We start from the raw sequence: 57,671 nt of genomic DNA on the forward strand, positions 1-57,671 counted from the left end.
ATCAGTTCGACCGGCGTGACGCACACCGGGCAGCCGGGGCCGTGGACGAGCGTGATTTCGCGCGGCAGCAATTCGTCAAGACCGTATTTGACGATGGCGTGCGTTTGGCCGCCGCAGATTTCCATCAGCGTCCACGGGCGCGTCGTGAGGCGCGCGATGGCTTGCGCGTATTCCTGCGCCAATTCCGGGTCGCGGTATTCGTCAATGAATTTCATCGGCGGCCTCCATCTCCAACTCTTCCAATTCGCCGATGGATTTCAGATAGCGGAAGACCTGTTGCGCCTCCGCTTCGTCTACTTTGCTGATGGCGAAGCCGACGTGCACGATGACGTAATCGCCGACGGCGGCTTCGGGCACGTAACTCAGATTGACCTGTTTGACGATGCCGCCGAAATTGACTTTGCCGCTGCGCAGCACGTCTTCACCGACAATGCTGACAATTTGACCGGGCACGGATAGACACATTGCGTTTACTCCTTGGGCCACAGCGCCAGCGCCGCCAATTGCCCCAGCGCGATGCCGCCGTCGTTGGGCGGAATGCGTTGATGCCAGTACGGACGGAAGCCCGCGCTTTGCAGTTGTTGCACGGCGCGTTCGAGCAGGTATTTGTTTTGAAAGCAACCGCCACTCAACGCCACGCGCGCTTCGCCGATGCGTTCGGCCAACGCGACGATGGCGTCGGCGAGCGTGTTGTGAAACTTCGCCGCGAGGTGGTTGGTCATTTGCCCCGCGCACACATCATCCAGCAAAGCGCGCATCAACGGCTCCCAATCAAAGAGGAGTGCGGAGTGCGGAGTGCGGAGTGCGGATTCGGTTAAGCGGAATGGATAGGTTTCGTCTGTTGCGGTTTCTGTCGCGGCAAACTCCAACTCCAGCGCGGCTTGGCCTTCAAAGCACACTTCCTGCCGCAGGCCGAGTAACGCCGCAACGGCGTCGAATAAGCGACCCGCGCTGGAAGTGCGCGGGCAATTTAGTTGGCGTTGCAACATCGCGCGCAGCACATCCAGTTCCTGTTTTGTACAAGCGCGCACGGGCGAGAGTTCGCGTTTGGCGAACAGTTCGTCGCCAAAGATTTCGTAGAGCAAACCCAGCGCGATGCGACGTGGTCGGCGGATGGCGCTGTCGCCGCCAGGCAACGCAAAGGTGCGGAAATGCGCGGCGCGCTCAAAGCCCGCCTTTGTCACGCGCAAAAACTCGCCGCCCCAGATCGTGCCGTCCAAGCCGTAACCTGTGCCGTCCCACGCGACGCCCAGCACCGGCAGTTCGATTTCGTTCTCGGCGACGCAGGCCAGCACGTGCGCCAAATGATGTTGCACCGGCTGCGTTGGCAACTGTAGCGCACGCGCGTATTGCGTCGAGAGGTAATCGGGATGCGCATCACAGGCGACGGCTTGCGGCGGCGTTTCGTAAAGCCGTTCAAAGCTGCTGATGACGTGCTGAAAGGCCGCGTAGGCTTGCGCCGTTTCCAGATCGCCGATGTGCTGGCTGACAAAAGCTGCGTTGCCGACGGCGAGCGCCACGGTATTTTTCAGATGCGCGCCGGTTGCCAACGCAGCGTGCGTTGGCTGTGGCAAATGAGTCTGCGGCAAATGAATCGGCAGCGGCGCATAACCGCGCGCGCGCCGCAACACGGCTTCGCGTCCGGCCAGCACGCGCGCGATGGAATCGTCTACGTGACGCGCAATCGGGCGGTTGTGCACGAGGAACAAATCGGCGATGCCGTGCAGGCGTTCCAACGCTTCGTGCTCATCAGTGCAGATCGGCTCATCCGACAAATTGCCGCTGGTGGCGACGACCGGGAATTGCAATTCGGCCAGCAACAAATGATGCAGCGGCGTGTACGGGAGCAGCACGCCCAGATACGGATTGCCGGGCGCAAGCAATGACGAGATTGCGGATTGCGGATTGCGGATTGCGGATTGGCGTTGGAGCAACACGATGGGCGCTTCGGGTGAACGCAGCAGGCGCGCTTCGATTGGCGTGACTGCGCATTCGGCTTCGACGGCGGCGAGCGCGGGGAACATCACGGCGAATGGTTTTTCTTCGCGATGCTTGCGTTGGCGCAAGGCGCGCACGGCTGCGTCATCGCGCGCATCCACCATCAGATGAAATCCGCCCAGCCCTTTGACCGCGACGATTTGCCCGGCGCGTATAGCCTCGGCAGCGGCGAACAGTGCGGCGTGACGTTCAGCCAATACGTTGCCGGTTTCATCCCACAGCACCAACTGCGGGCCGCAATCTGGGCAGGCGTTGGGCTGCGCGTGAAAGCGGCGGTCACGCGGATCGTGGTATTCCGCCGCGCATGCGTCGCACATCGCAAAGCCGCGCATCGTCGTGTTGGCGCGGTCATACGGCAAGGCTTCGATGATCGAAAAGCGCGGGCCGCAGTTGGTGCAGTTGGTGAACGGATAACGATAACGCCGGTTGGCGGGATCACGGATGTCGCGCAGGCAATCTTCACACGTGCCGGCATCGGGCAAGACGAGCGCGGTCTTTTGCCCGCCGGTTTCGCTCGGGCGAATTTCAAATCCGACATAACCGCGCGGATCGAGCAATGACGGCTCCAGGCTTTGGATAAAGGCGCGCGGCGGCAGTTCTGTTTCGAGCCGCAACAAGAAAGCATCCAGCGTAGGGCGCGCGCCTTCGACTTCGATCTGCACACCTTGGGGTGAATTGTTGACCCAGCCGCACAAGCCCAATTCTGTCGCCAGGCGGAAAACGAAAGGCCGAAAGCCTACGCCTTGCACCGCGCCGCGAATCTGCACGCGCAAGCGAGCCGCTGAACCGGTTTGTTTCCGTTGCGCTTGCATCATCATTCTGTTGCCAGCGAGATCACACGAAAGACAGGGATTTGCGCCGCGACTTTCTCGAACTCCGCCAGCGGCGCATCTTTGTCAACAGGCAGATGGCCGCGCGCACCGGGCGCGCGTTGCAAGTAAGCCTGCAAAATCGGGGCGCGTTGCGCGACGGGAATTTCTTCGAGCTGAACATTCTCAGTGCGACCGTGACACAACGTCGCCTTGCCGCCCGCCGCTTTTACGTTTTGCACCCAAGCTACCCGCGCTCCAAGCATGGACACGAGGTAGCGCTCGCCTTCGCTGCAAACCATGACGAGCGGCAGGCTGTGCTTGCGACCGGATTTCCTGCCCAACACTTCCAGCGTGACCAGATAATTCGGCGCAATCCCCAGCGCGTGAATTGCGGCCCAGCCACGGTTGATTACAGACGCCATCCAATTGGGGCGACCGCCGCGATAGAGCCACTGCTTGAGCTTCATATAGTTTTTAAGAAAAAGAATTTCTTCCTGTAAAAAATTCGTGGCTGCGGTGCGTGTGGCAGCAGGTGTTTAGAGTTCCGCCTTTAGGCGGTCCGCACGCCGCTGGCGCGAAATACGGCGCGACGCGCCCCTGACCGCTTAAAGGCGGAACTCTAAACACCTGCTGCCGTGGTCGCTGACGTCCGTGATCGCCGGGCACCGAAATATTTACAGAAAGAAGAATTTCCAAAAAGCCCCAAAGGGACGGCCAGCCAACAGCCCAGGGTGAAGCCCTGCGGGGGCGTGCAAATGGTTCGGCCAGCCCTGAAGGGGCGCCACAAGCTGCCGCCCCTTCAGGGCTTCGCACGACGACTCAATCTGCGTCCTAGGGCTGCACACCAGGCTGTTGGCTGACGCTCCGTTGGAGCTTGCTATGGAAATTCTTTTTCTTGCAGTCTATAGCTTGAATCAATGCACTGCCGCAGCATTTGCGGCAGGAGTTTGCCGGAATTCCGCGTTGCGCTGCTTCAGCCAATCCACCCACGCCTCGATTCCTTCACCCGTGCGGCAGGAAAGCGGAAAGATGTTTGTCTCGGGGCTGACTTCCAGCACGTTGCGTTCGAGTTCCGCGAGACTCACGCCCGCGTAAGGCAGCAGGTCAATTTTGTTGAGCAGCACGGCGTCGGCTTGATGAAACATCAGCGGGTACTTCTTCGGTTTTTCGGCGCCTTCGACCGTGCTGTAAACCATCACACGCAGGTCTTCGCCGAGGTTGAATTCGGCGGGGCACACCATGTTGCCGACGTTTTCGATGAGCAGCAGGTCGAGGCCGTCGAGTGGAAAGTTGTGCAGCGCGCGCTGCACCATCTGCGCGTCGAGGTGGCAGACAGTGCCGGTCGTGATTTGATAGGCAGGCACACCCAACGCCGCAATGCGGTCGGCATCCAGCGTCGTCATCAAATCGCCTTCGATCACGCCGAGTTTGAATTCAGCTTTGATCAACTGGATGGTCTGTTCCAGCACGGAGGTTTTGCCAGCGCCGGGCGCGGACATGAAGTTGATGACGAAAACGCCGTGCGCGCGGAAGTGCGCTTGGTTGTGTTCCGCGAACGTTTCGTTCTGCTCCAGGATGTTGGTTTCGAGCATGACCTGATGCATCTGGTGTCCCTCGCAAAGTCCGGCAAGCTGCCAGCTTGCCGCGTGTTCGAGCGACGAACCGAATTGGTTCAACGCCAAGCCTCCGGCAAGCTGGCAGCTTGCCGGACTTCAATCCAGTTCGACGTATTCTACCTGCATCTCACGTCCGGCGAGGATGTTGAGCACCTCGCCGCAATGCGGGCAGAGAAAGTTGTAATCGCGCGGCGCGCATTCGATCTCGCCGCAATTGGCGCAAGCCGCGCGCAGCTTGATCGTTTCGACTTCCAACGCCGCTTGTTCCGCCAGCGTGCCGCGTTTCATCGCTTCAAAACAAAACTCCAACGCTTCGCGCACGACGCCGCGAAATTCGCCGAGCCGCAGCTTGATGCAGCGAATGGGCGCGGCGCCGTTTTGTTGAGCGGTGCGAATGGCGATGTCGAGAATGCCCTGGACAATGGCGGCTTCGTGCATGTCGGGTTGGCCTCAATCGGCGGCCATGCCCAATACGGGCAACGCGCGTTTGGCGTTTTGTGGCGGCGTTGCGAGCGCGGCAGCGAGATGTTGCAGGCCATCGTCAATGTCTTCGGTTTGTGCTCTAACGAGCGGCGGCACCTCGGCGATTTCGATGGAACGCAACGTGATTTTGCGGCTGGCGTTGCGATATTCGCCCCACCAGACACCGGCGACATTCGATTCCTGCCAAAACGTATGCTCCGCGCCATCAAAGGTGATCGTGAGGTTGCCGCGCCCCAGCACTTCGTCGAGATAGCGCGCATCGTCGTCGGTGAGCGGAAAGTTCAGAATGTTGAGCGTGCGCGTTTCACCACGTTCGCGCAACGCTGCCAGCGCGTGCTTGATTTCCGTGAGTAACGGGATGGCATTCATCAATTCCATTTGGTCATGTCTCCCAATTGGGCAAGTGAACCAGCAGGAGAGAGATTACGGAACAGACGGAATGAACGGAACAAACGGAAGCGTCCGCAGGCAGTCGGTTCCGTCTGTTCCGTTATTTCCGTTTGTTCCGTAATCTCCCTTCCTTTCCTTTGCTTGACCCATTCCCCAGCTTTGCACGTGGGTTTTGATTTGTTCGACGACTTGGGGAATTGCTGCCGCCACTTCGTCGCTGAGCGGCGCGGCCCATTCGTGATGTTTGGGCTGCACGCCAAAAAAGAGAAACTCGCGCGGCGTTTCGCCCAACAATTGTAACAACGCCAGCACTTCGTTGAAACCGATCTGATGTTCAGAAATCTTATGCCGCAATTTGGCGGGCACTTGCGCCGCGTCGAGCTTGACGATTTCGCCGGGCTGACCGCCAAAGGCAATCGCGTCGGCGACAATGATGTGCGTGCGGCCTTGCAGGTACGGCAACAGATAAAGGCCTTGCGAGCCGCCGTCTACGATTTCGATGTCGTCGAGCGTGTCTTTGAGTTGGCGCGCGACTTCGACGCCGAAACCATCGTCGCCGAGCAGCGGATTGCCAATGCCGAGCACGATAGCGTTTAGTCTTTTTTCCACGGGATGAGTTTCTCTTGCCAATCGGACGGACGCGATTTGTAACCGGTGATGATCGAAGAGATCAGTCCGCGCTCGGTCAGCACTTCGTAATAAATCACGAAGCCGATGTGATGCACGGCGAAACCCAGGATCAGCCACATCGTCAACCGGTGCAGCCCGCGCACGCTCGCTTCGCCACCCAGGAACGGAATCACCCAGCCAAAAAACATACTCAGCGTGCCATCAGGGTTGATCGCGCCTTTCATCGCAAAGCCGGTCACCGAGATGAACGCGCAGGCCAGAAAGAGCAGCGTGTAAGTCAGCGACGCCAGCGCGTTGTGATCAAGTGTCGGCGCGTAATGGCCGATGTAACGCAACGATAGGTATTCGCGCAGCTTCCACCAGACTTCGCGCCAAAACGAGGCTTGCCACAAATGAAAGCGGAACCAATGGCGATAGGTCTTGCCGCCAAAAAACCAGTACACGCGGAACAGGCCGTTGACGCTGAAAAAGACGGCGGCAAGGAAGTGCACGTTTTTCATCGTCGCCATCGTGCTGGCAAAGAATGGCTCGTCTACGGTGGGGCGATAAAACGGCCCGCCGATGTAAAAGCCCGTGAAGACCAGCGCGATCAGGCAGACAAAATTGAGCCAGTGCCCGGCGCGCACGGCGCGATCCCAGACGTAATACCGCACCGTCTGTTCGGTGCGCGTGCTGCTCGCCGACACGATTTGGGAAGGAAGAATTCTTGCGGCCATTGTTTCAATCCTCCAGCGAACCTCCAGCGAAAAGGCCGCCGCAGATGAACGCAGAGTCACGCGGATTCAAGCCATGCTTTTCCCACGAAGTAACACGAAGTAACCACGAAGAACACCGTTCAACCTGTCCCCCCCTGTGTGCTTTCTTCGGGTGCCTTTGTGGACGAAACCCCTTTTCTATATCCGCGTTCTTCCGCGTCTATCTGCGGCTACTTTTTCATTGCACTTCAACACGCACAAGCTCGTTGCCTTCGGTGTCGAGCACGTGCGTTGAACACGCCAGACAAGGATCGAAGGAGTGAATCGTGCGCAGGATTTCGAGCGGCTGTTTCGGGTCGTGCACCGGCATGCCGATCAGCGAGGCTTCAAACGGCCCGTGCTGCCCGCTGGGGTCTTTGGGCGAACCGTTCCAGGTCGTCGCGACGACGCATTGGTAATTCGAAATTTTCTTGTCTTTGATTCTCACCCAATGCGCCAGCGCGCCGCGCGGTGCGCTGTATGTGCCCACGCCTTTCAGTTCGGTGTCGGGCCAGGTGGACGGATCCCATTTCTCGGTGTTGGCGGTTTGGTAATCGCCCGCCTTGATGTTGGCGACCAGTTCGTCGTGCAGCGTTTTCATCAGGCGCACGGCGCGTTTGGTTTCGAGTCCGCGCGCCAGCGTGCGACCCAGCGTAGAGAACAGCGCCTCCATTGGCACGTCGAGTTGTTTCAACGCCGCGTCCACATCGGCTTTGACCTCTTCGTCGCCGTGCGCGTAAGCCAACAGGATGCGCGACAAGGGGCCGCCTTCCATCGCGTGGCCTTTCCAGCGCGGGGCCTTCATCCACGAATACTTGTCGCTCATTTCCAGAAATCCCCACGGCGGTTTGGGGCCGTTGTATTTCGGTTCGGTCTCGCCTTCCCAAGGATGGACTCCTTGCTTGTCGCCGCCCGCGTATTGGAACCAGGAATGCGCGACGAATTCCTGAATCTGTTGCGGGTCGCGCGGGTCAATCTCGAAAATCTCTTTGAGGTTGTTGTTGAGAATCGCGCCGCCTTTCCAGCGGTCGGTTTTCTTGTCGCCGGGCACGGTCGGGAAATCGCCGTAATCCATAATGCCCTTGTTGCTCAGGCCCGCGCCCCACTTCGCCCAGTCTTTATAGAACGAAGCAATCGCCATCAAGTCGGGCATGTAAACTTGCTCGGTGACTTCTAGTGCCTCGTCAATTTTGGATTTGACCAGGCTCAGGCGGTCAATGTTGAGCGCGTCGTTGTGGTTGGGATTGATCGCGCACGGCATACCGCCGACCAGCACGTTCGGATGCGGATTTTTGCCGCCATAGACGGCATGGATTTTGACGATCTCTTTTTGCCAAACCAGCATTTCCAGATAGTGCGCAACCGCCATCAGGTTGGCTTCGGGCGGCAGCTTGTACGCCGGATGCCCCCAATAACCGTTGGCGAAAATGCCAAGCTGGCCGGATTCGACAAACTTCCTCAGCCGGTTTTGCGTGTCGGTGAAATAGCCGATGGAGGCTTTCGGCCATTTGGAAATCTTTTGCGCCAGTTCTGCCGTAGCCTTGGGATCGGCCTTGAGTGCCGAGACCACGTCTACCCAGTCCAGCGCGTGCAGGTGGTAGAAGTGCACGATGTGATCATGCACTTGCAGCGTCGCCATCATCTGGTTGCGAATCAGATTGGCGTTTTTCGGAATCACGATGCCCAGGGCGTCTTCGACGGCGCGCACCGAGGCGATGGCATGCACGAGTGTGCAGACGCCACAGATGCGTTCGGCCAGCGCCCAGGCCTCGCGCGGATCGCGTCCACGCAGGATGATTTCGATGCCGCGAAAGAGCGCGCTCGTGCTCGACGCATCGCTGATGACGTTGTCGTCGCCGACGACGGTCTGGATGCGCAAGTGACCTTCGATACGCGTAATGGGATCAACGACGATACGTTGTGGCATGACTCAGGCCTCCTTTCCGGGTTCGGCTTCTTTGTGTGCGTCTTCTTTGTGCGAAGCCTTCTTAACCGCCGAAGCAACCATGTGCGCCGCTGTTGCTGCCGCTACGCCACCCGCGAAGACTTCGCCGACGGTATCCGCCGAGCCGAGGCCCGGCAGCGGCACACCGGCGACGTGCTGATAGAGCGGATTGCGATCCCAGTAATCCGGCTCGGAACAACCCAGGCAAGGATGGCCGGATTGAATGGGGAAGCTGGTCGCATCGTTCCACTTCGTCACCGCGCAGGCGTTGTAAGTCACCGGGCCGCGACAACCCATTTTGTAAAGGCACCAGCCTTTGCGCGCGCCTTCGTCGTCGAAGTTTTCGACATACATGCCCGCGTCGAAAAAGGCGCGGCGATAGCACTTGTCGTGAATGCGCTGGCTATAAAACACGCGCGGACGTTGCAAGCGATCCAGCACCGGCAGCGTGCCAAAGGTCACCAGATGCACGATGGTGCCCATGATTACATCTGGGATGGGCGGGCAACCGGGAATGTTGATGACGGGTTTGTCGGTGATGAGTTTGTGGACGGGAACGCAGCCGGTGGGATTGGGTTTGGCGACCGTGACGCAACCAAACGACGAACACGAGCCGACACAAATCACGGCCTTCGCGCCTTTGGCGGCTTCTTTGAGCGATTCCAGCGCGGTCACGCCGCCGACGGTGCAATAGATGCCGCCGTCCGCCGTCGGCACTGAACCTTCGACCGCCAGAATGTAATTGCCAAAGTTTTCTTTCATGCCGTTGCGCATGATTTCTTCGGCTTGATGGCCTGCCGCCGCCTGAATCGTTTCCATGTAATCCATCGAGATCACACCCAGCAGCGCATCGCCCGCGAGCGGGTGTGATGATTTGATCAGAGATTCAGAGCAGCAGGAGCAGGCGGCGAAATTGAGCCAGTAAATGGGCGGGCGTCTGACGGTGTCGAGCGCCTTGACGACTTGCGGCAGAGCGGAGCTTTCGAGTCCGAGGAAGGCAGTGGTGGTCGCGCAGAAACGCAAAAAATCACGGCGCGAAACCCCGTGTGCCCGCGCGGCCTCATAAAAGGTAGCGGCTGGCATGGTTCCTCCTTGATAGGGCTTGATGCGGTGCGGATGCCATCGCCCGGCACTGACGCAGGGCGAAACTTTTACTGCTGTTGCGAATGAAATAAGCGGAAAGTGTGTGCGACTTTTTTCCACTGGCAATCGCTGTTCCGCACCGTTGGCAAGAGGAAAGTGGGGGGAAGCGCCCACGGGTGGCGTGAAATTCCGCGCGGGTCGGGCAAAGTCCTCAGCGGATAATTTCGACCGAGCAATGCGCCTGAGCCAAAATCGCCTGCGAAACCGAGCCGATCAGCACACGTTCCAAGACGCCGTGGCCGTGCGAACCAAGCACGATCAAATCAGCGGCCCAGTCTTCGGCTTGTTTCAGAATGGTGCTCTTAGCATTGCCGATAACGATGTCTGAACTGACCTGCAAGGGCGTTGCTTGCAAGACGGCCTCGGCTTGCTCGATAGCCACGCGGGCACGCTCTTGCAACTCGTGGAGCAATTTCAAATAGTGACTGTCAGGTACCAGCCAACTGCCAGGTGTGGGCGTCAGGTGCATCTCAACGACCGCCAAAATCTTTACTGCGCTGCCCGCCGGCCAAGGGCGCGCGGCGATATTTTGCACGGCGGCTTCACTGCTTTTTGAGCCATCTGTTGCCAATAGAATTTTCATAGCGATTCCTTTCTGTATTCACAGCCAATTTTGCTCACAGCCAGCGTTGCAAGGTTTGCGCGATTTCGGTTTGCGAACGCACGCCGATTAGGCGCTGCACTTCGCGACCCGCTTTGAAAACCAGCAACGTCGGAATGCTGTTGATGCCAAAGCGGCGCGCCGTCTGCGGGTTTTCATCCGTATTGAGTTTGGCGACGAGCGCGCGTCCGGTGAACTGCCCAGCCAACGTCTCGATCACCGGCGCAAGCATTCGGCACGGCCCACACCACGGCGCCCAGCAATCCAGCAAGACCGGCATAGCTGAATTTTCGACGGCGCTGGCAAAGCTGGCATCCGTTACGATCAATGGCACGGTCAATGGCCCCGTTTGCAAGGGCAACGGATTTTTGCAACGGCCACAGATGGGCGCTTGCTGTTGTTGCAACCGCTCCAATGCGACGCGATTGTGCGCGCCGCACTGCGGACACGAAATCAATTGTGAGCGTTCTGCCGACATTCAATCACCCCTCTTCGTCAGGATTCATCCGCACGAATCATACCACTCAGCAGTGGTTGCAAAGCGTATACCAGCCCCCGCCACGGTTTGTCAGCAAGCCCCGCACCGCCAAAGGAAAAGGCGGAGAGAACTATGTTTCCCTCCGCCCAGACAAACTTTGTTGTTAAGGCTGCTTACTTGAGCGTGCGCAGATATGCCACGATGGCCCAACGCTCTTCATCGCTGAAACGCACGCGGTTGGAGGGCATGGGCGTTTTGCCATTGGTAATTTTCCAGAACAGTTCGCCATCGGTATTGGCTTGCACCATCTGGCTGGCCAGATTGGTCGGCGCGATGGGCTGGCCGTCGCGTTTGAGTTGGGCGGACATCGGCCCATTCCCTTTGCCCGCGCTGCCGTGGCAATCCAGGCAGCGTTGCTCATAGAGTTCACGACCCAGTTTGATCATCTCAGGCCGGTTTTTGGCCGGATTGTTCAGCGCCGCCGCTTCAGCGGGCGCGGGCCATTGCTGTTTGATCTTGCCGTTTTCCATTGTGACGGTCGGCGTCGGGCGCGGTTTGAACGGATCGGGCGTCGGCGTCGGCAGGCGCGCCGGGCCGACTTCCAGCGGGAAATCGCCGATGCGGCGCGGCTTAGGGCCGGCAGGATCGGTCTCAGGCCGTTTTCCGGCGTTGGGATTGTTCTGCAAAATGGTGGCGTTCGCTGTCGTCATCACTGTGGTTGCGGAGGGAACCGGCGCGGCAGGCGTTGGAACCACGCTGCCGGTGGCAGGCACAGGACTGGCCGTCGCGACCGAAGCAACCGCAACCGGCGAAACAGCGGGCACCGGTGCGGTAGCCGGGTTCGCCGGTGAGGCCGCCGCGCCCGGACTGGCGTTCCCCTGTTCAGAGACGACGCTCGAATCCTTACAAGCCGCAGCCAGCCCCAACAGCAGCAGCGCGCAACTGCTGAAAACCACGCGCTGCCAAAGTGTGTGTTTGTGCGAGTCAGTGAAATGAATCTGCATGAATTCCTAAATGCCTTTCCTAAAAATGGGCCTACAAATGGAGATGATCGCAGGCCTGTTGAAGACCTGCTTTTGCCGCTCCCCTTTGTAGTAGCGAATTTATTCGCGCTGTCGCGCGGTAGCGCGAATAAATTCGCTACTACAAGGGAATGCGCCCATCAACTCGTGTGTTCTTTATTCAACGTCGGCCCGGCGCACAGCCGTTGTCTCAGTGGCCCCACGCCAGCGTCGCCACGCCCGCGGCGGCGGCGAAATCTTTGAAGGCAGCGCTCGGTTCGACCCGTAAGCCGACTTGCGTGGGATCGAGCGAGATGGCGCTGTTTTCGAGCGCCGATGCCAGCACTTCGCGAAAACGCTTTTGCTCATAGGCGGTGCCGAGCGTGAGCATGCGCGTCAGCGTGGCGGGGCCGCTTTCGGGCATCAAGCGGTCGCGATAAAAGACCAGCAGCCGGTAAAACTCATCTTCGCGCTCTTCGGGCGTGCAGACGACTTCGCGCACCAGAATCGGCTCGTCGCCGCGCGTGATGACGGCGTCAAAACCGTTTTCATTCAGACTGACCAGCGCCTGATCGTCGCTGAAACCGGTGCGCAATAACCACTGCGCTTCGCCCAGCGCCTGGGGCAGCAACAATCCGGCTTTCCAGCCCAGTTGGCTAAAAACGCGCTCGTATTGTTCGGCCACGCGTTCATGCACCGCCGAAGCCAGCCAGAAGCTGCGGCCATTGAAATCGCTGAGCCGCTGATGATCAATGCGCAATTCGCTGAGCTTGCTGCCGACGCTGCGTTCGATCTTCCAGGCGATCATCTGCTCCAATTCGCGCCGGCTTTGCGGCAAAGTATCAAGCGTGAAGACCAGGCTGCGCGCGCTGCCTGACGGCAGCGTGACGGCCACACGGCGCGCGCGGCGTTGCCCGGCTTGCGTGGCGGTCTCGCGCAATTTGTCCAGCAAATCGGCTTCGTTGGTGATATTGAGTTCGGTGAAAGAGGCTTGGATTAAACCTTTCGGCAAGCGCGTCACGCCCAGATTGACCGGCTCGAACTCTCCGCTCCGGCGGCGCAAGGTGGTCATCGCCACGTGCGTTTCAGTCAGCGCGACCGCCGTGCGCGGCCAAGCAGGCGCAGTCAAGGCTTTCCAAAGACTGGAGAAAATTGGGATATTTGCCATAACTTGAAAAGGTTGAGGGATGAAGGTTGAGGGATGAAGGATAAAAGCGGAAGGCTGTCTGTCTTCCCTTCTTCATTCCTTATCCCTCATCTCTTTGGTTCAGTATTCGCTATAGGGTTTGCCGTTGCTGTCGGTGCCTTCAGCGCCGCTTTTGACGTTGCGGATGCCCGCCGGGGCGTCCGGCGAGAGCTTTTCACTTTCCATTTCGATCTGCCAGGTTTCGCTGGATTTGGTGATGGCGTCTTCGGGCAGCGCGCGCAGATAACCGGCGCTGACGAGGTCTTGCAAACTGGGCGGGGCTTTTTCTTTATCCACCGTGTATTTGTCAATCGCTTCGCGCATCACCCACAGGTCATGGATCAAGCGGGTTTCACGCGCGCGTTGAATGTTTTTCAGATACGTCGGAATCGCCACGGTCGCCAGAATCGCCAGGATGGTCATCACGATCAGCAATTCCAAAAAGGTAAAGCCGCGTTGGCTACGTAAGCGGGGTTGCCGGACGCGCGCGTTTCCAGGCAGCAAATTGTTCAGCTTTAGCTTCATTACCACTCTTTGTATTTCGTCCCGTTTAACGCCGTCTCCTGGCTTTTGCTGAAAACGTCATAAACGTGTTCGCCATCCCAGGAATCTTCTTCGGGCTTTTGAAAAGAGGAGCGCATGCCCCAGCAGTCTTCTCCCTTGCACTTCCTCATCGGATCGCGCGGGATCTCACGCAAAAAATACATCTTCTCGCCATTGATCGCGCCGGGCACAGGCAAGCCTTTGGTCAGGCATTCCAGTTTCATCGGCCAGGCATTGTGTTTTTGCAAATCAATGCAATCCGACTCCAGCGCAAACAACGCGGGATTCTGACTGCCGTTCCGGTAGTACCGCTGGAAGTGATCAATGGCGTGGCGCAATTTCTGCAAATTCGCGTGCAATTCCTCTTCGCGCTGCCGTTTGATGCTGTGCTGCAACATCGGCACAGCCATGCCCACCAGCACCGAAAGTATGGCCAGAGTGATAATCAACTCCAACAGCGTGAAGCCCTGTTGCTCCCCTGTTGCCGTTGAGCGCCGTCCCGTTTGCCAGCGCACCAGCCGTTGTATTGACAAGCCTGCCTTCATCCGCAAATTTACCAGTCCTTATAACTCGACCCGTTCAAGGCCTTGCCGTCGCTTTTTGAGAAAACGTCAAAGATGTCCTCTTCGGCGCCCGCCTCGCCGCTGGAAGAAGACGTGCCCCACTCAAAGTTATTGGTCATGGGGTCGCGCGGCAACCGGCGTAGGAACCGATGAATTAAATCTTTGTTCCGGGCGTCCGCCACGCCGTCCACCAGACATTTCAGCGTTTTGGGATAGCAATAGGGCGGCGGGCTGTAGCACTCGGTTTCGAGCTGGGTAAACTGCGGGCAAGTCCGGTGAAAAGTATCTATCGCCATGCGGATTTCCCGCAGATTTTGGTGCAATTCCGTTTCGCGCCGGCGCTGAATCTGATTGCGCGCCACCGGAATGGCGGCTCCCGCAACCAAAGCGAGCACCGCCAGGGTCACGATGAGTTCCAAAAGAGTAAACCCACGTTGCCCCTGGGCTGTCCGGGCCTGCCGCAGGCGGGGCATAAAGCGCGCGCCCCACCCACAGCCCAAACATAGCGCAGTGATTGTTTGCTTCAGCTTCGTTTTCATGGCCTGCCCAGAACGCTTAGCGGATGATCGTCAGCCGCGCCGGTGTCGCCGTAATTACCGCCAGCGCGTTGTTGGTCAGCTTGATCTGGGATTCGCCGCATTCGAGCGTGACTTCCGCCGGCCCCTCGGCCAGCGCGGTAAATTCGATGACCAGCAAACGGCCCGAGGCTTTCCCGGCTTTGCCATTGGCCGTGCCCGCGTTGATGACCAGCAGGCCATTTTCGACGGTGTGCGTAAGGTCGGCTTGTTTGCCGAGCATGTCGCCATCGCGCACGGACTTGACCTGCAATTTGGCCGGATCGAAGCGCAAGGCCAGATTGGCACTGGTCAGCACCGATTGCGCATCCACTTGCAGCGTGACGGCCACCGTCTTGTTCAACTGCACGCGGGACTGGGCGGCATTCAAACTGAGCGCGAGCGTGCCCGCCTTTGGCGCTTCGATACGCAGCGGCGTGGGCGCGCCCGGCTGCTCAAAGGAACCGTTGGCCGCCGGAGCGGGTTTCACTACGGCGCGCGGCACTGCCGGTTGCGCACCGCCTTGCGGCCCAACTTCCATCGCAGGTGGGGTGGCAGCTTTGGAAACTGGTTGCTTGCTCGCCTTTTTGGCCTCTTCCTGTTCCTTGAGCATTTTCAGCCGTTGCTCCTGGATCCATTTCTCGACGTTCGCGGGACGCACCGCCCCGACGACCTGCGCCGGTTTGATCTCCGGTTGCGGATTTTCGGTGATGTCCGTCGGCTTGTCGCCTTCGACGCGGGGTTGGCCGGGCACGACGCCGACCGGGCCATTCGGGCCGACCTCGGCCCCCGGCTGGATCATTCCGTTCGGATTGGCCGTCGGATTGGCCGTCGGATTGGCCGTCGGATTGGCCGCGCCACCGGGCAAGGTTGGATTGACGCCGCCCGGTAAGGTCGGATTCGCCGCGCCGCCCGGCAAGGTCGGATTCACGCCGGAATTGTTGAAGAGCGCCGGATCAGGAATCACCGGATTCGGCTCGACCGGCAGCGGCGGCGTCACATCGGCCTGTTGCGTCGGCGGCGTATTGTAATTCTGACTTGAACTGTTCGGATCGCCTTGAATGACGATGCTCTTACGCGGCGGTTTGGCTTCGCCGTTGCTATTGCCGACCGGCTGGAAGGTGTTCGCCGTCCCCGAAGGCCCGGCGGGCAGTCCATTGTCGGGCATGGGATTGCTGGCATTGCGCACTGTCGGGGCCGCATTCGGAGTCGTCCCTGGCGCGATTTGCGCGGGCGTTTGCGCGACGGTGTTGGCGGTCGGATCAACCGGCAGGCCGCGCTCTTGCGCGATCAGCCGCCGCTCCTGCTCTTCTTCCTGCTGCACGCGGAAGAGCACGTCTTCAATGCTTTGCGAGAGGCCCGAACCGCCCCCGCCCGCATTGGCCAGCGAACCCGCCAGCCGCGCCAGATTGTCTTCCTTGGTGATTTCGGTGGAACGCACGATGTGCGGCGTCACCGTGATGATGATGTCGGTCTGGCGCGTGTCCTGGTTCGGCGTCGTGAACAGGCGTCCCACGATTGGGAGCATGCCCAACACCGGAACGCTGGCGCGCGAATCGCCTTTGGAATCCTGCGTCACGCTCGCCACAATCGAAGTCACACCGTCTTGGATACGCGCCGTCGTGCTCAGCGAACGTTGCGTGAAATTCGGCGTCAGGGGGTCGGCGCCCGCCTGCACGTCCGACGTTTCGATCTTCATCTTCAATTCGACATAGCCTTCGTTGGTGATCTTCGGCGTCGCCTCAATCACCAAACCTACGTCTTTGTATTGAATGTTGTTGAACAAGCCGCCGCCGTAGCCGCTGGAGCCAAAGCCATTCAACGCGCCGGCCAGCGTCGGGTTGGCCACGCCATTCTGTCCGGTGCCATTATTGCCATAACCGCCATTGCCATAGTTCTGGCCCAAGCTAACCGGCACGCTGCGACCCACCTTGGTATTGTTTTGCTGATTGTCCAGCGCGTGAATTTGAATCTTGTTGAGCAAACGTGAATGACCTTTGGATTGCAGCAGGCTGAGCGTGGTCGCCGGCAACCCGATCAAGCCGCCCACGCCGCCGAAGGGGTTGAAGGTGGTGCCCGCCAGGGCCACCGCGCCGCGCGCGATACCACCCAGATTGGCGAGGGAGGAAGTCTCACCGGCATTGTAGTACTTGGTTTCGCCCGTGGTTTTGTCCACGTAAGAGCCTTGCACCGTCAGCCCTTTGTCAGAGGCAAGCTGGTTGCCGATTTGCAGCTTGGTGTCGTTGGAGACCTCGTAAATCTCTACGTCAATCACGACTTCGCTGACGTTCTTGTCCACGCTCTCAAGGATGTCCTGCACCAATTGCAATTCGCTGGGCGTGCCTTTCAGAATGATCATCTTCTGATCTTCGATGGTGCCGACCGGGCGGCCCGGAATGAGCGAATTTAAGACGTTGCGCGCATCGGCGATTTTGAGATTGCCCAGATAGAAGGTCTTCACAGCCGCCTTCTCAAACTTCTGCTTGGTCTGGGTATTGTCGGCATAGACCAAAATCGTTTTGCGATCCACCTGTTCAAAGGTCATCTTGTTTTGCATCAGGATCAGATCGAAGGCCTTGGCCATGGTCACGCCCCGTAACTCCACCTGAATTTTGCCCTGCACGCGCACCGATTCATCAAACAGCACGTTGAGGTCGAGGCTGCGCGCGAGGTTCTTGACGCAATCCTTGAACTCGATGTCTTTGAAAATAATGTCCTGCACCAAATCCTTGCTGCGCGGCTTGCTGGCGACGGTGACCTCATTGCTAATCGGCTTGATGTTGCCGGTTTTCGGATTGTATTGGTATCCCGACAGGCCCAGCGCCTGATCCCGCTGGATTTCCAGCATGCTGCGCATCTTCAGGCTCGCCATTTCATTGCCCGGATCGTAACCGAGCGCCAGACGATAGGCATTGTAAGCGCTGGCGTAATCGCCTTGTTTGGCCAGTTCATCAGCGCGTTTGGAGAACATCAGCGAGGCATTTTGCAGTGAACGCGCATAATGCAGCTTGTATTCGGCATTCTGCGGCTCGGCGGCCACGGCCAAGGCGAATTGTTGCGCAGCGAGATCCCATTGCTGCAACTCTTCGTGTTTGAGGCCCTCTTTGTAACTCTTTTTGCCCGACTTGCCATCGGCCAAGGCCGTCACCGCCGTCACCGGCAACACCAGGCAGCACGTGAGTAGCACTGCCAAAAACTTATGGACTGTGGAATTAGTTTTCATAACTGACCTTCTTCTTCCGTGACTTGTTCTATGTGTGTGTAACCCGTTGAGACGGGCTTGCCCATCGCCATATCCGTTGCCGGGCCTGTCTTGCTCATGCAAAGCAAAAGTGATCGGGGTGCTTTATTGTGAGAGGGGATGAGTCGGGTGCAAAAGCCGGGCGTAATTTAGCCTCAACCACCGCCCGACTGCAACCTTTTGCTGGTCTGCTCAGAAACCTCTTGGGCCAGGTTTCTGCCAGGCCAACTACTTCATCTCCTCGACAAACGTCACACGATTGATTTCGTGCAGCGTCGTTTGCCCTTCAAAAACCAAACGCAAAGCCGATTGGCGTAACGTGCCGAGACCTTCCGACTCCGCCACGCGGCGCACTTCGGAGCCGGGTTTGCGCGCGATAATGAGTTCGCGAATGTTGTCCGACATATCCAGCAATTCGTGGATCGCCGTGCGGCCACGATAGCCGGTGTGGTTGCAAATCTCGCAACCGACGCTCTTATAAAAAACCTGTTCCTGATATTTCGCCGACCGCAGGCCCGCTTCGACAAATTCGGCTTCGGTCGGCGTATAACGTTGCTTGCAACGCGTGCAAAGCACGCGCACCAGCCGTTGCGCTAGTACGCAATTGAGCGCCGAAACGAAGTTGTACGGCTCCACGCCCATGTTGATGAAGCGCCCGATCACGTCAATCACGTTGTTGGCGTGCACAGTGGTGAAGACCAGGTGGCCGGTCAACGCCGAGTTGATGGCGATCTGCGCGGTTTCATTGTCGCGGATTTCGCCTACCATGATCTTGTCGGGGTCGTGGCGCAGAATCGAACGCAGCCCGCGCGCAAAGGTCAGCCCCTTCTTCTCATTCACCGCGATCTGGGCGACGCCGCGCAATTGGTATTCGACCGGGTCTTCGATGGTGATGATCTTGTCTTCGTCGTTGCGAATCTCGTTGAGTGCGGCATAGAGTGTCGTCGTCTTACCCGAACCGGTCGGCCCCGTCACCAGCACCATTCCATAAGGTTCGAGAATGAAGCGGCGGAACTTGGCCAGCAGCTTCGGATCGAAGCCGACGACTTCCAGCTTCAGGTCTTTGAACTCTTCGTTGATCTGCTCTTTGTCGAGAATACGAATCACGACGTCTTCGCCGTGCACGGTCGGGATGATCGAAACGCGGAAGTCCACTTTGCGGCCCTTGATGCGCATACGAAAGCGGCCATCTTGGGGCACGCGGCGTTCGGCAATATCGAGTTCCGACATGACCTTGATACGCGAAACGATGGTCAGGTGGTGGCGCAGATCAATCGGCTCGCCCGCTTCGTAAAGCGCACCGTCAATGCGGTAGCGCACGACCATGTCGTTGTCGCGCGTTTCCATGTGAATGTCGGAGGCGCGCTTTTCGAGCGCCGTGAAGACCAGTGTGTCAACCAGTTTGATGATCGGCGAAATCTCAGCGTCATTCGATAAGCGGTCGAGATCGAGCACCTCTTCGCCGTGCTCAGTTTCTTTGATGAGCGAAGCGCGGAAACCTTCGGTCGCCTCATTCAAGACGCGCTGCGAGGCGTCACCCTTGCGCAACACGCCTTCGATGGCGCTCCAGGTGGTGACTTCGACCTTGATCGCCGAATGCAACTGGGCTTTCAACTCATCCAGCAGGTTCAGGTCGGAAGGATCGGCCATTGCAATCACCAGATGGCCGTTCTCGCGCCGCAGCGGCACGAATTTGCTGCGCAACATCAAATCCACGGGCAAGGATTGCACCAATGCATAATCCACCGGCGTCGTGTCGAGATTGACGTAGTCCAAGCGGTAACGTTGCGCCAAGCGTTCGGCCTGGACTTTTTCGTTGACCAGCAAAGCTGCGGAATTGATTTGTTCGGTTGCTGCTGCCATTCGTTTCTCAATTGTTTCGTGAGCGCCGCGCGGTTCCAATTTCCAGTCTCAAATTTGAAATTGGAGCTTGCTGCTACTGCCCGGCGGCATTCACCATCTGCAACATCGGCATGTAAATCGCCAGTAGGATTGTCACCACCACACCCGCCATGCCGAACAAAATCGCCGGTTCGATAAAGGTCGTCAGTTGGCCCAACTTGACTTCGGTTTCAGCGTCGTAAAAACCCGCCACTTCATCCAGCATCTCGCGTAACGAGCCGGAGCGTTCGCCGACACCGATCATATCCACTGCCAGTTTCGGCACCCAACCGGCTTCGTCCAGGCTTTCCGTGAACGGTTTGCCCTCACGAATCTTGCCGAGCGCGGGTTCGGTGGATTTGCGCAACTCGTAATTGGTGACCGATGAGAGCGCAATTTGGAAGGATTCAACCAGCGTAATACCACCCTGCAACAAGGTCGCCAGACTGCGCGACATCTGCGCCGTCGTCATCTGCTTAATCAACTCGCCAACCAGCGGGATTTTCAGCACCCAGCGATCCAGGGTACGCCGCCCGTTTTCCGTCTTGCGCCATGAGAAGAGCAGGAACACCGTGATTGCCAGCGCAGGCGCCAGCCAAAAGATGTTCTCTTGCATCAAGGTCGAGATCCCGACCACAAAAACCGTAATCGGCGGCAGCTTGCTGCCCAGGTTGTCGAAGATGGAGGTAAAGCGCGGAATGACGAACGTCGTCAGCACCGTCACCAAAACGCCCGCCGCACACAGCAAAATCAACGGGTACGTCAGCGCGCCGCGAATCTTGCGCCGCAGCGCGACAATAGATTTGGTGTATTCAACGTAGCGGCGCAACACATCGTCCAAATTGCCGGAGCGCTCGCCCGCCAGAATCGAGGCCGTATAAATCTGCGGGAAGGTGTCCCCCTGCGCGGCAAAAGCTTCAGACAATGCAATACCGTTTTTGATGCGCCCTTCGACATCGGCCAACACCAGCCGCAATTTCGGATTGGGCGAATGCTGGCGCAACATTTGGATGGATTGTAGGACGGGCAGTCCAGCGTGCAACAACGCGGCCAATTGCTGATTGAAGAGCAAAAAGTCGTCGAGCTTGATCTTGATATTGCGCGTGCTCGCACCGCCCACGCGCACACCATTAACCATGCCCGAAGTTGCCACCGAAAAAATGCGGTAACCTTCGGCTTGCAGGCGCTGGCGCAATTCCTTTTCCGTCAGTCCTTCGACGGTGCGCGTCACAATTTCGCCTGCCGGTGTACCCAGTTTGCAAATAAATTCTGCCATCGTGCTTTCTATTCTGCGGCTCTGGTAGCTGTCCCAACTCTTGCGGAAATGAGCATTGCTCTTTCAAGCAAGCTCAACGAATATCACAACAGGGCAGTCACGGGTAGGTTCGGGGAGCAGGGCTGATGCAATTCGGGGGGCAGTCCGGGAAGACCTGAGGTCGCTGTTTGTCTCGTGTCAGTAATTCAGTCTCTCAATTTGCTTCAGCTTTGTTCTTCGTTTGCTTGATCGGCATCAATACACACTTTGCCCAAACCCAGGAGACGTCCGGTCTTTCACGCCCTGACGTATAGAAGGTTTCAGAAAGTTTCTGAAAAACTTTCGACCCAACTTTTAGAGCCTTGTCGTAATGGCGACGTTTGAGCAAAGCGGCTGAACAATCAGCCCAAACAACAGGGGAAAAACATCGCAGCCACCTTCACGGCGGCGGCGTGTTTTGGTTCCGAAATTCTTCAGTGGCATAGAGAAATCGCGGCAAGCGCCACGGCCAGTTCGTGAAAGCAGAATGGGGTGAGGAGCGTACACGAACCAGCCGTAGCGTGCTGGCACCAAAATCATATTGAATGGTTAGAACCTGCTGCCATAGCGTTGATGATGGAAGCAGGCGACACAACTCGCACATGGGCTTAATGAATAGCCTGGCGATTGAACCGCAAACCTTGATCCAGTGAAATCAACTAATGTTTTCAGTCCGCGTCAGCAACACCACACAGTTGTATTAACCCTAGCGCAACTATGCCTAGCGCAACTATGCAGGCTCTTTCGGAATGCAAATCAGGAAAGTGCTTGGCAGCGAAGGTTCCGCTTTCGACGTCTCGTTTATTGAAAGCCCGATGAGGTTCGCCACTAACACGCGGCGCATTCTATTGGCTGCCCGCGCTGACAGTCAACCGCGCTGCACTAAACGTCAGGAACGCGGGATAAAACCCCGGTGAGGGCCGCCATACAACCGCTAGAAAAAAATCCGCGGCTCGTGGTAAGCTGTTGCCGCATTCCATAAAGGCAACAGTCACGCTGATGGATTGGTCCTTCCGCTACTGTTGCCGCGCTAACTTTAAGAGCACGCAATATTCGGCGCTGCCCGGAAGCAACAACAACCAGGGATGCTCCCGAAGCGTGCGCTCAAGCAAGAACCGCTCGCTACTATTTCCGGTATTGTTCACAAAGGAAGCAAACGTCAAGTGAGTCCGGCTAACCATGAGATAACTCGATACCCAGAGTCTGAGGTCGCGCTGTCGTTTACGCTTGAGACCGGCAGTGCGGCAGCCCATTCACGCCCGACCATCAGCAATCCGGCGAGCAAGTTGTTCATTAGTTTTGTCGGCGGGTTGTGTGCGGGGCGCGACGGCGTCGTGCTGGAAAAAACCGAAGCCGTCTTTGGGCGTGGCGACGATTGCGATGTAAAGCTGGATGGAGACACGGTGTCACGCTATCACTGCAACATCAAACGCATCGGCAATGCGTTTCTAGTCGAAGACACCAGCCGCAACGGCACTTATCTGAACGGCGAGCGTATTGCGGCGGCGCAGTTGCGTGATCAGGATCAATTGCGCGTGGGCCAAAATATCCTGCTGATTCATCTCTCGTCCAGCGCCGGTACAGGCGCGCTGGCCAGCAAAAACACGACGCCGAACTTGCTGCCGTATCTGCTGGAATTAAAACCCCACATCGTCATCAAGGGTTTGGAAATTGGCGTCACCCAGCCGTTTGGCGAAGACCGCATTACGATTGGCCGCCGCAGCGACAATCATCTGGTGTTGGATTACGACAACATTTCGCGCCAGCACTTGTGCATCGAACGCAAAGACGAGCAATACATCGCCACCGATATGGGCAGTTCCAACGGCACCTATCTCAACGACCAGCGCATTCAATCCGCTCCGCTCAGTGATGGCGATTGCCTGCGCATTGGCAATTACACGCTGACGGTAAAATTGCGCGGACAGGATTGCATCTTAAGTTTCAAACAGATCACCAAGACCTGACCATTGCGGATTGTGGATTGCGGAGTGCGGATTGACGCGCCGCTTGAAATCCGCACTCCGCAATCTGAAATCTAAAATCCGCAATCGCTAGCATTTCCATTCATGATCGGGCGCACCATCGGTAATTACGAAGTTGTCAGCCAATTCGGCGAAGGCGGAATGGGAGAGTTGTATCTGGGCCGCCACACGCGCCTCGCCCGCGAAGTTATCATCAAAACCATCCGCACTGAAGATTTCAGCCCGCGCCAGATCGAACATTTGCGCACGCGCCTCGAACGCGAAGCTTTCATCCAGTCGCAGCTCGAACACCCGAACATCGTGCGCGTCTACGATTTCATCGCCGAGGCCGAGTCAACGTTTATGGTGATGGAATATGTGCAAGGCCGCGATTTGCGTAAGATGATCGCGCGCGAGACGGGCCCCATCCAGGCGGCGCGCGCCATCCGCCTGTTCAAACAGGTGCTGCGGGCGATTGATTACGCGCATCATTTCATCTACACCGACCAGCAAGGCAAAAAGCACCAAGGCATCATCCACCGCGATCTGAAACCCGCCAACATTTTGATCACGCCTAACGACATCGCCAAAGTCACCGACTTCGGCATCGTCAAAGTGCGCGGCGTCAAAGGCGGCACGCAGATGGGCTTCAATCCCGGCACGCCCGAATACATGTCGCCCGAACAGGCACGTGGGCGCGAGTTGGATCACCGCTCCGACATTTACTCAATGGGCGTCGTCTTCTTTGAAATGCTGACTGGCAATGTGCCCTTCTCCGACACAGGCGACGGCACTTCGGATTACGAAATCCGGCGCGGGCACATCGAATTGCCGCCGCCCTCGCCGCGCCAGTTCAAAGCCGATCTCTCGCCCGAACTCGAAAAGATCGTGCTCAAGTCGCTGGAAAAAGACCCGGATGACCGCTATCAAACAGCGCGCGACTTTTACCTCGTGCTCGAAGAGTTCGAACGCAGCGGCAAAGCCGATTTCGCCAAAGTCGCCGCCGTCCGTTCGACCGTCGCCCAAGCCGAACAACGCGGCACCGGCGTCGCCATCATTGATGTCACCACGGTCGGGTTTAACGAAAGCCACACGGGCATACTGGGGCATGAATCAACAAGTATGGGGAACGGCTCGCTCAGCGCTTATGGAGCAAGCGTGGCGGATGGCTATCAGCGTTCGCCGCTGCCCGTGGTGAAGACCAAAGAAAGTGACCAGCGTCCGTTGATTATCAGCGTGGCGGCGTTGGTGTTGTTGACGGCGTTGGCGGGCTGGTGGATTTACCGGCGAAGCCTCAGTACCGTAACAAATGGCAGTGAAAACCCGCCAAAACTTGTCGTACCAGTCGGAATGAAAGTGGTGCTTGGCAGCGAGTTCAAGATGGGACGTGATGACGGTAACGAATTCGAACGACCTGCGCACAACGTACAAGTCGCCACTTTCTATATTGATGAAAAAGAAGTCTCGAATGAAGACTACGAAAAGCTAGTGCAAGCTGGGCAACTCAGCGCGCCTAAAAACTGGATTGGAGGCAAGATTCCAGCAGGCGAAACCTACTTCCCTGTCAGTAACGTAAACTGGCACGAGGCAGATGCTTATTGCAGCAAGTTGGGTAAACGATTGCCGACAGAAAGCGAGTGGGAATATGCCGCGCGCGGCAAAGAGGGTTTTCTCTATCCTTATGGCAACAAGGATTGGCAGCCAGAATATTCCAGCGCCTCGCCTTCGCCGGACAAGATCGGCAAATTGATCAATGTCGGCAGCTATCCCAAAGGTGCGAGTCCGTTCGGCGTGCTTGATCTGGCCGGCAACGTGGCGGAATGGACAGCGAGTGATTACGAACCGTACCCAAACAGTCCGGCCAAACGCGACCCGGGCAAGAAAGTGATTCGCGGCGGTTCGTTTATCAATCCCCCAGCCGAGCAACGAACAACCGAACGCCGCTGGCTAGAACCACAGGAAATCCGCGATTACGTAGGCTTTCGTTGCGCCAAGTCAGCCAATTGATTTCTTGCCGCGAAGCTACTACTCTCCCCGCCGATGAAAGCTTCGAAGTTTCTTGCCCAAGCAATCCCAATTTTCATCCTCCAGCTATGCAGCGCGGCCTCTTTGCTGGCGCAACGTGATTATACTGTCGTCCGGCCACGCGAACGGGCAGCAACGGAAAAAGTGACGCTCAACCGGCGCGCCACCCAAGCTACTAAAGGCATTCTGGCGGTCGTCTTGCAACCAGTCCTCGCCGCCAAAGTGGTCGTCACCGATGCCAAAGGCAACATCATCGAGCAGACCAACACCGATAATGTTAAGGGCCAGGCCGAGTTTGAATTGCGGCGTGGCGCCAGTTTCACCGTCAAAGTTACCGCGCCTGGTTATCTGGCGGCAGAAACCAAAGCCAAGGTCTTGAAGAGCACCAACATCGTGCCGCTGTCTCTGATTGCCCAATTCGCTCGCATCGAATTACCCGGCGCACCAGTGGGCGCGGAGATTTTCATTGATGGCAAGGCGCGCGCGCTGGCTGACCAAAGTGGACGTGTCATCATTGATACCTTGGAACCAGGCGATCATACGCTGTCGGTGCGCCATCCTGAATACAACGATTACGTCACCCGGCTGGAAAAACTCGAAGCAGGCACGAGCATCAACTTGCCGCTCAACACGCTGTTGACCAAGGTCGCCAAACTCACGATTCAATCCCAGCCCAACGCCACTGTGCTGATTGATGGCGAATTCCAGGGCCGCGTCAATGCCAACGGCCAAGTGCAAATTGATTACCAACTCGCCCAGGCGGCTGAGCACACGATTGCCGTTGAATTGCCCGGCTATCACCCCTGGTCGCGCAAAGAAATGCTCACGCCCGGCCCGCGCAAGCTGGAAATCAAACTTGATCCGATTGTGACTTCGGCAGGCATTACGGATGGGTTTGCCAATCTGGCACAGTGGAATGCGCCCGCGACCTGGAAGATTGCCAGCGAGAAAAACAAAGAACTGGACACTAACAAACTGCAAGTCAGCGGCGCGACGCCGGGCATTTTGAAGGAGAAAACCTATCGCGATTTCGATGTCTCATTCACGGTCTGGCTGAAAGATGGCAAGGGCGCGAGTTGGGTCGTGCGCGCGGACAAGACCGGCCGCAGCTATTACCTCTTCCACCTGAGCGGGCCGCAAGCCGGCGAACTGAGGCCGCGCCGCCTCTACACCTACCGCGTGAGAGACGGCGTGACCAGCGAAGTCGAAACGCCCATTCCGCTCACGATTGAATTCAAAGAAAACGACAGCTACTACATCACGGTCAAGGTGCGCGGCAATCAGATCCAACACAAGCTGGCCGTAACCTCCACCGCCGACGAAGACAAAAGTGGCGCGAGTTACACCGACACCTCGAATGACAAAGACCTGTTTCTGTACGGCAGTTTCGGTTTTGTTTCGTTCAAAGGCGAGGTCTTCTTGGTGGACGATCTGTTGCTTGACCCCGTGAAAGAGTGAGGCGCAGTTTGAACAAAGCCACAACATTTGTCGTAATCTGACGCGGCGGCAAGCGCACCAATCATCAAGCGCTCGCTCCCTCCAACCATGAACACCAAAACCACTGAAAAACAGCGCCGCAAAGCAGCCGCAAGGCAAATGATGGAAGCGCGCGGCCAAGGCCCGGCCCCGCTTGCTACCTGGTTCAAACAACATCTGTCACGCCGCAGTTTCGGCAAAGGACTGGCCTGGACAGCGGCGCTCACGGCAGCGGGTCTGGCCGTGTATCAACTCACCGATAGCGACCCAGAAGTCACGCTGGATTCGCTCGAATTGCAGCGCAAATCCGGCTGGAACATCGGTTCGACCGACAAAGTCCTGGCCTTTGACGGCTCGGTTGCGGCAGACAGCCAAAGTAAATCGTGGTCGGCCTATGATCCCAATTATCTAATTTCGATCTATCAACCGCGCAGCGCCGCCTGGCAACCGTTCTTTGTGCCGACGTTGATTCAGTCGCTCGGCCAGACCTCGCTGCAAGCGCAGATGCGTCCGATCAGCACGCCGCAAATGGCTGATGCTTATGGCCGTGCGCAAGGCCTGCGCGAACTCATCAGCCAAGCGCAAAACGCCAATCAAACGCTGATCATCGCCGACCTGCCGGGCACGCAATCCGTCGCCCTGGGCGCGGCCCTGGCCGACACGGCGGAACTCGTGCCCGGCTTCGACAACTGGCCGCATCCGCTCGGCGTCGTCAAAGCGCACGAGACGCTCGGCGCGCTGGTCTATTACGCCAACGAAATCGCTGAGAAGAAAGCCAAGCTTAAAGAGAATGCGCCGGCAATGTTGCTGCTCGACAGCAACCGGTTGACGCCGTATCAGGACGAAGACACACAATTCGACAACCGCTTTCTGGCCAAGGTGCCGCCCGCCGATCAACTGAAACAGCGCGGCATTCAAAACATCCTGTATGTCGTCAAAGACGGTTCGCAGCAAAGCGAACTTGATGACCTCAACGACGATTTCGTCGAATGGCAAAAGCAAGGCATCGGTGTGCGTCTGTTGCGGCTGAGCGATTTCCAACCACTGGACGAGGAGATCGAAAAGAAAAACACCGATGGCACTGCCGCGCGCGTGGTCGAACGGCATTATTACTACGGTGGTAGCCCGCTGGCGCATTGGTGGTTTTACAGCCACTACTACTACACGCCCTATTCGTCACCGATGTATTATCGCGGTGGCGGTTACGTGCCGATGTCCAGGCCTACAGGGCCCGCCCCCAACTTCAATCCGCCCAGCTATCGCCCGGTGACGCGCCCAACGATGTTCAGCGCCGCCCGCGTCGGCGGGACGAGCGGTGCAGGCGTCGGCAAAGCGCGTCCGAGCGGCTTTGGCCGCACCAGCGTGCGCATGTCCGGCGGACAGGTAACGGGTGTGCGTTCCGGGCGGTCAGGTTCGTATGGGCGCGGGTTCGGCGGATTTTTTGGCGGCTGATCCGATTGCAGATTGCAGATTTCCCCACTGACCACCAATCACTGACCACTGACCACTGACAGTAATGCAACTTGCCATCTTCGACATAGACGGCACACTCACCCACAGCAACGAAATTGACAATCGCTGCTTCATCCAGGCGTTTGCCGATGAATTCGGTATCGTCACCAACTTTGCCGCGTGGCAGGATTGCCCGCACATCACCGACTCCGGCTTGACCCATTTCATCCTGTCGCGACATTTCGGTCGCGAACCGTTGCCAGCCGAATTCGCGCGCATCGAACAAAGATTTATGCGATTGCTGACCGAGGCCGTCAGCGGGGAACCGGATGCGCTGCCGCCTTTGCCCGGAGCCAGCGCGGCGCTTGAACGGCTGCAACGCGAAGCCAGTTGGGCCGTCGCCATCGCCACCGGTTGCTGGGCGGCTTCGGCACAGTTCAAACTGCGCCACGCACAGATCAATTGCGTGGGCATCCCGACCGCCACTGCCGATGTGCATCACGCACGCGAAGCGATTTTGAGCGATGCCTTGTTGCAGGCCGAATCGTTTTATCAAACCGTCTTTGACCGTGTGGTTTACCTTGGCGATGCGCTGTGGGATGTGCGCACGACGCGCAATTTGAACTGGCCGTTTATCGGCGTTGGCGCAGCTAGACGCGCCGAGGTATTGCGCAACGCAGGTGCATCGCACATCATTTCCGACTTCACCGATTACGCAGCTTTGCTCGACTCACTCAGGGAGGCACAGGTTCCGCAATGATCATTCCCGTTTTTTTAATGGCTACCGGCTTGTTTCTGGTGCTGCTGTTTGTGCTCGCCATTCTTTTCAGTGGTGGCATTTATATGGCGCTGAGTTCGGCGGACAACAAACAGCTCAACGCGGGCCGCCGCAACTTTCTGGGCGGACGCAAAGAGGAAGACCACGCGCTTTTCTTCGGCATCCAGATCGTCATTCAGACCTTCGGCAATGACCAGTTGCGCGCCCGCCTCGCCCAATTGATCGAAACTGAAGGCAACGACGCACAAGGCAAACGCCGCTTCATGAAAGCGGTCGCGAGTCTCTTGCTCGAAAACCAATACGCCTGGGAATACGGCTTCTGGGACTATTACGACGAGGCGGGCAAGGCCATCAGCACCTTTAACCAGTGGCGCAACGAGATCGAAGCCTCGATGGCGACCGAGCCGGACGAGATGGGCAGCGAAATTGACCGCAGTCAACGTTTCTCTGACCAGAAAGAATTCATGATCGTCACGCTGATGATGTTGATTGATAACCAGCCTGTGCCCGTCGCCGATGACGTCGGTGATTACCAGTTCCGCCCGACGTACCAGCAACTCTTCGACCCTTTCCAGGCCGTTATTGAGAACGTCGCCGAAAGCGATTACTGGAAGCCTACGACCTTCGCCAACCTGCTCGAAGGCTTGCGTGCCCTCGACCCGCGCGGGATCGAACGCGATGGCATTTATGTCTATCCCGGCACGTCACAAGACGGTTTGTCCACGATGGATTTGCTGGGCGAAGAAGGGTGGAAGTATCTGACCGACCACAACATTCGCCCCTGACTGTCCAAGACGCTGACAAGTTGCCGAATGCGTTTGTGAAGACGAACAGTGAACGGTATCTTTTCTCAGGCAGATTTACCCAGTAACAGCTTTGGCAAAATTGGCGTCCAATCAGGTGCGCGCGCTATTCGACTGAGTTTTTTATGACCGAGCTACAAACGCATCAAAGGCAGACGATGGATTTTCAAGCCGTCTTGGCGTCTCCCGTGCTGTGTTACGAAGAGGGGTTGGACTACTTCGAGGGTAAAGGGATGCTGAACGAAACGCTGAGAAAACTGACGGATGATTTGGAAGCCCACGGAATTGATTACGTCGTAATCGGCGCCGTAGCACTAAATCAGCACGGTTATCAACGCTTCACCAGCGACATTGACCTGTTGATGACGAAAGAAGGACTGGAGAAATTTCGCCAGGAACTGGTGGGTTTGGGTTATGCAGCCAAATTCAGCGGCGCGAAAAAAACCTTCCGTGACACCACCAGAAATGTGCCGATTGAAATCATCACCAGTGGCGAGTATCCCGGCGATGGCGAAGTCAAACCGCTCAGTTTTCCCAAGCCGGAGGAAGCCAGCGTGCTGATCAATGGAGTCAAAACGCTGACGCTGGAAATGCTAATCAGTCTCAAACTTGCTTCCGGTATGACCAATCTGCAACGGCAAAAAGATTTGGTGGACGTGGCGGAGTTAATCAAACGCAAAGCCCTCGGACTGCCTTTTGTCGCCAAACTGCACCCCTACGTACACGCGAAATTTCAGGAATTACTACGGGTGGAAATGTTCAGCCAAACCTACTTCAGACAACTGTGCGAAGAAGCCAAAAAGAGCCTGCCGCATCTGGATGAAACTGCCGGTTTGGAATCGAGGCGCGCGCAAGCGCTCGAACATTTGAAGCAAAAAGTAGTGGAAAGCTGTGGACTCCAACAGGGCTTTGGCTTTCGCGACAGCACCCAACTACCGCGCTCAATGCAATTGGTCTATGAAATCGCCGACATCGTGAACTTCTACCGCGTACAGTATCAACCTAGCGCTAGCTTTTATATCGTCGAGTCTCTGATTCAAGAGTATCTACGTGAGACAACTTACGAGGAGGAATAAAGAGGTCTTATGCTTCACATCCCAATCCTGCGCCACGGCGCGCCCTACACTAGCGTAGACAAACAGCGCGTCCCGCATTACCGCACACGCGAAACCTTCGTCGAAATCAGCCAGGCCAATGCCGGGCTAATTCGCCGCGACCTGCTCGATCAACACCAGATGCGCGCGGCCTTGACGCAATTCACCACCGCGCAATTGCTGGCAATGTGCAAACAAGCAGGCGAATACTACCTGAACGGCACGCTGCCCGTCGGCGACCAGGAACAGACGCCGGAAGATTACGTGCGCCAACTCTCGGCCACGACCGGCATGCCGCACGTGCTGGTGCGCAAAAACATGAAAAAGATTTACGGCGCACTGGCCAAGATGGAAAGCATGCTTGCCGGACTGACACGCGGCCTCGACACGCGCATCCTCGACGATGGCTTCGGCATGCACGAAGGCCACGCCGTCAGCTTCTTCCCGCGCACGGATACGCTGGGCGTGATTTTGCCGAGCAATTCACCAGGCGTGCATTCGTTGTGGGTGCCCGCCATCGCGCTCAAAACCGCGCTCGTGCTCAAACCCGGCAGCAGTGAACCCTGGTCGCCTTATCGCATCGTGCAAGCGATGATCAAGGCGGGCGTGCCGAAAGAAGCGTTCGGCTATTACCCGGCAGATCACGGCGGCGCGGGCGCAATCCTGCAAACCTGCGGACGCGGCATGTTCTTCGGCGATTCGTCCTCGGTTGGGAAATACGCCAACGACGCGCGCATCGAATTGCATGGCACCGGCTACAGCAAAGTCGTGCTCGGCGACGATGTCGTGGACGATTGGGAAAAGTATCTGGATGTGATGGTCGCTTCGATCACCGAAAACGGCGGGCGTTCGTGCATCAACGCTTCCGGTGTCTGGGTCACGCGCCACGGCAAGGAAATCGCCCAAGCGCTGGCCGAACGCGTCGCGCAAATCGTCCCGCGCGCCGAAGACGATGAAAAGGCCCTGCTCGCGCCTTTCTCCAATCCCGATGTCGCCCGGCGCGTTTCGGCGATTGTGGACAGCGGCTTGCGCGAAGCAGGCGCGGAAGACCTGACGGAAAAGCTGCGCGGCCCGCGTTTGGTCGAATGGGAAGGCTCGACGTATTTGCTGCCGACCATCGTGCATTGCGACAGCGCCGAACATCCGCTGGCGAATCGCGAATTCCTCTTCCCCTTCGCCAGCGTCGTCGAAGTCAAACCCGCAGAGATGCCGCGCGCCTTTGGCCCCTCGCTGGTCGTTTCGGCAATCACCAAAGACCCGGCGCTGATCGAACGCCTCGTCAATTCACCCCACGTAGACCGCCTGAACATCGGCGCGATCCCCACGATGCAAATCGCCTGGGATCAGCCGCACGAAGGCAATTTGTTTGAGCATCTATATGCGCGGCGGGCATTCCAACGCGCGGCTGCTGCATAAAGATTAGCCACAGAGGCACAGAGGCACGGAGCGAAAACCAGGAAGAGGGAGAAGTCCGAATGGATGCGATCAATCAATTGACCGAGCGGATTATTGGTTGTGCGATTGAAGTGCATAAAACGCTTGGGCCGGGCTTGCTCGAAGCGATGTATGAAGAAGCACTTTGCATTGAACTGACAGATAGCGGATTAAGGTACCAACGGCAGGTTGCGATCCCTGCTTTGTATAAAGGCAGGAAGGTTGGCGAATATCGCATTGACCTGTTGGTTGAAGACGCCGTCATCGTCGAGTTGAAAAGCGTTGAGCGTTTCGATCCGGTTTTTGAAGCACAGATCCTGACCTATCCCTGAGTCACCGGAAAGAAAGTTGGCCTTCTTATCAATTTCAACTCTCGCCTGTTAACCAGTGGAGTCAAAAGATTCGCTCTCTAACTCTTCTCTCTTGCTCCGTGTCTCTGTGCCTCTGTGGCAAAACCAGTTATGCGAATTCTCTATTTCACCGCCGGAGCCGCGGGGATGTATTGCGGCAGTTGCTTGCGCGACAACGCGCTCGCGACCGAGCTATTGCGGCAGGGTCACGACGTGATGCTCGTGCCGCTTTACACGCCAACGCGCACTGACGAGCCGAATGTCAGCCAGGAGAAAGTCCTGTTCGGCGGTATCAGCGTCTATCTCGAACAGCATTCGGCCCTCTTTCGCCACAGCCCGCGCTGGCTGGACAAGCTGTGGGATTCGCAATTCGCGCTCAGACAAGCCGCCAAAAGCTCCATTCCCGTAGACCCGCAGGCCTTGGGCGAATTGACCGTTTCGATGTTGCAGGGCGAGGACGGCCATCAGCGCAAAGAGGTCTTCAAGCTGCTCGACTGGCTGAAAACGCAGCCGCCATTCGATGTCGTAGATTTGCAAAATTCGATGCTCAGCGGGCTGGCGAAACCGATCAAGGAAGCCTTGCGCGTGCCGCTCTGTTGCACCTTGCAAGGCGAAGACTTTTTCATCAACGGCTTGCGCGAACCGTACCGCAGCCAGGCGTTGGCGCTGATTCGTGAGAACGCACAGCACATTGACTGCTTCATCGCGGTCAGCCAGTTCGCCGCGACGATGATGGCGGAGTTGCTGCACATCCCGCGCGAGAAAATCAAAGTCGTGCCGCTTGGCCTCAATCTCAAAGACTATACTTGCTGCCAACCGCCCGAACATTGGCCGCGTCACGAACCGCTGACCATCGGTTATTTCGCCCGTATCGCACCGGAAAAAGGCTTGCACCTGCTGGCCGATGCCTATATTCAGTTGCGCCAGCGCGACGGCTTTCCTGCCGCGCAGTTGGAAGCCGCCGGGTATCTCGCACCTGAACATCATGGCTATCTGCGCGAGATCGAAGCCAAGTTACAAGCCGCCGGGTACGGCGCGGAGTTCCGCTATCACGGCACGCTCGAACGCGAAGACAAGTTGCGCTTCCTGCAAAGCATTGACGTGTTCTCGATGCCGACGACCTTTGACGAATCGAAGGGCCTGCCCGTGCTGGAAGCCTTCGCCAACGGCGTCCCTGTCGTGCAACCCCGGCGCGGCTCGTTTGTCGAAATGATCGAAACCACCGGCGGCGGGCTGTTGTGCGAAGCGGACAACGCGGCGAGCCTGGCCGACCAGCTTCACGAACTCTGGCGCAACCCCGAACAGGCGCGCGATCTGGCGCGGCGCGGCTTCGCGGGCGTGCGCGAACATTATTCAGTCGAACGCATGGCCGAACGCGCCGTCAGTGTGTACAGCTTGTTGAATATGGTGGATGCGCCTATGCCGCGTTCGGGTTCAGCGATTGAATACGCTTAGAGCGACTGAGATTAGTCGGTTGTGCGTTAAGACTCTTATGCGGTTAGCAACCGCCTCATTCAGTGCTATCCTGACGCTGGAGGTGAACAATGACTTTGATACTTGAGGCCATCTATGACGGAAACGTATTGCGCCCGGTTCAGCCGCTGGATTTGAAGCCCAACACCCGGCTGCGGATTACAGTTGAAACGAAAGAACCGGAGCCAAAAGTTAGACGCTCGTTTCTGCAAACAGCCCGTTCACTGGAACTAGACGGCCCCGCCGACTGGTCAGCCAGAATCGAGGAGTATCTTTATGGGGATGACGCTGACGCCGCGAAGTAAGGTCTTTCTCGATACTGCCTACGCCATCGCCTTGTCGTCTCCGAAAGACGAACACCACGAACGAGCATTGCGGTTGGCAGAAGAGATTGAAGCTGCGCGCGTAAGGCTGATTACCACGAGGGCAGTGATCTTGGAAATCGGAAACGCTTTAGCTAGACAACGCCATCGCGCGGCAGCCATTGAGTTGCTAGAGTCGCTTGAGTTTGACCCTGACGTTGAGATCGTCCCTGCCACAGAAGAACTCAGCGGGCAGGCCTTTGAACTTTATCGCACGCGGCCTGATAAAGAATGGGGACTGACGGATTGCATGTCATTCGTGGTCATGTGGGAACAGGGGATAACAGCCGCGCTCACCACTGACAAACATTTTGTGCAAGCGGGCTTTGAAGCATTGCTCCAATAACTCGAAAACAATAGCTGGACGATGCGCTTGCCAGGTTGAAGACGGTGCTGGACACGGGCACGGCACGAAGTACGTTATGGTCGCGTGCTGAGTCCAGCAGGCGCGCGGCTTTCGATTCGCACGGTTTGGATTATCGAAGCGCCTGACGAGCGGCCACGCTTTGTCACCGCATTCCCGCATTGAGGTAACACTATGATACGAGAACTCGATTCCGTTGTACTGACCCACGATTTTCAGGAGCATGGCTTGGCGGCGGGCGAGGTGGGCGCGGTCGTGCATTGTTATGCGAATGGCCCGATGTATGAAGTGGAGTTTGTTTCCGGCTCAGGCCACACGGTTGCGCTGGTCACCGTGAATGAAACTAACATTCGCCAAATTCAAGCCCGCGAAATTTTACATGTGCGTGCGCTGGCGGCGTAGGCTAAAGACATTTGACTTGACTGAAATGGCACCGTGCAACGATGTGTTGGCGAAATTGGAGACGGAGCTAGATACGGACGCGGCACGATGGAATCAATCGAGTGGCCTGCAAGTGAATAAGGAACCCCTATGAGAAAAATTCACCCACTATTGGCAATTACTTTTTTGCTCTTACTTGCATTTAATGCAGTTGCACAAAGCAACTCAAAAGTTGATGGGACGATTGTCGAGCAGGTACCTTGCTCTCCCTATCAACCTGCGACTTATGAGCAATACGTTGAAGCGGCAAAACGTAGGCAGCTTGAAGACGTAGAAGCGGCAAAGGAAGAAGGATTTCAAACGGATGCCTCCAAGAACAGTCCTCCAGTGCTAATGCAAAGAGATGAGTTTGCGAAGCGCAAAGCTTACCCTGGTTTTGAATGTCACCGTATCAAGTACACGAGTGACGGTTTAATAGTAGCTGGATTCATCTGGAAACCTAAGGATACTGAAGGGAAAAAACTCCCGCTTATTATTTTCAACCGAGGCGGTAATCGTGAATTTGGCAAACTAACTCCCTGGATGCGATCGGGCTTTTATGAATATCTAGCCAACGGCTTTGTGGTTATTGGGTCGCAATATCGCGGCAATGATGGAGGCGAAGGCAAGGAAGAAATGGGAGGAGCGGACATACGCGACGTGCAGCACCTGATTCCCTTGGCGCAATCACTCGGCTACGTGGATATGAGGAATATTTTCCTTTTCGGTTGGTCACGAGGCGGAATGATGAGCCTGCTGGCACTCAAGAACAACCTGCCTGTCAACGCAGCAGCCATCGGTGGAGCCTGGACTGATCTGGTGTTAGAAGGAAAGCGTCGCCCATTGTTAGTTAAAGAGGATTGGAAAGAACTGATCCCGAATTTCAGTGAACAGAGTGAGGAAGCACTGCATGAGCGTTCAGCCGTGTATTGGCCCGAAAAGATCAATGTGCCACTGCTCATTTTGCATGGTGGTGCAGATTGGCGATCTGACACAGGTGGTAATGCACTTGCACTCGCACAAAAGCTACAGGGGCTCGGCAAAACTTACGAATTGATTATCTATGCTAACGACAATCACGGGCTATCATTCAATAGTGCCGATGCTGACAGGCGCATCATCGCTTGGTTCAAACGCCACATGAAATAGGTTCATAAAGTCGCACGTCACGGACTGCGTCAACGGGTAGTTTCACCGGTTTCGATTTTATCGAGAGCAATCGGGCGAATGTGGTCTTTCATTCTTGATGAAAAGTAGTACGTCATTCGCGGCAGTTTCCGCCGGAAGTGAGGCAAACTGTGGTGAAGAAATAGTTAGCGGCGCTGAAAGCAGCTTAACTTATGACCATTCCTAAAAAGGATGCCAGCCATCAGATTTACCAAGCGCGCATCAACCGCGTCATTGACCACATCACCGAAAACCTGGCCGAAGAGCTTTCGCTCAGCCAGTTGGCCGCCGTCGCCAACTTCTCTGAGTTCCACTTTCATCGTGTCTTTCGCGCGCTGATGAACGAATCGCTTAACGAATTCATCACGCGCTTGCGAGTGGAAAAAGCTGTGCGGCTGTTGCGCTATCAACCGCGTTACACATTGACTGACATCGCGGTCGAATGCGGGTTCAATTCGCTTTCCAATTTCTCGCGCACGTTCAAAAAACAGTGCGGTGTCAGTCCTGGCAAGATCGAACTTGAAGCCTTCCTCAAAAACAGCAAGATTGGTCAAACTGCCGTGCTCGACCCGCGCTACTATCTGCAAGCCTTTCCAGCGGACGAATTGGGGATGGATTTTCCGGTGCGCATTGTGCCCACGGCGGCGTTGCGTGTGGCATACATCCGCTGTTTCGGTCTGTATCTCGACCCGCAAAAAGGGATGGATGCGTATGCGCGTTTGATGATTTGGGCACGCGCCAATGACTTGCTCAAACCAGACACTTTGGTTATCGGGATGTCGCCGGATAACCCGGAAATTACGCCGCTGGAAAAGTGCCGTTACGACCTATGTTTGACGGTCGGCGAACAGGTGAGAGCAGCAGGCGAGGTCAACATTACGACGATTCCGGCGACGACTTACGCGTTGCATCATTGCGTAGGCGACATCCACAAAGTCGGGCAAGCCTGGAATTACTTTTTCAAAGTGTGGCTGCCCGCCAGCGGCTATCAACCCGCCGATCAACCGGCGATGGAAATTTTCCTGAAACTGCCGGAAGAAATCGGCTGGACGAGTTTTGACATTGAATGTTGCGTGCCGATTCAGGCACTGAGGTAATGCGATGAAATCTGTTTACACCATAACCGCAGGGCGTTTGTGCAGCCTGCTTTTGCTGGCAATGCTGGCGGGCGCCCTGTCGTGCTTGTGGTTGCGTGGCTTGCCCGCCACTGCCCAAAACACCAAGAACATCCAAACGCCAAATGGGCCACCAAAGGAGAAACGTATGGAACTCGGCAACTTTTCAGTGAGTTTGACGGTGAAGGACATCAAGGCCTCAAAAGACTTTTACGGGAAGCTCGGTTTCAAGGTCTTCATGGGAAACATTGCCCAGAACTGGCTGATCCTGAAGAACGGAAACCACGTGATCGGGCTTTTCCAAGGGGTGTTCGAGCGGAATACGCTAACCTTCAACCCGGGCTGGGACAGCAATGCCCAGAAGCTGGAAACGTTCACCGATGTGCGCGAATTGCAGAAGCAGTTGAAGGCGCAAGGCGTAAAGCTCGTGACCGAGGCAGACGAGAAAACGACGGGTCCCGCCAGTTTTATGGTTATGGATCCCGACGGCAACCCAATCCTGATTGATCAACACGTTTGAGAGGTAAAGCGATGAAATCTGTTTACACTCTAACCACACGGCGCTTGTGCGGCTTGCTGTTGCTCGCAATGCTGGCGGGCGCGCTACCGTTCCTACTTTTGCGCGGCTGGCCCACCGCCGCGCAAAACACCCAAACCACCCAAACACCAAATGGGCCACCAAAGGAGAAAGCAAAGATGGGACGACCCGTAGTTCATTTTGAAATCGGCTGCCGTGACAGCGCGGCCACGCAAGCGTTTTACAGCAAGCTCTTCGATTGGGACATTACTGCGGCTGGCCCCGCCGCCACTATCAATACCGGCGGCACGGGCGGCATCAACGGCCACATCACCGCCCTCGGCCACGAGCCCCACAATTACGTCACGGTTTATGTACAGGTGGATGACATCCAAGCCCATCTGGACAAGGCCAAGGCCTTGGGCGGCAAAGTGCTCGTCCCGCCAGTGCCCATTCCGACCGGCAAATTCGCTTGGCTGTCCGACCCCGAAGGCAACCTCATCGGATTGCTGCAACCCAAGCAATAGCCAATGGTGGCGCGGTCATCACGGCCGCGCCACCAATCCAAATACTGCCTGCCCCGCCGCTCGCCAAGTCAGCCGCAAACCAGTACACTAAAACTCCAAACACGCACCATTTTGGAGGACTTCTCTTTGCTGGAAATCACGCACTTGTCGAAAGAATACGCGACACCACGCGGCGCGCTGCCGATTCTCAACGATGTCAATTTGCACTTTCAACGCGGCGACGCCGTCGCGATCATGGGACCATCCGGCAGCGGCAAAAGCACGCTGCTCTACATCCTGGGCGCGCTTGATCAACCTTCCGACGGCAGCGTTTCGCTCGACGGTCAAGACCCGTTTACGCTGAATGAAAAGCAGCAGGCTACCTTCCGCAATCAAAAGATCGGCTTCATCTTTCAAGATCACTGTCTGCTGCCGCAATTGAGCGTGCTCGAAAACGTGCTCGCCCCGACGCTGGTGGCCGACAAGTCGGACAACTATGTTGAACGCGCCAAACAATTGCTGGCGTCGGTCGGCCTGTCAGAACGCCTGACGCATCGCCCGGCGGAATTGTCCGGCGGCGAGAAACAACGCGTGGCGATTGCGCGCGCGCTGATTCAGCAACCGCTGCTGCTGTTGTGCGACGAACCGACCGGCAATCTGGATCGCGCTGCGGCAGAGAACGTCGCGGCGCTGCTGCTCGATTTGCATCGGCAACAACAGACCATTCTGATCGTCGTCACGCACAGCGCCGAGTTGGCGGCCAGGTTTCCGCAACGCTTTGAATTGTTCGAGCAACAACTCGTAAAACAGTAATCGAGCCAATTGATAGTTGACAGTTGATAATTGATAGTTGGGCTGTCAATCGGAATCTCAAACTACGCACCAACTATCAACTATCAATTGCCATGACTTTCTCGACCCTCGCCCAACGCAATCTCACACATTACTGGCGCACAAATCTCGCCGTCATTCTGGGCGTAGCCACTGCCGTCGCCGTACTCGCCGGAGCCTTGTTGGTCGGCGATTCCGTGCGCTTGAGCTTGCGCGCACTGGCGCTGCAACGCTTGGGCAAGACCGATCTGGTCATCGCCGGGAACACTTTCTTCCGCGCCCAACTCGCCGCCGATTTGCACGCTGCACCTGAATTCGCCGCCAACTTCCAAGCCGTCTGCCCGCTCATCGCCATGCCCGGCGTCGTCACCAACGATGCCAACAACACACGCGCGGGCAATGTGGCGATTTACGGCGTAGACGAACGTTTCTGGCAATTTCACGGCGTGGACAAAAAGTTCGCCGACGACAGCGATGTCTTCATCAGCCCGGGCCTCGCACGTGAACTCAACGCCAAGCCCGAAGACACGCTGGTGATTCGCATCGAAAAGCCTTCGGCCATTCCGCTCGAATCGCTGCACGGGCGCAAGGACGAAGCCGGACGCACGCTGCGATTGACCATGCGCGAAGTGCTGCCCGCCGCGCAGATGGGCGAATTCGCGCTGCGGCCACAACAAGGCGCGGTACACGCGATCTTTGTCCCGCTGGGTAAGCTGCAACGGAATTTGGAGCAGGAAGGCAAAGCCAATTCGATTTTGCTGGCGGCGAAAGCAGCGAATGAACAGACGACACAACAGGCTGAGCGGCTGTTGCAAAACACGTTCACGTTGGCTGATTTAGGGTTGAAACTGCGGGTGCTAGAAACACAACACTGCATCGCATTGGAAAGTGATAGCGGTGTCATTACTGATGTAATTACGGATGTAACAAAATCTCTCGAACAAAAACTTCAACTGGACAGAACAGAGGTCTTAACATACTTAGCCAATGATCTTAGATTTGGTAATAACGCAGTTCCATACTCGTTAATAACATCGCTTAGCCGAAAAAGCTTCTTGGAGCTTTCTCCTCATTTAGCAGAGCTTATAGGTAAGGATTCCGTTGCGTTGTACTATCAAGACAAATCTTCTACTTCAAAGCGCGTGGGTTTATTTGGGGGCGGCATCCCGAAGGGTAAATTTATTGATGAATCCGCACTCCCAGCAATTGTCCTTAATGAATGGGTAGCGGCTGATCTAGGAGCTAACCGCGGTGATGTAATTGAACTTGATTACTATCTCTGGCAAGAAGGCGGAACGCTCAGCACGCAAACAGCTAGATTCGAAATAGCTGACATCGTTCCATTACAAGGCGCAGCCAATGACCGCAATTACGCGCCCGATTATCCGGGCATCACCGATGCTGATAGCTTGTCTGATTGGGATCCGCCGTTCCCGCTTGATTTGAAACGTGTGCGACCGAAAGACGAAGAGTATTGGCGGCAATATCGCACCACGCCAAAAGCCTTTATTCAAATACGCGATGGGCAAAAGCTGTGGGCCACGCGCTACGGCAAACTAACTTCGATTAGGTTTCAAGAGACACCGCCCGCAAACATTGCGTTGCCGGTGGTGCAACTTGATTTTGAAAAAGCTCTACGAGCAGCGTTGAATCCATTGCAAAACGGCTTGAGCGTCCTCTCTGTCAAAACGCAAAGCCTGCAAGCCGCGCAAGGCGCGACCGACTTTGGCGAATACTTCAGCTACTTCAGCTTCTTCGTCATCGTCGCCGCGCTGTTATTGGCGAGCCTGTTTTTCAAGCTCGGCATCGAACAACGCTTGCGCGAGATCGGTTTGCTGCGCGCGCTCGGCTATTCGCTCAACCAGATTCGCGGATTGTTCCTGCGCGAAGGCTTCCTGCTGGCCGCGTTGGGCAGCTTGTTGGGCGTGCTCGGCGCGCTGGCCTTTGGCTGGCTGATGATGCTGGGACTGCGCACGTGGTGGGTCGGCGCGGTCGGCACGACGCTGCTGGAATTGCACGTCACGCCGCGTGCGTTGCTGATCGGCTTGCTGGCGGGCATCGTCATTGCATTGGCCGTCATTGCGTGGACGTTGCGGTCACTTACCACCATCGCCCCACGCAACTTGCTTTCTGGCACACTGGAAACAGCCGAGCACGTGGCAGACGGTGTTCAGAGTTCCGCCTTTAGGCGGCGGCTCGCAAAGCGAGCCAAACCGCCTAAAGGCGGAACTCTGAACACCGTGTTGCGCGGCAAGCTTTGGGCCGTCATTTTCGCAGTGCTCGGCACCCTCTTGCTAGGCGCATCCATCGCCAAAGTGCTCGGGCAGGCGGGCGGCTTTTTCGGCGCGGGCACGTGTTTGCTGATCGCGGCGCTGTGCGGTTGGTCGGTGTGGTTGCGCAATGAGCGGCGCGCAACCATTCACGGACAAGGGCTATCTGCCATCGCGCAACTCGGCTTTCGCAATGCCAGTGTGCGCGCGGGCCGCAGCGTGCTGTGCATCGCGCTGATCGCGGCGGCGGCGTTCAGCATCGTTTCGGTGGACGCCTTTCGCCGCGACGGTCATGCCGATGTGAGCGACAAAGCTTCGGGCACGGGCGGTTTTCCATTGTTGGCCGAAAGCCTGCTGCCCATCGTGCGTGACGTGAATAGCGAACAGGGACGCGAGGAATTGAACCTGAGCGATGACGCTTTGCGTGACGTGAAGTTCACCCGCTTTCGTTTGCGCCCAGGCGATGATGCGAGTTGTTTGAATCTGTATGCGCCACGCAATCCGCGCATTTTGGGCGCGCCGGACGAGTTCATCCAAGCCGGGCGGTTTTCATTTCAAAGCTCGCTGGCAAACAGCGCAGCCGAAAAAGCCAACCCCTGGCTCTTGCTCAATCAAACTATTGAACACGCTGCTAATCCGCAATCCGCAATCCGCAATCCGCAATCCGCAATCCCGGTGATTGCGGATGCCAATTCGATGACCTATGTGCTTCACAAAGCGTTGGGCGACGAGATCGAAATCAATGACGACAGCGGTCAACGGGTCAAGTTAAAGCTGGTCGCTGCGCTCAGCGACAGCCTCTTGCAAGGCGAGTTGCTGATGTCCGAAGCCAATTTCAAACGCCTCTTCCCCGGCATCCCCGGCCAACGCTTCTTCCTGATTGACACGGCCAAACCAAACGAAGTCAGCGCCAAACTGGAAGAACGCCTCGGCGATTACGGCTTCGACGTGCAGGACGCCGCAGCCAAGCTGGCCAGCTTTCACCAAGTCGAAAACACTTTCCTTTCGACCTTCCAAGCGTTGGGCGCGCTCGGTCTGTTGCTGGGCACGATTGGGCTAGCAGCAGTGCTCTTGCGCAATGTGTTGGAGCGGCGGCGCGAACTGGCGTTGCTGCGGGCAACTGGCTATCAGCCGCAACATCTGGCTTGGTTGGTGCTGGCTGAAAATGTCTTGCTATTGGGCTGCGGTCTGTTGACCGGCGTCGTTTGTGCGCTGGTGGCGATTGCCCCGGCGTTTGTGGCACGCGGCGGGCACGTGTCGGTCGTTTCGTTGGGCTTGTTGTTGCTAGGCGTGCTAGTGACGGGGTTGGCAGCGTCGTTGATTGCGGTGCGCGCGGTGTTGCACGCGCCGTTGTTGGCGGCGTTGCGCAGCGAATAGCTTTTTCGGAACCGGCTGCCCACTTATTCAACCAAGCGGACTGCCCGTTTCTCACGCGCACTGACGATAGCTGTTTCGACAATCTGTTGGCCGAGGCGGCTCAGCGCAGGAGTGAGCGGCCCCAGCAACGGCGCACCCGTTGTTAGATGATGCAGCAGGTGTTCAATCGGATTGCTGTGCGGTGCGGCCAGCGTGTCTACAGACACTTCGTATCCGGCAGGCGCTTGTTTGGTCTGCACGCGGATGGTGGTCTCGCTGTCATAACTGCTGAGCGTACCGGCGCTGCCGACGATGACGAAGCCGCATTTGGGTTGCGGCTGATGCGTCCAGGGGTCGGTGAACGTGCCCCAGCGTGTCTCGAATTTCGAGAGGCCCGTGGCGTAGCGCGCAATCGTGAGGCTGTGTTCGTCTACCTCTAAGCCCGCCGGTTCATCTACGACCGCAGTCACTTCTAGCGGCACCGCGCCGTTGTGAAACCAGGTGCCCAGTGTCACGCCGTAACCCAGATAATCGCGCAACGAACCACCGCCGCTGGCCCAGGCGTAGAACCAACTGTGCGGTTTGCGGCGTTGGACTTCCTCGGCGCTAACTTCGACCTTATCAGCGCCGTGATAGAGCGGCCCGCGATTGCCGCCGTAATAATGAACCTCGCGCACATCACCGATCAACCCTTCGCCGAGCAAGCGTTGCGCCGTGCGATGCGGCGGTGACCACACCATCGGCCAGTTGATCATCAGTGTCCGCCCCGTCGCCGCCAGCGCCCGCATCATTGCATCGGCATCCGCCAACGAAGCCGCCATCGGTTTTTCAACCAACAGGTGCACGCCGTAAGGCGCGAGTGCTTCGACGTATTCGGCGTGCCGCGCCGGGGCCGGGCAAAGGATTACAACATCGGGTTTAGTGGTTTCCACACAGGCGCGGTAATCGGTGAACAGGCGTTCGCCGGGCACGTTGAAATTGTGGGCGGCGTCTTGCATCCGCGCGGGGTCTTCATCGCAAAGTCCGACGATTTCTGCCTGTGGATGGTTGAAGGCGTAGCGCAGCAGGTCGCCCATGTGAAAGTGGTCGAATTTGATGCCGGCAATTTTCATAAGCGTAATTTTCAGGCGTTGTTGGTGCGGCAAATTATCGCCGCTGTGCTGCGAAAGACAAGTTGTTGATGGTATGCTAACGCTTACTTGAACCAGTGATTTTCTGCTCTTCCCTTTTATGCAAGGAGACCGCTTAATGGCTTTGTTCAAAAGACTCGCGCTCGTATTTTTCTTATTCACAAGCATTCTCAGTTTGGCTCACTCAGCATCCGCTCAGGACTTCCCGCAATGGCGCGGCCCCAATCGTGACGGCGTCGTGACCGGCTTCACGGCCCCGGCCACTTGGCCCGCACAGTTAAAACAACGCTGGAAAATTCAAGCCGGAGCCGGGCACGCTTCGCCCATTGTTGTGGGTCAACGTGTTTACCTGCTTTCCCGCGTAGACGACAACGAAGTCGTGCGTGCGGTTGACCTCAACACGGGCAAACAGCTTTGGCAGGACAGCTATTCCGTCGCCTATCAGATGAATCCGGCGGCGATGGGCCACGGCAAAGGCCCGAAATCTACGCCGACAGTCAGCAATGGCAAGCTTTATACCTTTGGCATCACCGGCACGTTGTCAGCTTATGATGCAGGGACGGGCAAGGTGCTCTGGCGCAGAGAATACAAACCGCAGTTCAAGAACCTGGAACCGGATTTCGGCACCGCAATGTCGCCTCTGGTGGATCGCGGCGTACTTTACGTTCACGCGGGCGGCAGCAATAACGGGGCGTTGCTGGCCTTGGACGCTAACACTGGCGCTGAGAAATGGCGCTGGGCGGGTGATGGACCGGGCTATGCTTCGCCGATTGCGGTGGATGCGCTCGGCAAACACTTGATCGTTACGCAATCACAACAAAACATCATTGGCGTGCTGGCCGACAACGGCACGCTGTTGTGGAAGATTCCTTTTGAAACGCAGTACGTTCAGAACATCGTCACTCCGCTGCAATACAAAGACCTGCTGATCTTTTCCGGCATAGACAAAGGCGTCTTTGCCATCCGCCTTGTTTATAACAACGAGAAATGGACGACTGAGCAGGTGTGGCTGAACAAGGAAGTCTCGCTGTATATGAATTCGCCCGTGCTCGTCGGTGATGTACTGGTCGGCCTCTCGCACAAGAACAAAGGCCAATACTTCTGCCTTGATCCCAACACCGGCAAAACACTCTGGACGAGCGATCCGCGCCAAGGCGAAAACGCTGCCCTACTCACGGCGGGCGGTTTGGTTTACGCGCTCGACACCGACGCCAATCTGAAAATTTCCCGCGCCAGCGCCAAAGGCTTGCAGGAACTGAAGCGCTATAACGCCGCCAGCAGTGCGACTTGGGCGCACCCGGCCTTGACGGGCAAATTTGTCGTCGTGAAGGATGCTGGAACTTTGGCAGCCTGGGCAGTTGAGTAGGTCAAAGATAAACGCTCCATATCAACCATTGTCCGTGTAGCCGCGAACCAATTCGCGACTACACGGAAGGCGCCGTTCAGAGCGAATTCCCCGGCTTCAAAGTCCTCGGCTTACGGAAGGAAACTTCAACATGAATCTATTCGTGCTCACAGCGGTTGTTGTCGTCATCGCTATGCTAGGGCTTTGGCTGCTCAGCCTGCGGCTTAAAGATGCGAGCATCGTAGACATTTTCTGGGGCCTAGGCTTTGTGCTGATCGCGTGGACTTCGTTTGCGCTGGGTTACGGCTATCGCCCGCGCAGGCTGTTGCTGTGCTCGCTGGTGACGATCTGGGGTGTGCGGCTGGCGCTGCATCTATGGCGGCGCAATCACGGGCGGCCCGAAGATTACCGCTACGCCGCGATGCGCAAACGCCACGGCGCACAATTCAAATGGGTGAGCCTGGGCTTGGTGTTCGGCTTGCAAGGCCTGTTGATGTGGCTCATCTCGCTGCCGCTGCAACTGGCGCAACAAGCGATTCTGCCGTGGGAATTAACCTGGCTGGATTGGCTGGCCGTAGGCGTCTGGCTGACGGGCTTCCTGTTTGAAGCAGTAGGCGATTGGCAGTTGCAACAATTCAAAGCCGACCCAAAAAATAGAGGCCGCGTGCTGGATCAGGGTCTGTGGCGCTACACGCGGCATCCGAATTATTTTGGCGATGCGGTGGTGTGGTGGAGCTTCTGGCTCTTTGCAGTAGCGGTGGGCGACGGACTGTTTTCGATGCTCAGCCCATTGTTGATGACGTTTTTGTTGTTAAAGGTGACGGGCGCGGCGCTGTTGGAAAAATCGTTGGCGAAAACGAAGCCGGCGTACAAAGCTTATGTGGCGCGGACGAATGCATTTGTGCCGTGGTGGCCGAAGCAGAGCCGCTAAGTGATCAAACTCCGAAAACCGGGACCGCCAGCGTTGCCCGTTTGACGCTTCTTCACTACAATTCGTGCCCATATGTTCCGCATTGTAATTGATACCAACGTTGTCATTGCGGCTTTGCGTTCGCAGCGGGGCGCGTCATACCGCCTGTTGATGATGCTGGAAGAAGGCCGCTGGCAAACCTGTCTTTCAGTGCCTTTGTTGATGGAATATGAGGCAGTCGCCAAAAGGCCTGAGGTCGGCATCAAGCTGAGCGACGCGGACATTGATATTTTTCTCGACTACGTTTGCGGCTGGGCGGAACATCGGCAAATCTATTTTCTCTGGCGTCCGCTGCTGCCTGATCCGGGCGATGATTGTGTGCTGGAAGTCGCTGTTGAAGCGCAATGCGATTTTATCGTCACCTATAACCGGCGCGACTTTGTTGGCGCTGAACGCTTTGGCCTCGCGGTCGTCACACCACCAGAATTCCTGCGTAAATTGGAGGAGAGCAAATGACGAACTTAACTGTATCCGTGCCGGATTCGATCTATCGGCAAGTCGCCACGCTAGCGCATAAAGATCAGGTCACGCTTGACCAATTCGTCTCTACCGCGTTGGCAGAGAAGGTTTCGGCGTTGCTGACGGAAGATTATCTGGCGCAGCGCGCGGCCCGTGCCGACCGTCAGAAGTTTTTGGCGGTGATGGCGAAGGTGCCGGATGTGGAGCCGGAAGAGTTTGACCGGTTAGATTGATGAACATCCAAAACAACGGCTGTCAGTAGACTCGTTGGCTACCGCCAACCGCTGATTCGCTAAAATGCGACTCAGACTTCGGCCGTTCGGAGGTATGGCGCGGGCGAGCGCGTTTGTGGCGTGGTGGCCGAAGCAGGGCGGCTGAACGCGCGGTGATCAACGCTTATGCGATGCTCAATGCCTATTCAAAAACACAAGGCATCACGATGGGCAAAAACGATTTGTGGATCGCTGCCGCAGTTTTTTTTCGCCGACGCGCGGCTTGTGACTACGGACAAGGACTTTGACCATCTCACGCCGGGCTTCATCCGGGTTGATAAGATCGAATACGAAAAAGGAAGTGGCCTAACTCGGTAATGCGCGTCTAGCGACCACGGCATGGCGACCTCGACCGTCGAAGAAGTGAAGGATTACGACCAGCGCATCCTCGATTGGTACAACGACCATCTGAAAGGCGATTTGAAGAAGAAGGCTGATGAGGCGAAGGCGGAAGGCGGGCAGCAGTGATTTGCCAACAAGTTAGAAGCCCTATGAGCAATGAACATCAAAATAAATCCCCCAATGAAAAAAGAGAAGTTCTAGTGAAGGAACTTTTGCAATCTTGCGTGAACTCATACTCTGATGCGGATGCCGCCTTCAAAAACCTGGACTCCAAAGCGCAGAACACCGTTGCAATAGCAGGTGTTTTTCTTGGAGGAGCATTCGCTTTCTTCAATGGGGGAGCTTTCGACAAATTTATTAGGCTAGGTGGGACTTTGGCAACGGTGATATTGGGCATAGCAGTTCTATTATTGATTACATCAATCTGGTTTTGCATTCGTGCTTTGAGAATTCGTTTTGTGCCTATTAATGACATTACAATTTCACACCAAGAGGTTGATGAAATCCTAGAGAGGCCAGATACAGAAATAATCCAGAGATATGAGAACTATCTGCGAGGGCAAATAGGCATTTGGATAGGGTTAGCTGACGGTTTTAACCAAACCAATCTGGGCAAGGCTAAAGAAGTATCTAAAGGACAATTATGTCTCGCATATGCAGTCTTTTTTGCCTCATTACTACTTCTTATCATTTTTATTTCAGCAAGATTGAAATCTATGGTGTAACAGAGATGCTAACGAAGAGGTAAAACATGAAACTCCGAAAGCTGCTCAAGAGACTTGGTAATTCAATTCCAAAGAAGTTAGGAAAAAAACAAGAAGCTGTGGCTGTTGCTGTCATTGAAGAAGCTATTGAATCATTGAAAGAATCCGAGCTAATTTGTATTAGAAAGTCATGCTCAAATTTCGCGCTTACGAAATCAAACTATTGTCAGGTTCATCTTTTGGCACGAGATTCGAGAGCGAGAGGCAGCAAAGCTGCTGCCAAAAAGGCTGATGGTAAAGGAAAGTTGGCTAAAAAAAGAAAGAAATAGACTCCCGAAGCTAGCTGTAGATGATCGGTGAGATAAATGAGCACAGACGCAGGCACGGCAACTTCCATCGCATATTCGCTCGCGCCGATGCTGTCGGTGCGGAATGGCGCGCGAGCGGTGGAATTCTATAAATCGGCATTCGGGGCGATTGAGGTATTCCGGATCGAAGCCCCCGACGGCGCGGTGGTGGCTCGGCTGGCGATTGACGGCGCGGAGTTTTGGCTGGCGGACGAATCGCCGGAGCACCAGAATTTCAGTCCAGATTCGCTGGGCGGTGGCACGGTGCGGATGATCTTGACCGTGCCAGACCCGGATGCGATGTTCGCGCGGGCAGTGGCGGCAGGCGCGCGCGAAGTTGTCCCGGTCAAGGAAGACTATGGCTAGCGCTTGGGCCGCGTAGTTGATCCCTTCGGCCATCACGGGGAGATCGGCCATCCGCTGGCGTCGTAGCTTTGGCAAATCACTTCGGCAGTGCTAATGACATCAAAATCACCGAAGCGTTTGAAGTCAGGTTTGTTGAAAGTGAGCAGACAGGTGATTCCGTAAACATTCATCACGGCACCAAGCCTCTGCCTTGAAACCTGACGCGGCTCCCGCATCTGACATTTCCACAATCCATACCGATACTTTGGCCCCACCAGAGTTGTTTCGATCTCGCAAGGAATGCCCAACTGAATTGGCGGAGCGAGACAGCCCCTGTTTTGTCTCTTTCCGCCGATCCATCGGTTTTGGTTGATCCCAAGGTTAGATCAGTTTGCAGTTGCGTGTACGGGTCAGTACCGCGACCGGTAGGGAGCGTTCCCTGTAGCGCACGCTCCCTACCGGTCGCGGTACCGATTCTTCCCATACACTGAAGCGGATCTGATCTAGGCATCGGGCGTTGGTGGTTTATCGGGTGCGGCGGGCGGCAGTGCGGGCGTATTGTTGCGAACGCGATAAGCGACGTGGCTGGCGCGCGTCCAGCTCGCCAGTGTGCCGGAGTCGCCGTTGAATTTGTTGCGGATGACGACGAGTTGGCGGACGGCTTGTAAGTCGAGCGTGATTTCGGCAGCGACGTGCGCGCCGATGGCCGTCGCCCCTTCGGTCGTCGTCTGCTCGTTTGATGAAAAACCAACTCTTGCCGATGCAGATAGCGTCCTGATTGGGTCAAACTACAATTGTGCTAGGGCGGAACCTTTTCTTGCGGCGTCATAATGGGATTGTGAGGTTGTATGTTGAGGATGAAGCGGGGTTTTCTTCACTTGTGACGGGAAACAAGCGGCCATTTGCGATGTAGGAAGCGTCTTGCGCGCGGTAAAGAGCGGTTTGTGCGCCGCACAGAACGTCTGGTGCACTGCCCGAAGCGGCTGAAACGTGTATGGTTGGACTTGTGCAGGTGTGGGAAGCGTCTGCAACACACAGGACACGACCTTGTACGCAAAATATTCAGTGCGCTGTGCGGCTTTTTGTGGCCGGCGCATGGCGGTTGAGCTAGGGCGTGTCGTAGCGCGAGAGGTACAGCTTGCCTTCGTAATCTACGAGACCGAGCCGCAGTTGCTGCAACCAACCGTAGCGGCCAAGCACATCGCGGTTGAACCAGTCATCTGCGGCAAAGAAAACCATCACGTCGAATTGAAAGCCAAACGCCGTGAGCACTACCTCGTGTCCATAAGTGAGAAAGGAGCCAGTAGCAGTGGAAATCCGCTGTGGCATTCCGCTTTCGATCTCGAAGCCGAGTCCTTCGCCAATGCCACGCCGAAAAACGCAGTAGCTGGAGCCGGAATCAAGTTTGGGGTCTACCCTGCGGCTGAGCGGGCCGCTCTTCAATACCACGGGAACAGTGATGCCCAGCGCGCCAGCATCATACTCGTGGCAAATATCAAAGGTCAGCGTGTAAGCCATCTCACCACCCTCCGAATGGCAACTCTTCATCCGGTTCGATGCGCGTGAAAAACGGGGTCTCGATTCCTGCGGCATGCGCCGCTTCTGAAACTTCGCGCGCATTCGTGCCGTGGCTAATCAACCGGTCGCCATCCAACGCTACCCACTGATTCAGGTATTCGTGCCGATGTTCTTTCAACCACTGTTGCTCGCGCGTGATGTCAATCAAGGGAGCAGGCCGTGCATTTTCCAGCTTGATGACGAACGGCGATTCAACGCCAGCCTGACGCGCGGCAGTGATGACTTCGCGGCTGGTGGGGCCGTGGCCGAGCAGCCGGTCGCCCTCCAGCGCAACCCATTGGCCGGTGTAATCCTGACGATGCGCCTTGATCCAGCGCAACTCGCGTGAACGATCTTGCGGTGCTCTGTTGTCGGGGGGCCGCGTGGGAGATGGCGTGACGAGCGCGGCCTGATTCGCTTCCGTCAGGGCGCGTTCAATCTGTTGCCATAGATGTTTGGGCACGAAGACGCCTGCTTCGCTGACTACAAGCTGGCCGTTGGTGTTGTTGTTCATACGACTTGCTCCTTGCTTGTCTGTTGTGACGGGCGAAAGTATCGCGCCGTAGCAGCGGGCAAGCAACCCTTAAAATAAACAACGGCTGCCATCAGCCTTTCAGCTATTGGCAGCCGCATTTTCGGGTGACCTCTGTAAATGGAGAACTAATCGCCGGACACCGTAACTGCGCCGGTGCCTTCTTCTTTCTTACTCGTCAACCCGCCGATTTGGACGAGCGGTTCGGCTTTCTGCTTGAGCACCGATTGCATGTACAGCTTCTTCATCAGCGCCTGCTCTTCTTTCGCGGTTTGCGGCACGGCCTTTTTCTCGCGGCCACGTGCGGCGTCGGCGTCGTTGACATTCAGCACGTGCGTCGTGTCTTCGAGTTTGACCGAGTGGTTGTTCGCGAAGATTTCGTGGCGGCCATGTTCTTGATACCACTTCGACACGGTCGCGTTCTGGTGCATGTTCTCGATGATATTGCGCCAGCCGATGCCCGTGTTGTACGCGCAGAAACTGATTTCGCCTTCCTGCGTGCCGTAAGGAATGATGCACATCTCGGTGCGGCGGAAGTCGTAGTTGAACAAGTCCTGGAACCACATGCCCGCGATGAAAAGGAAGTTCCAGCGATCTTTGCGGCGTTTCTCGACGTCTTCAATCGTGCGCGTCGGGTCGGACTTGCCATAGTCTTTGCCCGACAGACCAAAGGTCTTGTCGAACTTCTGCAACAGATCGGTCAGTTTGAAATGCGTCGGCGAACCGAAGGGGTTGTAATGCTTGAGCAAAGCCAAACCCATCAGCGCGCCGGAAAACTTCTTGCCCCGCGCGGCGTCGGTGACCTTCTGCATATCTTTGACGAGGCCAGGGATGTTGATGAAATCCGGGACGGGCCGCATCTCCTTGGTTTCTTTATCAACCATCACCGCCGTGCCTACACCGCAATTCGGGTGGCAACCGCAACTCATCTGGCCCCATTCGCGATCCGGCCCGTGGGCCATATCGGCGAAATCGGCAAAGGCCGACATCAACGAAATCGGGAACCAGTCTTTATGCGGATCGGTGATGCCCACCTGTTTTTTCACGTCGTGGGCCATGTGCGAGAGCGTGTAACGCTGGCGCAAGCGGCGATCTTCGGTGATGTCTTCGTCGCGGCCCGTGAAGGAAACCGGTTGGAATGAGATGAAGCCGATCTTTTTGGGATTGTCGAGCGCAAAGCGAATCACCGGGCCGACTTCGTCGTTGTTGACGGTGTTGACCAGCGTCGTCACGAGCACAATCTCGACGCCAGCTTCGTGCAGGTTGTTGATCGCACGCAGCTTCACGTCGAAAAGGTTGCCGACCTGGCGGTGACTGTTGGCGGCGTTGCCGATGCCATCGAATTGCAGGTAAACGTAACGTAGACCGGCTTCAGCAGCCTTGCGGCAGAACTCTTTGGATTTGGCGAACTCAATGCCGTTGGTCGCAGCTTGCACGGAGTTATAGCCAACCTTGCGCGCGTATTTGACGGCATCAATGAAGTAGGGCGAGAGCGTCGGTTCGCCGCCCGAAAATTGGATGGACATCTGGCGGCGCGGCTTGATCGAAACCGCGTTGTCCATGATTTCCTGAATGTCTTCCCAGCTTAACTCGTGGACGAAACCAACCTGGTTGGCATCCATGAAGCAGGGGTCGCACATCATGTTGCAACGGTTGGTCAGGTCTACGGTCAGCACCGAACCGCGCCCGTGCTTGATGGTCGAAGAACCGTGCTTGTGCAAGCGTTCGTCGTTGTGCGCATCAATGTCGCGACCTGGGTACATCGCTTCGATGTGCTCCAGGAACTTGGCGTCCACGGCCATCATGTCTTCGTAGTGACCATGAAAAGGGCAATCCTTGATCATCCAGATTTCGCCATCCCGCTCAATGATCGTTGCCTTAATCTCGCCGGGACGATCCTCAATTACCTTGAATGGGTCTTCGCCATTCTCAATGATGCGCGTGCGGGCCTCTTTGACACAGGCCGGGCAGAGCGAATCAGTGGTGCGAGGCCAGCCGAGCGTCGGCTTGGTCTTCTGCCAGGATTTCAGCAAGGGCTTGTCAGACCATTTCGGGATGAAAGAGGGGTTGGGTTTGTACTGATTGAAAAATTGGATCGTGTTGAAGGCTGCGCCCGCCGCGACGCTCAAGCCTTTCTCAAAGTATTTAATCGGTTTAGCCATCATTGTTCTCCATGGGTTGCTCGCTTCGTTCGCCTGTTTGCGGCACTCGCCAGACCTTCTCAACCAGCCTGAACATAAACCTCACCGAGCAGGGCCAGCGGCAATCAAAATTGTTTGCTTAGAAGCAGGTAAAGGGATGATTACTTCAAATACATTCCCTAGCACATCACAGGCCACAAAGGATTGCTGGTGGTGGAAAACACTCTGCCGTTTACCTATTCGCGTTACCGGTACTGCATAAATGTTGTGGATTCGCGATTTGTGGCCGTACTAAAAAAGGGGAAACTGTGTCTGTTTCGCCCAAATGCGGGCGCAGTTTAGGTGATCAAACATAAATTTGCAAACTTCGGCAGGTTAAAAACGAGTCAACAAGCAACAAATGAGGATAAAGTCAAAAGATGCGTATCAGGATGACCACCTTGGCATTATCAAACGGCGAGGGGCGAATCGAATTGACCGCGTTGGCCTGTGTGCCAATTGATTTTGGAGTTGCCCTGGATGGGCTATCCATACAAACCCGTTGCGCTGATAAAGAGTTCACTCGCGTGACTGAGAGGGTTTCGCCGGCTGGTTCGGGGCTTACGCAAAACCCAAGCAAGCTTGCCACAAAGGCACGGAGTCAGAGCGCTTTTCTTGAAGGTTGGAGAAGTTCTTGTTTTGGCTCTGTGTCTCGGTATCTCCGTGGCAAGTTTCTGCATAAGTCCTACCGTTTTCACCAAAGCGTCAATCATTGATGCTCTTTGCCCCTTGTGCCGCTGGCAATCACGACACACACGCCCTCTGATTTGATCGCAATCAACAAAAACACGCTCAGAGGGTCGCCAGTGCGCCAAAATTTCTCCCACCGTGCCTCAGTTGGTTCTTGAACGCCCTGCACCTATCCGTGATAATGCCTTCTCAATTGATGCTTAGTGATTGATGACTCATAACATCCGTAAATTGCAGTTCCTCACTTGATACGCCTTGGAGCATTCATGCCTGCCGTAGAAGCTAAGATGGTGGATATTCATTGCCACGTGCTGCCTGAAACAGACGATGGCGCAGTTTCGCTGGAAGAATCGGTCGAAATGTGTCGCCTCGCCGCAGAGGATGGCATTAGGACGATTGTCGCGACGCCGCACATGTTCGATGGCGTTCATCAGACGCCGCAGCGCGATGATATTCGGCGCAGAATTGACCAGGTGATGGAGGCCGCTGGCGGGATTGTCGAAATTGTCCCCGGTGGCGAGGTGCGGTATAGCTACGAGATCTTTCAGGAAGTCAAAGACCCGCGCACCAAGATCAGACTCAACGGCAGTTCGTATATGCTGCTCGAATTCGATTTCAACATGGTGCCGCCTAACATCGAGACGACGATCTTTCAAATTCTGAATGCCGGCATCACGCCCGTCATCGCGCATCCGGAGCGCAACATGCGCATTCAACGCAAGCCTGAGATTCTGGCGATGCTGATCGAACGCGGCGCTTACTCGCAAATTGACGCGGGTAGTTTGACCGGCAGCTTCGGCACTGAAAGTTACGAGTCAGCCAAGCGCTTCATCCAGGCCGGGCTGGCGCATTTCATCGCCACCGATGCGCATCACAAAGATCGCCGCCGACCGCTGCTTTCCAAAGCGGTCGAGATTGCTACTGAAATTGGCGGTGCAGACTATGCCCGCGCGATGGTTGAAACAAATCCGTTGGCGCTGATTCAGGATCGCGTGATTCCCTATCAGCCCGATCCGGATTTGGACGCGCTGGCCGGACGTCGGAAGAAAAAAGAAAAGAAGAGTTGGTTCGCTTTTTGGAAGTAACCGCAACTGCGCAATTACACGGGCAACTATGAGGTTGACGCCCTGGCTGCGTGGCTCACTTTGATCGGAGATATAAGTGAACAAGATGTTCCGCTCTGCCGCCGTGAAGTGCACGACGGTTTTATTTTTATTGGCCTTGGCCTTCACGCCCGCCCTTGCCAAACCGCAATGGCAACTGGTCACACTCAAAAACGGCCTGCAAGTCATCGTCATTGAGAATCGTTCGGTGCCGCTCGTCACGGTCGAGATGGCGGTCAAGAACGGCGCGTGGACGGAACCGCCCGAATACAACGGCCTCTCGCACCTTTTCGAGCATATGTTCTTTAAGTCGAATGAGAAGTCGAAGGCCGAGGGCTATCACGATCAGGCGGGCGAACTCGGTATGCTCAGCAATGCGCAAACGCAATACGAAGTCGTCAATTATTACACCACAACCATCCGCACCGGCACGCGTGAAGCCTTGCGCCTGCTGAACGATGCGATCCGCTATCCGCTTTTCGACGAGACGGAGTTCAAACAGGAAATCGAAGTCGTGATAGACGAACTCAACCGCCACGCCTCCAATCCGTTTTACTATCTGATCAACGGCGTCGAATCGAAGCTCTGGTACAAATACTATTCGCGCAAGAATCCCGGCGGCAGTCCGCAAACCGTTTCCAAAGCCACCACGGCGATGATGCGCGAGATTCAGAAGCGCTTTTACATTCCGAATAACTCGGCCATCGTCGTGGCTGGTGATGTCAGCGCGCCTGAAATTTTCAAACTGGCCGAAGAGATTTTCGGCGATTGGCCGCGTGGCGAAGACCCTTTCATCAAAAACCCGATCCCGCGCCATCCGGCGTTGACCAAAGACGAAGCCGTCATCGTCAATCAGGCCGTCAATGCCATCACGCTGAACATCGGCTATCACGGCCCTTCAACCGATCTCGACCCGCAAGCGACTTATGCTGCCGATGTCTTCTCGTTCATCCTGCGCCAGCCGGATTCCAAATTCGCCCGTGCACTGATTGATACGGGCCTGACCACCGGCGCGGCAGTCGGCTACCTGACGCAACGCAATGTCGGCCCGATCACGATCACCGCGCAAACCGCGCCCGATAAATTCCGCGACGCCGTCAAAGCGATCAACGATCAGATCATGCAATTCGACGCGCCCGATTACTTCAGCAACGAAGAGTTGGAGAGCGCCAAATCGCTGCTCGATGTGAATGAAATTTATGGACGCGAAAAGCCGTCCGAATATGCGCACACGGTCAGTTTCTGGTGGGCGAGTTCGGGGCTGGACTATTACGCCAGTTACACCGAGAAACTGCGCCAAGTCACGCGCGCCGACATCCAGGCTTACATCCGCAAGTACATCAAAAACCGCCCGCGCATTTATGGCGTGATGCTCTCGGTGGAAGATCAGAAAAAAGTCGGGCTGACTGAGAAAGATTTGCTCACACGCCCCGACGCCGTGCAGCCGCTGAAATTGCCTGAAACGCCGATCACGAGCACGGCGCAACCGGCCTTGCCGCCGGAAACTAAAGCGCCTGTCGCGGCGCAACCGGGCACGCCGAAACCGCAACCGGCAAGTGGAAACGGGCCGCTGAAGAACAGCAAGAAACCGGTGAGCAACTGATGATGAAATCCGCTTCAAACTCGCTTGCCAATCCGGCACTCGCGAACCTGTCTTTGCGGCTCTGCCGCCCGATGTGCGGAAGGTCTGTGACCTTCCAGTAACCGTCTTTCTCTTTTTCCGGGGCTATGCCCCAAACTGTCTGGGGCATAGCCCCGGAAAATAAGTCACGACTCGCGGAAGGTCACAGACCTTCCGCACATCGGGCGGCAGAGCCGCAAAACCGCCCAACCAGGTTTTCAAACTCTATGCTTCGATTCACTTTCTTCACGCGCCTTTTTGCAGCACTAATCCTGCTCAACGTCGCCGCCTTCGCGCAAGCCGCCGCGCCTGCGCCGCAAGCCACCGACAACACGATTGATTTCACCACCGCCAATGGTCTCAAAGCCATTCATCGGCAGGTCAAAGGCAACGAAGTCATCGCCGTGCGCATTTATTTCAAAGGCGGCGTGCGCAACATCTCTGAAAAGACGGCGGGCATTGAGCCGGTGTTGCTCGAAGTCGCACAGCAAGGCACCAAGAACTTTCCCAAAGGACTGCTCAACCGTGAGATTGCGCGCACAGGCACCGTGATCGAATCAGCAGGCGCGCTGGATTACAGCATCGTGGCGATGCGCTGCGTGCGCCAGCATTTTGATCGCTCGTGGCAGTTGCTGACCGACATCGTGCTCAATCCGCTTTTCGACGAAAAGGAACTCGCGCTGGTCAAAGAGCAATTCCTGAGCGCCCGCCGGCAGGAAAGCGACAGCCCTGACGAAGTCGTCGCCCAAACCAGCGACAAGCTGCTCTTTCGGGCGCATCCTTATTTCAATCGTCCGGATGGCACCATCGAATCCATCGGCGCGCTGACGGCCAACGACCTGAAAACCTATCACGCCAAGATGCTCGAGACGTCGCGTATGGTGGTGGTCTTCGTCGGCGATGTGCCGCTGGGCGACATCAAAACCAAGATTGAAACCAGTTTTGGCAAACTGCCCAAAGGCAATTTCCAAAGCGCCGTGCTGCCGGAATTCAAGAGCGCCGGAGCACCCGAATTTCAGCTTATCAATCGCGCCGTGCAAACCAACTACATTCGCGCCACCTTTACCGCGCCCGCGCTGGATAGCCCTGATTACCCGGCGATGTCGGTGCTCACCAACATCCTGCAACAGCTTTTCTTCCAGGAAGTGCGCGTCAAACGCAATCTGTCTTACGGCGCGGATGCGAACCTGCTCGCGCTCGGCGCCAACGCGGGCAATCTGACGG

Annotated in this window: 52 protein-coding genes and 2 pseudogenes (2 of these 54 cut by a window edge); 29 read left to right on the top strand and 25 right to left on the bottom strand. The window is 56.5% G+C overall.

Annotated elements, in window-relative coordinates; genetic code table 11:
• From hypD to HY011_30125, 21 genes are all read right to left on the bottom strand, one after another.
• Window positions 1-215 carry the start of a hydrogenase formation protein HypD gene (gene hypD / locus HY011_30025; protein MBI3427188.1) on the bottom strand. 898 nt of this gene lie to the left of the window's left edge, so 215 of the gene's 1,113 nt are visible here — the first part of the coding sequence; its start codon is at window positions 213-215; its stop codon lies off the left edge, out of view.
• The gene (locus HY011_30030; protein MBI3427189.1) at window positions 202-465 is read right to left on the bottom strand and encodes a HypC/HybG/HupF family hydrogenase formation chaperone; all 264 of its coding nucleotides are present in this window, start codon (window positions 463-465) and stop codon (window positions 202-204) included. The genes hypD and HY011_30030 overlap by 14 nt, the downstream gene beginning before the upstream one ends.
• Before the next feature lie 5 nt (window positions 466-470).
• A complete protein-coding gene (gene hypF / locus HY011_30035; GenBank protein MBI3427190.1) occupies window positions 471-2,810 on the bottom strand; it encodes a carbamoyltransferase HypF in 2,340 nt (779 codons plus the stop codon).
• 2 nt (window positions 2,811-2,812) lie between these two features.
• Window positions 2,813-3,277: a nitroreductase family deazaflavin-dependent oxidoreductase gene (locus HY011_30040; protein MBI3427191.1), complete on the bottom strand. Its 465-nt coding sequence runs from the start codon at window positions 3,275-3,277 to the stop codon at window positions 2,813-2,815.
• Window positions 3,278-3,724: 447 nt separating this feature from the next.
• Window positions 3,725-4,414, bottom strand: a complete 690-nt coding sequence (hypB, locus tag HY011_30045; protein MBI3427192.1) for a hydrogenase nickel incorporation protein HypB — start codon at window positions 4,412-4,414, stop codon at window positions 3,725-3,727.
• A gap of 108 nt (window positions 4,415-4,522) precedes the next feature.
• Window positions 4,523-4,864 carry a hydrogenase maturation nickel metallochaperone HypA gene (locus HY011_30050; GenBank protein ID MBI3427193.1) on the bottom strand — a complete coding sequence of 114 codons (342 nt, stop codon included), beginning with the start codon at window positions 4,862-4,864 and terminating at the stop codon, window positions 4,523-4,525.
• A gap of 12 nt (window positions 4,865-4,876) precedes the next feature.
• Window positions 4,877-5,287, bottom strand: coding sequence for a hydrogenase expression/formation protein (locus HY011_30055; protein MBI3427194.1), 411 nt, complete (start codon window positions 5,285-5,287; stop codon window positions 4,877-4,879).
• 45 nt (window positions 5,288-5,332) lie between these two features.
• Window positions 5,333-5,908, bottom strand: a complete 576-nt coding sequence (locus tag HY011_30060; protein ID MBI3427195.1) for a hydrogenase maturation protease — start codon at window positions 5,906-5,908, stop codon at window positions 5,333-5,335.
• Complete coding sequence (gene cybH / locus HY011_30065; protein MBI3427196.1) at window positions 5,893-6,645, bottom strand: Ni/Fe-hydrogenase, b-type cytochrome subunit; 753 nt, start codon at window positions 6,643-6,645, stop codon at window positions 5,893-5,895. The genes HY011_30060 and cybH overlap by 16 nt, the downstream gene beginning before the upstream one ends.
• A 217-nt stretch (window positions 6,646-6,862) precedes the next feature.
• Window positions 6,863-8,590, bottom strand: a complete 1,728-nt coding sequence (locus tag HY011_30070; GenBank protein ID MBI3427197.1) for a nickel-dependent hydrogenase large subunit — start codon at window positions 8,588-8,590, stop codon at window positions 6,863-6,865.
• A gap of 3 nt (window positions 8,591-8,593) precedes the next feature.
• Window positions 8,594-9,691: a hydrogenase small subunit gene (locus tag HY011_30075; GenBank protein ID MBI3427198.1), complete on the bottom strand. Its 1,098-nt coding sequence runs from the start codon at window positions 9,689-9,691 to the stop codon at window positions 8,594-8,596.
• A 211-nt stretch (window positions 9,692-9,902) separates the two neighbouring features.
• Window positions 9,903-10,334 carry a universal stress protein gene (locus HY011_30080; GenBank protein MBI3427199.1) on the bottom strand — a complete coding sequence of 144 codons (432 nt, stop codon included), beginning with the start codon at window positions 10,332-10,334 and terminating at the stop codon, window positions 9,903-9,905.
• A 34-nt stretch (window positions 10,335-10,368) separates the two neighbouring features.
• Entirely contained in the window at window positions 10,369-10,830 is a 462-nt protein-coding gene (trxA, locus tag HY011_30085) for a thioredoxin (GenBank protein MBI3427200.1), read from the bottom strand.
• Between the two features lie 173 nt (window positions 10,831-11,003).
• A complete protein-coding gene (locus tag HY011_30090; protein MBI3427201.1) occupies window positions 11,004-11,834 on the bottom strand; it encodes a c-type cytochrome in 831 nt (276 codons plus the stop codon).
• 208 nt (window positions 11,835-12,042) lie between these two features.
• A complete protein-coding gene (locus tag HY011_30095) occupies window positions 12,043-12,999 on the bottom strand; it encodes a hypothetical protein (protein MBI3427202.1) in 957 nt (318 codons plus the stop codon).
• A gap of 99 nt (window positions 13,000-13,098) precedes the next feature.
• A complete protein-coding gene (locus tag HY011_30100) occupies window positions 13,099-13,542 on the bottom strand; it encodes a type II secretion system protein (protein MBI3427203.1) in 444 nt (147 codons plus the stop codon).
• Window positions 13,542-14,093 carry a prepilin-type N-terminal cleavage/methylation domain-containing protein gene (locus tag HY011_30105; protein ID MBI3427204.1) on the bottom strand — a complete coding sequence of 184 codons (552 nt, stop codon included), beginning with the start codon at window positions 14,091-14,093 and terminating at the stop codon, window positions 13,542-13,544. Before HY011_30105 ends, HY011_30100 begins: the two co-directional genes overlap by 1 nt.
• 20 nt (window positions 14,094-14,113) lie before the next feature.
• Window positions 14,114-14,542: a general secretion pathway protein GspG gene (locus tag HY011_30110; GenBank protein ID MBI3427205.1), complete on the bottom strand. Its 429-nt coding sequence runs from the start codon at window positions 14,540-14,542 to the stop codon at window positions 14,114-14,116.
• Between the two features lie 136 nt (window positions 14,543-14,678).
• Window positions 14,679-17,900 carry a hypothetical protein gene (locus HY011_30115; protein MBI3427206.1) on the bottom strand — a complete coding sequence of 1,074 codons (3,222 nt, stop codon included), beginning with the start codon at window positions 17,898-17,900 and terminating at the stop codon, window positions 14,679-14,681.
• 246 nt (window positions 17,901-18,146) lie between these two features.
• Window positions 18,147-19,781 carry a type II/IV secretion system protein gene (locus HY011_30120; GenBank protein ID MBI3427207.1) on the bottom strand — a complete coding sequence of 545 codons (1,635 nt, stop codon included), beginning with the start codon at window positions 19,779-19,781 and terminating at the stop codon, window positions 18,147-18,149.
• A gap of 73 nt (window positions 19,782-19,854) precedes the next feature.
• A complete protein-coding gene (locus tag HY011_30125) occupies window positions 19,855-21,075 on the bottom strand; it encodes a type II secretion system F family protein (protein MBI3427208.1) in 1,221 nt (406 codons plus the stop codon).
• Between the two features lie 1,181 nt (window positions 21,076-22,256).
• On the opposite strand from HY011_30125, the gene HY011_30130 reads away from it, so the two are divergent.
• The 19 genes and pseudogenes from HY011_30130 to HY011_30220 all read left to right on the top strand — a co-directional run bounded on the left by HY011_30130 (window position 22,257) and on the right by HY011_30220 (window position 42,871).
• A complete protein-coding gene (locus HY011_30130) occupies window positions 22,257-23,060 on the top strand; it encodes an FHA domain-containing protein (GenBank protein MBI3427209.1) in 804 nt (267 codons plus the stop codon).
• 102 nt (window positions 23,061-23,162) lie between these two features.
• Window positions 23,163-25,064 carry an SUMF1/EgtB/PvdO family nonheme iron enzyme gene (locus tag HY011_30135; GenBank protein MBI3427210.1) on the top strand — a complete coding sequence of 634 codons (1,902 nt, stop codon included), beginning with the start codon at window positions 23,163-23,165 and terminating at the stop codon, window positions 25,062-25,064.
• A 102-nt stretch (window positions 25,065-25,166) separates the two neighbouring features.
• On the top strand, window positions 25,167-26,540 hold the full coding sequence (locus tag HY011_30140) for a PEGA domain-containing protein (protein ID MBI3427211.1): 1,374 nt from the start codon (window positions 25,167-25,169) through the stop codon (window positions 26,538-26,540).
• Between the two features lie 138 nt (window positions 26,541-26,678).
• Entirely contained in the window at window positions 26,679-28,010 is a 1,332-nt protein-coding gene (locus HY011_30145) for a hypothetical protein (protein ID MBI3427212.1), read from the top strand.
• A 64-nt stretch (window positions 28,011-28,074) separates the two neighbouring features.
• Complete coding sequence (locus HY011_30150) at window positions 28,075-28,770, top strand: haloacid dehalogenase-like hydrolase (protein MBI3427213.1); 696 nt, start codon at window positions 28,075-28,077, stop codon at window positions 28,768-28,770.
• Window positions 28,767-29,573 carry a DUF1517 domain-containing protein gene (locus tag HY011_30155; GenBank protein ID MBI3427214.1) on the top strand — a complete coding sequence of 269 codons (807 nt, stop codon included), beginning with the start codon at window positions 28,767-28,769 and terminating at the stop codon, window positions 29,571-29,573. Before HY011_30150 ends, HY011_30155 begins: the two co-directional genes overlap by 4 nt.
• Window positions 29,574-29,716: 143 nt before the next feature.
• Entirely contained in the window at window positions 29,717-30,667 is a 951-nt protein-coding gene (locus HY011_30160; GenBank protein MBI3427215.1) for a nucleotidyltransferase family protein, read from the top strand.
• Window positions 30,668-30,676: 9 nt separating this feature from the next.
• Complete coding sequence (locus tag HY011_30165) at window positions 30,677-32,101, top strand: aldehyde dehydrogenase (GenBank protein MBI3427216.1); 1,425 nt, start codon at window positions 30,677-30,679, stop codon at window positions 32,099-32,101.
• A gap of 59 nt (window positions 32,102-32,160) precedes the next feature.
• Window positions 32,161-32,532 (top strand): annotated as a pseudogene (locus HY011_30170) (GxxExxY protein).
• A gap of 48 nt (window positions 32,533-32,580) precedes the next feature.
• Window positions 32,581-33,924 carry a glycosyltransferase family 4 protein gene (locus HY011_30175; protein MBI3427217.1) on the top strand — a complete coding sequence of 448 codons (1,344 nt, stop codon included), beginning with the start codon at window positions 32,581-32,583 and terminating at the stop codon, window positions 33,922-33,924.
• Window positions 33,925-34,013: 89 nt separating this feature from the next.
• Window positions 34,014-34,247 carry an antitoxin family protein gene (locus tag HY011_30180; GenBank protein ID MBI3427218.1) on the top strand — a complete coding sequence of 78 codons (234 nt, stop codon included), beginning with the start codon at window positions 34,014-34,016 and terminating at the stop codon, window positions 34,245-34,247.
• Window positions 34,225-34,650, top strand: a complete 426-nt coding sequence (locus HY011_30185; protein MBI3427219.1) for a type II toxin-antitoxin system VapC family toxin — start codon at window positions 34,225-34,227, stop codon at window positions 34,648-34,650. Before HY011_30180 ends, HY011_30185 begins: the two co-directional genes overlap by 23 nt.
• A gap of 192 nt (window positions 34,651-34,842) precedes the next feature.
• Window positions 34,843-35,070: a DUF4926 domain-containing protein gene (locus HY011_30190; protein ID MBI3427220.1), complete on the top strand. Its 228-nt coding sequence runs from the start codon at window positions 34,843-34,845 to the stop codon at window positions 35,068-35,070.
• 129 nt (window positions 35,071-35,199) lie between these two features.
• Entirely contained in the window at window positions 35,200-36,237 is a 1,038-nt protein-coding gene (locus HY011_30195; GenBank protein MBI3427221.1) for a prolyl oligopeptidase family serine peptidase, read from the top strand.
• 191 nt (window positions 36,238-36,428) lie between these two features.
• A complete protein-coding gene (locus tag HY011_30200; protein ID MBI3427222.1) occupies window positions 36,429-37,352 on the top strand; it encodes an AraC family transcriptional regulator in 924 nt (307 codons plus the stop codon).
• Window positions 37,353-37,518: 166 nt separating this feature from the next.
• The gene (locus HY011_30205) at window positions 37,519-37,890 is read left to right on the top strand and encodes a VOC family protein (GenBank protein ID MBI3427223.1); all 372 of its coding nucleotides are present in this window, start codon (window positions 37,519-37,521) and stop codon (window positions 37,888-37,890) included.
• Between the two features lie 176 nt (window positions 37,891-38,066).
• Complete coding sequence (locus HY011_30210) at window positions 38,067-38,414, top strand: VOC family protein (GenBank protein ID MBI3427224.1); 348 nt, start codon at window positions 38,067-38,069, stop codon at window positions 38,412-38,414.
• Between the two features lie 3 nt (window positions 38,415-38,417).
• Window positions 38,418-39,206 carry an ABC transporter ATP-binding protein gene (locus HY011_30215; protein MBI3427225.1) on the top strand — a complete coding sequence of 263 codons (789 nt, stop codon included), beginning with the start codon at window positions 38,418-38,420 and terminating at the stop codon, window positions 39,204-39,206.
• Window positions 39,207-39,298: 92 nt separating this feature from the next.
• Window positions 39,299-42,871 carry an FtsX-like permease family protein gene (locus tag HY011_30220; GenBank protein MBI3427226.1) on the top strand — a complete coding sequence of 1,191 codons (3,573 nt, stop codon included), beginning with the start codon at window positions 39,299-39,301 and terminating at the stop codon, window positions 42,869-42,871.
• Window positions 42,872-42,894: 23 nt separating this feature from the next.
• Here the strand turns inward: HY011_30220 and HY011_30225 are convergent, their stop codons facing one another.
• Window positions 42,895-43,962, bottom strand: a complete 1,068-nt coding sequence (locus HY011_30225; protein MBI3427227.1) for a Gfo/Idh/MocA family oxidoreductase — start codon at window positions 43,960-43,962, stop codon at window positions 42,895-42,897.
• 193 nt (window positions 43,963-44,155) lie between these two features.
• Here HY011_30225 and HY011_30230 point away from each other — a divergent pair, with 193 nt between their 5' ends.
• From HY011_30230 to HY011_30260, 7 genes and pseudogenes are all read left to right on the top strand, one after another.
• Window positions 44,156-45,346 carry a PQQ-binding-like beta-propeller repeat protein gene (locus HY011_30230; protein MBI3427228.1) on the top strand — a complete coding sequence of 397 codons (1,191 nt, stop codon included), beginning with the start codon at window positions 44,156-44,158 and terminating at the stop codon, window positions 45,344-45,346.
• 130 nt (window positions 45,347-45,476) lie between these two features.
• Entirely contained in the window at window positions 45,477-46,256 is a 780-nt protein-coding gene (locus HY011_30235) for a DUF1295 domain-containing protein (GenBank protein MBI3427229.1), read from the top strand.
• A gap of 72 nt (window positions 46,257-46,328) precedes the next feature.
• Window positions 46,329-46,751: a putative toxin-antitoxin system toxin component, PIN family gene (locus tag HY011_30240; protein MBI3427230.1), complete on the top strand. Its 423-nt coding sequence runs from the start codon at window positions 46,329-46,331 to the stop codon at window positions 46,749-46,751.
• Complete coding sequence (locus HY011_30245) at window positions 46,748-46,987, top strand: toxin-antitoxin system HicB family antitoxin (protein MBI3427231.1); 240 nt, start codon at window positions 46,748-46,750, stop codon at window positions 46,985-46,987. The genes HY011_30240 and HY011_30245 overlap by 4 nt, the downstream gene beginning before the upstream one ends.
• Window positions 46,988-47,517: 530 nt before the next feature.
• Complete coding sequence (locus tag HY011_30250; GenBank protein MBI3427232.1) at window positions 47,518-48,093, top strand: hypothetical protein; 576 nt, start codon at window positions 47,518-47,520, stop codon at window positions 48,091-48,093.
• A gap of 26 nt (window positions 48,094-48,119) precedes the next feature.
• Window positions 48,120-48,401 carry a hypothetical protein gene (locus HY011_30255; GenBank protein MBI3427233.1) on the top strand — a complete coding sequence of 94 codons (282 nt, stop codon included), beginning with the start codon at window positions 48,120-48,122 and terminating at the stop codon, window positions 48,399-48,401.
• Window positions 48,402-48,437: 36 nt separating this feature from the next.
• Window positions 48,438-48,851: pseudogene (locus HY011_30260) on the top strand (VOC family protein).
• 1,020 nt (window positions 48,852-49,871) lie between these two features.
• On the opposite strand, the gene HY011_30265 reads toward HY011_30260, so the two are convergent.
• The 3 genes from HY011_30265 to HY011_30275 all read right to left on the bottom strand — a co-directional run bounded on the left by HY011_30265 (window position 49,872) and on the right by HY011_30275 (window position 53,015).
• A complete protein-coding gene (locus HY011_30265) occupies window positions 49,872-50,282 on the bottom strand; it encodes a hypothetical protein (protein MBI3427234.1) in 411 nt (136 codons plus the stop codon).
• Between the two features lies 1 nt (window position 50,283).
• Entirely contained in the window at window positions 50,284-50,835 is a 552-nt protein-coding gene (locus HY011_30270) for a hypothetical protein (GenBank protein MBI3427235.1), read from the bottom strand.
• 146 nt (window positions 50,836-50,981) lie between these two features.
• Window positions 50,982-53,015, bottom strand: a complete 2,034-nt coding sequence (locus HY011_30275; GenBank protein ID MBI3427236.1) for a radical SAM protein — start codon at window positions 53,013-53,015, stop codon at window positions 50,982-50,984.
• A 974-nt stretch (window positions 53,016-53,989) separates the two neighbouring features.
• Here HY011_30275 and HY011_30280 point away from each other — a divergent pair.
• The 3 genes from HY011_30280 to HY011_30290 form a co-directional block, all read left to right on the top strand.
• The gene (locus HY011_30280) at window positions 53,990-54,808 is read left to right on the top strand and encodes a hypothetical protein (GenBank protein MBI3427237.1); all 819 of its coding nucleotides are present in this window, start codon (window positions 53,990-53,992) and stop codon (window positions 54,806-54,808) included.
• Window positions 54,809-54,884: 76 nt separating this feature from the next.
• Complete coding sequence (locus tag HY011_30285) at window positions 54,885-56,429, top strand: insulinase family protein (protein ID MBI3427238.1); 1,545 nt, start codon at window positions 54,885-54,887, stop codon at window positions 56,427-56,429.
• Window positions 56,430-56,674: 245 nt separating this feature from the next.
• A protein-coding gene (locus HY011_30290; GenBank protein ID MBI3427239.1) for an insulinase family protein crosses the window boundary here: on the top strand, window positions 56,675-57,671 show its 5' portion. It continues 341 nt past the right edge of the window; only the first 997 of its 1,338 coding nucleotides appear in the window; it begins with the start codon at window positions 56,675-56,677; the stop codon falls past the right edge of the window.

The sequence above is a fragment of the Acidobacteriota bacterium genome, from assembly GCA_016196035.1.
Taxonomy (GTDB): domain Bacteria; phylum Acidobacteriota; class Blastocatellia; order RBC074; family RBC074; genus JACPYM01.

Bases quoted from the DNA above. Each gene is read 5' to 3' on its own strand.
- HY011_30030 (MBI3427189.1), bottom strand. From the start codon at position 465: ATGTGTCTATCCGTGCCCGGTCAAATTGTCAGCATTGTCGGTGAAGAC.
- hypF (MBI3427190.1), bottom strand. From the start codon at position 2,810: ATGCAAGCGCAACGGAAACAAACCGGTTCAGCGGCTCGCTTGCGCGTG.
- HY011_30040 (MBI3427191.1), bottom strand. From the start codon at position 3,277: ATGAAGCTCAAGCAGTGGCTCTATCGCGGCGGTCGCCCCAATTGGATG.
- hypB (MBI3427192.1), bottom strand. From the start codon at position 4,414: ATGCATCAGGTCATGCTCGAAACCAACATCCTGGAGCAGAACGAAACG.
- HY011_30050 (MBI3427193.1), bottom strand. From the start codon at position 4,864: ATGCACGAAGCCGCCATTGTCCAGGGCATTCTCGACATCGCCATTCGC.
- HY011_30055 (MBI3427194.1), bottom strand. From the start codon at position 5,287: ATGGAATTGATGAATGCCATCCCGTTACTCACGGAAATCAAGCACGCG.
- cybH (MBI3427196.1), bottom strand. From the start codon at position 6,645: ATGGCCGCAAGAATTCTTCCTTCCCAAATCGTGTCGGCGAGCAGCACG.
- HY011_30070 (MBI3427197.1), bottom strand. From the start codon at position 8,590: ATGCCACAACGTATCGTCGTTGATCCCATTACGCGTATCGAAGGTCAC.
- HY011_30075 (MBI3427198.1), bottom strand. From the start codon at position 9,691: ATGCCAGCCGCTACCTTTTATGAGGCCGCGCGGGCACACGGGGTTTCG.
- HY011_30080 (MBI3427199.1), bottom strand. From the start codon at position 10,334: ATGAAAATTCTATTGGCAACAGATGGCTCAAAAAGCAGTGAAGCCGCC.
- trxA (MBI3427200.1), bottom strand. From the start codon at position 10,830: ATGTCGGCAGAACGCTCACAATTGATTTCGTGTCCGCAGTGCGGCGCG.
- HY011_30090 (MBI3427201.1), bottom strand. From the start codon at position 11,834: ATGCAGATTCATTTCACTGACTCGCACAAACACACACTTTGGCAGCGC.
- HY011_30095 (MBI3427202.1), bottom strand. From the start codon at position 12,999: ATGGCAAATATCCCAATTTTCTCCAGTCTTTGGAAAGCCTTGACTGCG.
- HY011_30100 (MBI3427203.1), bottom strand. From the start codon at position 13,542: ATGAAGCTAAAGCTGAACAATTTGCTGCCTGGAAACGCGCGCGTCCGG.
- HY011_30115 (MBI3427206.1), bottom strand. From the start codon at position 17,900: ATGAAAACTAATTCCACAGTCCATAAGTTTTTGGCAGTGCTACTCACG.
- HY011_30120 (MBI3427207.1), bottom strand. From the start codon at position 19,781: ATGGCAGCAGCAACCGAACAAATCAATTCCGCAGCTTTGCTGGTCAAC.
- HY011_30125 (MBI3427208.1), bottom strand. From the start codon at position 21,075: ATGGCAGAATTTATTTGCAAACTGGGTACACCGGCAGGCGAAATTGTG.
- HY011_30135 (MBI3427210.1), top strand. From the start codon at position 23,163: ATGATCGGGCGCACCATCGGTAATTACGAAGTTGTCAGCCAATTCGGC.
- HY011_30145 (MBI3427212.1), top strand. From the start codon at position 26,679: ATGATGGAAGCGCGCGGCCAAGGCCCGGCCCCGCTTGCTACCTGGTTC.
- HY011_30150 (MBI3427213.1), top strand. From the start codon at position 28,075: ATGCAACTTGCCATCTTCGACATAGACGGCACACTCACCCACAGCAAC.
- HY011_30155 (MBI3427214.1), top strand. From the start codon at position 28,767: ATGATCATTCCCGTTTTTTTAATGGCTACCGGCTTGTTTCTGGTGCTG.
- HY011_30160 (MBI3427215.1), top strand. From the start codon at position 29,717: ATGACCGAGCTACAAACGCATCAAAGGCAGACGATGGATTTTCAAGCC.
- HY011_30165 (MBI3427216.1), top strand. From the start codon at position 30,677: ATGCTTCACATCCCAATCCTGCGCCACGGCGCGCCCTACACTAGCGTA.
- HY011_30175 (MBI3427217.1), top strand. From the start codon at position 32,581: ATGCGAATTCTCTATTTCACCGCCGGAGCCGCGGGGATGTATTGCGGC.
- HY011_30180 (MBI3427218.1), top strand. From the start codon at position 34,014: ATGACTTTGATACTTGAGGCCATCTATGACGGAAACGTATTGCGCCCG.
- HY011_30185 (MBI3427219.1), top strand. From the start codon at position 34,225: ATGACGCTGACGCCGCGAAGTAAGGTCTTTCTCGATACTGCCTACGCC.
- HY011_30190 (MBI3427220.1), top strand. From the start codon at position 34,843: ATGATACGAGAACTCGATTCCGTTGTACTGACCCACGATTTTCAGGAG.
- HY011_30195 (MBI3427221.1), top strand. From the start codon at position 35,200: ATGAGAAAAATTCACCCACTATTGGCAATTACTTTTTTGCTCTTACTT.
- HY011_30200 (MBI3427222.1), top strand. From the start codon at position 36,429: ATGACCATTCCTAAAAAGGATGCCAGCCATCAGATTTACCAAGCGCGC.
- HY011_30205 (MBI3427223.1), top strand. From the start codon at position 37,519: ATGGAACTCGGCAACTTTTCAGTGAGTTTGACGGTGAAGGACATCAAG.
- HY011_30210 (MBI3427224.1), top strand. From the start codon at position 38,067: ATGGGACGACCCGTAGTTCATTTTGAAATCGGCTGCCGTGACAGCGCG.
- HY011_30215 (MBI3427225.1), top strand. From the start codon at position 38,418: ATGGTGGCGCGGTCATCACGGCCGCGCCACCAATCCAAATACTGCCTG.
- HY011_30220 (MBI3427226.1), top strand. From the start codon at position 39,299: ATGACTTTCTCGACCCTCGCCCAACGCAATCTCACACATTACTGGCGC.
- HY011_30225 (MBI3427227.1), bottom strand. From the start codon at position 43,962: ATGAAAATTGCCGGCATCAAATTCGACCACTTTCACATGGGCGACCTG.
- HY011_30235 (MBI3427229.1), top strand. From the start codon at position 45,477: ATGAATCTATTCGTGCTCACAGCGGTTGTTGTCGTCATCGCTATGCTA.
- HY011_30240 (MBI3427230.1), top strand. From the start codon at position 46,329: ATGTTCCGCATTGTAATTGATACCAACGTTGTCATTGCGGCTTTGCGT.
- HY011_30245 (MBI3427231.1), top strand. From the start codon at position 46,748: ATGACGAACTTAACTGTATCCGTGCCGGATTCGATCTATCGGCAAGTC.
- HY011_30250 (MBI3427232.1), top strand. From the start codon at position 47,518: ATGAGCAATGAACATCAAAATAAATCCCCCAATGAAAAAAGAGAAGTT.
- HY011_30255 (MBI3427233.1), top strand. From the start codon at position 48,120: ATGAAACTCCGAAAGCTGCTCAAGAGACTTGGTAATTCAATTCCAAAG.
- HY011_30265 (MBI3427234.1), bottom strand. From the start codon at position 50,282: ATGGCTTACACGCTGACCTTTGATATTTGCCACGAGTATGATGCTGGC.
- HY011_30270 (MBI3427235.1), bottom strand. From the start codon at position 50,835: ATGAACAACAACACCAACGGCCAGCTTGTAGTCAGCGAAGCAGGCGTC.
- HY011_30275 (MBI3427236.1), bottom strand. From the start codon at position 53,015: ATGGCTAAACCGATTAAATACTTTGAGAAAGGCTTGAGCGTCGCGGCG.
- HY011_30280 (MBI3427237.1), top strand. From the start codon at position 53,990: ATGCCTGCCGTAGAAGCTAAGATGGTGGATATTCATTGCCACGTGCTG.